The following is a 56401-nucleotide window of genomic DNA, read 5'->3' on the forward strand; positions in this document are numbered from 1 at the left end:
GGGTCGCGGCTTTCTCCATGTCGCGCAGGGATCGCGGGTCAGGCAGCAGATCGCGCAACGACGGCGCAAGAAACGCTTCGGCCTCTTCCGCCGCCACACCGCGCCGCGCCAGCACCTGACACAGGGCCAGCGGCAGGCTGGTCTGCTGCACCAGAACTTCGGTCGCGCGTTCCACCTCGACACCGGGGCCCACCCAGCGACGCCCCGTCAAAGACGCATCAACACCTAGAAAGCTCATGCATCTCCCCCTTCCAAATGGTCAAAAATCCTCGCCGAAGGCATCCGTCCCATCCTCCCCACAATGGGCAGGGCAGGGGGGCAGCCGCGCCCCTCGGGGTTACAGATCCTCGATCCGCAGCGCCACAGGATCGCTTGCCAGCACACCGGTTTTCGCCATCGCGGCCAGCGCCTCGTCCAGCGCGGTGCGGCTGCATTTATGGGTGACGATCAAGACGGGTGCCTGATCGCTACGGTGTTCGGTCTGGCGCATACGGTCGATGCTGATGCCGGCCTCGCCCAGAACGGTGGCGACTTTGGCCAGGGCACCGGGTTTGTCCAGCAGGCCCATGCGCAGATAGAAGGCGGCGGGGCGCTGCGACAGGGCCGCGGTGGCCGAGGCGAGCGTTGCTGCCTTCTGGCCAAAGACGGGGCCATGCCAGCCACGCGCGATATCGCAGATGTCCGACAATACAGCGCTGGCGGTGGGGCCTTCACCGGCACCGGGGCCGCGCAGGACGATCTGCCCGATGGCATCGCCTTCCAGCACGATCATATTGGTCCCGCCCGCGAGTTGTCCCAGCGGAGAGCTGTCGGGCACAAGGCAGGGCTGCATGCGCTGTTCCAGCCCGCGGCCGGTCATTTGCGCGACGCCGAGAAGCTTGATCTTGTATCCCATATTCGCGGCAGCCTGAATGTCGTCGATGCTGACGCGCTGGATGCCTTCAATCTCGATCCCGTCGAAATCCACCTGTGTGCCAAAGGCGATCGACGACAGGATCGCCAGCTTATGCGCCGCGTCAATCCCGCCGACGTCAAGGTTCGGGTCCGCTTCAAGATAGCCAAGCGCCTCGGCCTCTTCGAAGAGGGAGTTATAGCCGTTGCCGGTCTCTTCCATGCGGGTCAGGATATAGTTGCAGGTGCCGTTCATCACGCCCATGACGCGGGTGATCTCGTTCCCGGCAAGGCTTTCTGTCAGCGCCTTGATCACGGGGATGCCTCCGGCCACGGCAGCTTCATAGCGGATCAGGCAGCCCGCGGCTTCGGCTTGTTCGGCCAGCGCCTGACCGTGGATCGCCAGCAGCGCCTTGTTGGCAGTGACCACATCCTTGCCCGAGGCAAGCGCGGCTTCGGTCGCGTCCTTGGCGGGGCCTTCGTCGCCGCCCATCAGTTCGACAAAGACATCCACATCATCGCGTTTTGCCAGTGCGACGGGATCATCTTCCCACGCGTAGCCCGACAATGTGACACCGCGGTCCTTGTCGCGGCTGCGGGCAGAGACGGCGGTGATGGTGACGGGGCGACCGGTGCGGGCCTCGATCAAGGCAGCCTGCTTGCGGATGATCCGCACCACGCCAACCCCAACGGTGCCCAATCCGGCAATCCCAAGACGAAGCGGTTGTGACATGGTGCAATCCTTTTGGTGGTGCGCGGCAGCGGGCTGCGGCGTTTCGGGGGTTTAGCCGCGATGTAGCCCTTTCCCACCGCGCACGCAACGCGACATTGCATGCGGCTTATTGCAAACCTTGGGACAAACGCTGCTTTTCCGACCCCGACAGAACCGATCCGCGCAAGCGCGCCGCGCGCGCCTGCAACCGTTCGACCCGCGATGTCAGCCCGTTTTCGGTTTGCGGGATGTCCACCTGTCCGGCCTCGGCCTTGGCAAGCAGCGGATCGACCGGCACAAGTGCCGGATAGTCCGAGGCGAGAAGCTCGGGCGTGGCACGGCTGTCAAGCGCGGGAAACTGCGTGCAGGCCGCGGGCAGGGTCAGCGCGGCAAGGCAGAGCGGAAGAAGGATACGGTGCGTCATAGATCAGTCATGCACCAGCGACGGAATTCGCGCAAGCAGGGGTTTGCCTTTGAACATGCGTTCAATTAACCTTTGACCCATGGCGCGTACAACCGGATCACATTCTGACATCACTCGGCCCAAAATCCGCGCGGCAGCGTTGCGGCTTTTCGCCCGTCACGGCTTTGCTGCCGTGTCCATGCGGGCACTGGCGACGGAAGTCGGGGTGCAGGCGGGCGCATTGTATAACTACACGCCGGACAAGCAGACTTTGTTGTTCAGCCTGTTGCAGGACCATATGAACGACCTGCTTGCGGCCTGCGACAGTGACGCCAGTCAAACCGCAGTGGATCGCTTGCGCCAATTCGTCGACTTTCACATCCGCTTTCACGCCGACCGCCCGGACGAGGTTTTCATCTCCTACATGGAGCTGCGCAACCTCACGCCCGAGAATTTCACCGAGGTCGAAGCGCTGCGCCGCCAATACGAAGACCGGCTAGAGATGATCTTGCGCGACGGGGCGGCAGCGGGGGATTTCGCCATCGCCGATACCAAGATCGCGACTTTGGCGGTGATTGCGATGCTGACAGGGGTGAATACGTGGTTTCGCGCCGGCGGACGGCTGTCGCTGGACGAGGTGATCGCGCAATATTGGGATATGGTGCGCAAGTCCGTCACTGCGGGGTAGGCCCCCGCACGTAACGCTGGTTTTCAAGGCGCTTAGGGCCGCAGGGCGTTAATCGTCAAAGCCGACGAACCGCGTGACCTCTTCGACGGGGCGGCGGGTAGAGACGACGGCATTGGCCGAAAAATCCTCGTCCGGCCAGCCCATGGCGACGCAGGTCATGATCACCTGATCGTCGGGGATTTGCGCATGTTCACGCACCACAGGCGATTGCATGATGCCCTGACCGTTGATCACGCAGCCCAGACCTTTGCTCCACGCGGCGAGCACAAGGCCGTAGGTCACCGCACCCAGATCGAAATGCGCGATGGTGCCATTGTCATCCAGCGACTTGTCAAAGCAGACGACGATGGACACCGGCGCGTCAAACTGGCGGAAGCCGCGCATCACCCAATCCTGACGGCGCTCCTTGTCGTCGCGTTCGATCCCCATGGCAGCAAAGAGCTGTTTCGCGATGCCGACCTGCCGGTCGCGGTGGACACCGGCATAGGCCCCGTGATCGCTGATTTCACGCACCGGCGGCACGCCTTGCAGCATACGGGTCGAATTCCCCTCGCGGACTTTCTCAAGCGGTTCGCCGGTCAGCACATGCAGATGCCACGGCTGGGTGTTCATCGAGGATGGCGCGCGATTGGCCAGTGCGATGACCTCTTCCAGCAGGGCGCGCGGCACGGGGTCTTTCTTGAAGCCCCGGATGCTGCGCCGTTCCTGCATTGCCTGTTTCAGTTCCATCTTGCCCTCCCGCAAATTTCCTGACGGCTGTCAGACTGTTGCAGTTCCGCAGTGGGGTCAAGCGCGGGCGGGGCCGCGTGCCGCTGCGTCAGATCAGCAGTTCGGGACGTTGACCGCCAGCCCCCCAAGCGAGGTTTCTTTGTACTTTTCAGACATATCCGCACCGGTCTGGCGCATGGTTTCGATGCAGGCGTCCAGCGGCACCAGATGCGTGCCGTCGCCGCGCAGCGCAAGCGACGCGGCGGAGACCGCCTTGATCGCGCCAAGCCCGTTGCGTTCGATGCAAGGCACCTGCACCAGACCGCGCACGGGGTCGCAGGTCATGCCCAGATGATGTTCCAGCGCGATTTCGGCGGCGTTCTCGATCTGCTGCGGCGTGCCGCCCATGACGGCACAGAGCCCGGCGGCTGACATGGCGGCGGCGCTGCCCACTTCGGCCTGACAGCCCGCTTCCGCCCCCGAAATCGACGCGTTGAATTTGACCAGCCCGCCGATCGCCGCAGCGGTGAGCAGGAAATCCTCGATATGCGCTTCCGACGCGCCGGGGACGTGATCCAGATAATAGCGCAAGGTAGCGGGCATCACACCCGCCGCGCCGTTGGTGGGGGCGGTGACGACTTGCCCACCGGCGGCATTTTCCTCGTTCACCGCCATAGCGTAAACGCTCATCCAGTCGTTGATCGTGTGAGGCGCGCGCTGGTTCTGGCCGCGTTCTTGCTGTAGCGCATCATGGATCGCCTTGGCGCGGCGTTTGACGTTCAACCCGCCGGGCAGGATGCCATCGGTTTCGAGCCCACGGTTGATGCAGTCGTTCATCACCTGCCACAGCCGCTTGGTGCCGTCGCGCAGCTGCGCCGCCCCGCCGCGCGATTCCTCGTTGGCGCGTTTCATCTGGGCGATGCTCTTGCCGGACTCTGCCGCCATCTGCAGCATCTCGGTTGCGGATTTGAACGGGAAGGGCACCGGCGCGCCTTCGTCCGTGTCTTTGCCCGCCGCCAGTTCGGCTTCGGTCATAACGAAGCCGCCACCGATGGAATAATACGTCTCGCGCAGGGTGACATCGCCTTGGGCGTCGGTGGCCATCAGCATCATCCCGTTGGCGTGGCCGTCCAGCTTGGTGTCATAGTCAAAGATCATATCGGACTTGGGCGCGAAACTCAGCGTGCCAAACTCGGGCAGGGTGATCGTCTGCGTGCGGTTGATCTCGGCCAGTACCTCTTCGGCGCGGTCATTGTCGTAGTCTTGCGGCGTGAACCCCGCGAGGCCAAGGATCGTGGCGCGGTCCGTGGCGTGCCCCACACCGGTAAAGGCCAGACTGCCATGCAGGGACGCACGCAGGCCCGCGAATTTGAACGGTGAGGCGCGCATCAGGTCCAGAAACCGTGCCGCCGCCACCATCGGCCCCATCGTGTGCGAGGAGGACGGGCCGATGCCCACTTTGAACATATCGAAGACAGAGAGAAACATCAGGTGGCACTTCCTATGGGTGGGGTGGCAAGGCGGGGCGCGGTGAACGGCGTGGGCCCCAGCCCTTCGGCGGTTTGCGCGGCCGCCGTGCAGGGGAGCGTTTCGACCCTTGCGCAAAGCGCGAGCAGATGCGGGGTGGCGCGCAGATCGAACCAGCCGCGATCACGGTTGCGCGGATACAGCGCACACCAGCGCAACAGCGGGGCGAGGTAAAGCGCAAGCGCGAGGGGCAGCGTATCCGCCGCGGCCCGGTCCTCCAGCCTGCGCAGGTGGGTCTGCAAGGCTTGGGTTACGGTCGTGTGCAGCGCGTCTTGGGCGGTGTCGTCACCGCCCACGTATTTATCAGGGTAAAACAGCATACGCAGGGCAGGGTGCACCGTATTGGCAACGAAAAACAACCACTTGAGGAAATCCGCCCGTGTGGCATCCATCGCGGCAGGGGCTAGCCCCCCGTGCCGGTCCGCCAGCCACAACAGGATCGCGCCGGTTTCAAACATCGGCCCGTCCGGCGTCTGCAACGCGGGGATCAGCCCGTGCGGGTTCAGCGCCCGATAGGCGGGGGCAGACTGCCCCTGCGCCGCGCGATCGACCAGACAGGTGTCATAGGCCACGCCCTGCGCCTCGAGCGCGAGGCGGATGATCAGGGAGGCATTGTCGGGGGCGTAGTGCAGCGTGTAATCGGTCATAGGCCGGTGGTATCCCATTGCGCCGGAGGCGGGCGATTGAAAACGACCGATCTGCGCGGTTTGCGGTACTCTATCCAGATTATCGGCGCATAACACCCCCGTGGCGTCGTGGCGCAGACCATGTGTCACCGCCCGCAGGCCACGCGACGCGACGACAATGCGGTTTTGAGGGTCGCGCGCCGGCGCGGCTGCGTCTATAAGGGCGTCGATTAACGAGGAGTCGCTGCCATGACCGGAGAATTGTCACCCATCGATAAGGCCAAATTTGTCGCCGCCAAACGCGCTGCACAATTTGTAGAAGACGGAATGCGCGTCGGATTGGGCACCGGCTCTACCGCCGCGTGGCTGGTGCGCTGCCTGGGCGAGATGGTGCGCGACGACGGCTTGCGGATCAAGGGCGTGCCCACGTCGACCCGTACCGCGCAGCTGGCGCGCGAAGTGGGGATCGAGGTGATCAGCCTTGATGAAGCCAAATGGCTGGACCTGACCATCGACGGCGCGGACGAGTTCGACGGAGAGCTGAACCTGATCAAGGGCGGCGGCGGTGCCTTGCTGCAAGAAAAGATCGTGGCCACCGCCTCCGATCAAATGGTCGTGATTGCCGACATCGGTAAAGAGGTCGAAACACTGGGCGCATTTCCCCTTCCGGTAGAGGTTATTCCCTTCGGATGGCAGACCACACAAGCGCTTGTCGAAGAGACTTTGGTGTCTATGGACGTGCTGGGGCGCAATTCCACGCTGCGTATGAACGGCGACATCCCCTTCGTGACGGACGAGGGGAACTATATCCTTGACCTGCATCTCAAGCGGATCGGCAACACCCGCCAGATGGCCTTGGTCATGAACCAGATGCCGGGCGTAGTTGAAAACGGGCTATTCATTGATATCTGTGATGCCGTTGTGATCGGCTATGGCGATGGCCGCGTCGAAGTGCGCGACATCAACGAAGGCACTGTTGATCGCGATAAGATGGAGTTTGTCGAGACGGATAACCTGTTCTCCGACCTGAGCGATTAACAAAGAAAGGCCCCGGCCCAGATGAGCGATTTTGATTACGACCTTTTTGTCATTGGTGGCGGTTCCGGCGGCGTGCGCGCGGCACGTGTCGCGGCGGGCGAATACGGGGCCAAAGTCGCCCTCGCCGAAGAGGACCGCTATGGTGGGACATGCGTGATCCGGGGCTGCGTGCCGAAAAAGCTGATGGTTTTTGCCTCGGGTTATGCCGAGCTGGTGGACGAGGCGCAGTGCTTTGGCTGGGACATCAAGCCGGGCACCTTCGACTGGCACGCGTTCAAGACCCGTTTGAACACTGAACTGGACCGGCTGGAAGGCGTCTATCGCAAGCTCTTGGCCAATTCGGACGTCGATACCTTTGACCAGCGCGCCACGATCAAGGATGCGCATACGGTGCAGTTAGCGAACGGCGAAACCCGCACGGCCAAACACATCTTGCTAGCCACCGGCGGCCGTCCGGTACGCCCTGATGTGCCGAACGCCCAGCTTGGGATTGTGTCGGACGATATCTTCCATCTCGAAAGCCTGCCCAAGTCGATCCTTATTGTGGGTGGCGGCTATATCGGCTGTGAATTCGCCTGTATCCTGAATGGCTTGGGCGTCGAGGTGACGATGTACAACCGCGCGGCACAGATCCTGCGCGGTTTTGATGACGAGGCCCGCGGACTGATCGCTGAATCGATGACAAATGCAGGCGTCGATATCCACTGCGGCACCAGCATCGTCGAAATGGCGCTGGAATCCGAACACGAGGCGGGCACCATGCCCAGCAACTCTGACGCGGCGATGGGGGCCACGGCTGAACAATCGAACGAGCTGAACAATTGCGACGCGCGCGCGGGCACGCAGGGGCCGATCTGGGTCAAAGCCTCCAACGGGGCCGAGAAGGTCTTTGACATGGTGCTGTTCGCCACAGGGCGCGCACCGAATACCGATGGCATGGGGTTGGAAGAGGTCGGCGTATCGCTGGGCCGGCGCCAAGAGGTCGAAGTCGACGAATACAGCCAGTCGGGCGTCCCGTCGATCTATGCTATCGGCGATGTCACCGACCGCGTGAACCTGACACCTGTTGCGATCCGCGAAGGTATGGCCTTTGTGCAAACCGTCTTTGGCGGCAACCCGACACCCGTGGATCACGACCTGATCCCGTCGGCCGTGTTCACACAGCCCGAATTCGGCACCGTCGGCCTGACAGAAGAGCAAGCGGCAGAGCAGGAACCGGTCGAGATTTATTCGGCGTCGTTCCGGCCCATGCAAACGGCCTTTGCCGAGAAGAACAAACGTGTGATGATGAAGCTGATCGTCAGCAAGGAAACACGCGTCGTTCTGGGGTGCCACATCGTCGCACCGAACGCGGGCGAGCTGATCCAGCTGGTGGGCATTGCCGTGAAAGCGGGGCTGACAAAAGAGCAATTCGATGCGACCTGCGCCGTGCACCCGACCATGTCCGAAGAGCTGGTCACCATGCGCAGTCCGACACGCACTGCTTGAAGTTCGGGCGAATATGCCCAACTCTGCACAAGATAAAACCGCGTAGGCGGTTGGGATAGGGCCGCTGTAGCGGCCATACATAGGGAAGAATTAATGGCTGGAAATACAGGCGGTCCTTGGGGCGGCGGAGGAAACTCAGGCGGTGGGAACAATGGTGGCGACCGCAACCGGCCCGGAGGGCAGCGGCCCACCGGTGGTGGCGGGCGCGGTCCGGGTGGCGACAAAGGTCAGATGCCCGAGATCGACGATCTGGTGAAAAAGGGTCAGGAACAGCTGCGCGTCCTCATGGGCGGCAAAGGCGGCAGCCGAAACTCCGGCGGCTCTGGCGGGAATATGGGCGGCGCAGGCCCCAAGTTCACCCGCGGCACAGTGGGGCTGGGTCTGGTGGCGGCCGCTGTCGTCTGGGGGATGGCAAGCTTTTATACCGTGCGCCCTGAACAACAGTCGATCGAACTCTTCCTTGGGGAGTTTTCAGGCATCGGGACAGAGGGTCTGAACTTTGCCCCTTGGCCCTTTGTCACTGCCGAAGTCTTTGACGTAACCACCAACCGCGCCGAAACCATCGGCGCAGGACGCAGTGGCGACGACAACGAAGGGCTGATGCTGACCACGGATGAAAACATCGTCGACATCGACTTTCAGGTCGTCTGGAACGTGAAGAACGCCGAGAACTTCAAGTTCTCGCTGCGGGATCCGCAAATGGCGGTGCGTGCGATTTCTGAATCCGCCATGCGCGAGATCATCGCCCAGTCCGAGCTGGCACCGATCCTCAACCGTGACCGTGCCACCATCGAAGCCTCCGCGCGCGAGCTGATCCAGACCACGCTTGATAACCGCGAGACCGGGATCAACATCATCCGAGTCAACTTCAACAAGGTGGATCCGCCCAGCCAGACGGTCACCGTGACGGATGCAAATGGCAACACGACGCAGGAATCCGTCATCGACGCCTTCCGTGACGTGCAAGCTGCCGAACAGGAACGCGATCGGGTCGAACGTCAAGCTGACGCTTATGCCAACCGCCGCACCGCCGAAGCCCGTGGTGAATCCGCCCGTCTGCTGGAAGCCGCCGAAGGTTACCGCGCACGTGTGGTCAACGACGCCGTGGGTGAGGCAAGCCGCTTTGAAGCGGTGTTGCAGGAATACGCAGCCGCACCCGATGTGACCCGTCGTCGTCTGTACATTGAAACCATGGAGAAAGTACTGGGAGACGTGGACAAGATCATCCTCGAAAACGGCTCTGACGGAACCGGGCAGGGGGTCGTGCCTTACCTGCCGCTCAATGAACTCCGCAACTCCAACCGAGGATCGAACTGATGCGTAAACTCAATATCCTCATCCCCGTGGTTGTGATCGCAGCCGTTGTCGCCCTGTCGTCGATCTTTATCGTGGACGAACGTGAACGCGCGCTGGTGCTGCGTTTCGGCCAGATCAAACAGGTGCGTGAAGACGCGGGCATCGGGTTCAAAATCCCGCTGCTGGATGAAGTCGTCCGCTACGACGACCGTATCCTGTCGCTTGAAACGCCGATGATCGAGGTCACCCCAGCCGATGACCGTCGTCTCGAAGTGGATGCCTTTGTGCTGTACCGCATCAACAGCGTGCGCCAGTTCCGTCAGGCCCTTGGCACCGACGGTGGCCGTCAGGCTGAAATCCAGTTGAACGGTATTCTTGACGGTCAGATCCGTGCGGTTCTGGGCTCGCAGGGTGTGACATCCAACACCATCCTGTCGCCTGAACGCTCTGCCCTGATGGACCAGATCCGCGAACGTTCTGACGCGCGTGCGCAGGCGCTTGGTCTGGATGTGGTCGATGTGCGTTTGCGCCAGACCAACCTGCCAGAGCAGAACTTTGACGCGACCCTGCAGCGGATGATCGCTGAACGTGACCGCGAAGCGACCGATGAACGCGCCCGTGGCCGCGAGGCGGCGCAACGTGTCACCGCCCTTGCGGATCGTACCTACGAGGAAATCCTGTCGGAAGCCCGTCGTGACGCCCGTATCACCGAAGGTGAGGCCGACGCCGAGCGGAACAAGATCTTTGCGCAAGCCTACTCCAAGGATGCGGAGTTCTTTGAATTCTACCGCTCGCTCAGCGCTTACGAGCAAGCGTTGAAGGGCGAGAATTCTACCATGGTGATGTCGCCCGACAGCGAGTTCTTTAACTATCTCAAGTCGGACGAAGGCAGCCGCAGCCAACGCGCGACCACCACCGGGACTGACAACTGATCCTATCCACGGTGCACGTTCAAACAGGGGCTGGCAGAAATGCCGGCCCCTGTTTCGTTTGGGGGCATGACCCCGGGATCAACGGGATAAGGGGCGGCAATTTCGCATAGAAACCGAGGGTCGCGTTGACATGCGCGTGAGGATGACCATCTTTCACCTTGCAGCAGGGGGTTTGCAGATGCACTCTGCCAAGGACACATAAACGGGGTGTATCGCCCCTTATAAAACCGGAGTTGACGAATGCAGCCAAAGGCCGTTTCCCTGTCGCGTACCGACGCAATATCGCCCCAGATCAAATGGTTGATGATGGGCATGCTGGCGCTGGCTTTTGTCCTGATGCAGGCCGTGGTCGCACTGGCCAAACCCGAAAGCCTTGCGCCGCTTGCGGAAAAGATCAGCCCGTCGGTCGTGAATATCACCACCTCCACCACCGTTGAAGGGCGCACGGGCCCCCGTGGCATCGTACCCGAAGGCTCCCCCTTCGAGGATTTCTTCAAGGAATTCCGTGACCGCAACAATGGTGGCGAAGCCCCCGCGCCACGCAAATCGTCGGCGCTTGGGTCGGGGTTTGTCATCTCTGAAGACGGGTTCGTCGTGACCAACAACCACGTGATCGAAGGCGCCGACGAGATTACCATCGAGTTTTTCACTGGCCTTGAACTGAAGGCCGAAGTCATCGGCACCGACCCCAACACCGATATTGCCCTGCTTAAGGTCGAAGCGCCAAGCGCGCTGCCGTTCGTCAGCTTCGGCGACAGCAATGCCGCCCGCGTTGGTGACTGGGTGCTGGCGATGGGGAACCCGCTGGGGCAGGGGTTTTCCGTCTCGGCCGGTATCGTCTCGGCGCGCAACCGTGCCTTGTCGGGAACCTATGATGACTATATCCAGACGGACGCTGCCATTAACCGCGGCAACTCCGGCGGGCCGTTGTTCAATATGGATGGCGAAGTTATCGGCGTGAACACCGCGATCCTGTCGCCCAACGGCGGCTCCATCGGGATCGGTTTCTCGATGGCGTCGAATGTCGTGACGCGTGTTGTGAATCAGCTCAAGGAATTCGGCGAAACCCGTCGCGGCTGGTTGGGTGTGCGTATTCAGGACGTTACTCAGGATGTGGCCGACGCGATGGGGCTTGCCAAAGCGTCCGGCGCGTTGATCACAGATGTACCGGACGGCCCTGCCAAGGATGCGGGCCTGAAAACCGGTGATGTGATCCTCAGCTTTGCAGGGGTCGAGGTTGAAGACACACGCGGTCTGGTCCGTCAGGTGGGCAACAGCACTGTCGGGGCCTCGGTCCGCGTGACTGTCCTGCGCGAGGGGAAATCCCAGACGCTCAAGGTCAAGCTGGGCCGCCGCGAAGATGCCGAGGGGGCAGGGGCGTCGGCCTCGGCACCAGAGGATGAGGCAGAGCCCGAAGCGCCTGCGTCAAAGTCGGTGCTTGGTCTGACAATCACGCCGCTGACGGATGATCTGCGTACCGAGCTTGGGGCGGATGATTCAGTCGAGGGTCTGGCCGTGACCGAGGTTGACGAGATGTCGGAAGCCTTCGAGAAAGGCCTGCGTGTCGGGGACATCATCACCGAGGCGGGCCAACAGCCGATCCTGTCCATCACCGATCTGGAGGACCGCATCACCGAGGCCAAAGACGGCGGGCGCAAGTCGCTGCTGCTGTTGGTGCGCCGCGCAGGTGACCCGCGCTTTGTGGCCTTGGGTCTGGGCGACTAAACCCGCCCCACATCGCTGAAAAACATTGCCCCCGTCGGTCCCCGCACCGGCGGGGGTTTTGCGTGGGGCGCGTCTGCACGCTGCCGGTTGTTTCGCATATCGAAAGCCGATAGGATTTACGTCAAATGAAGGACAGCCCCATGCACGACACATCCACAACGGCCATTCGCAGCGATCGGCTGTCTGCGCTGCGCACCCAAATGCTGGCAGAGGCGGAGATTACCAGCGTGCAGAACCAGTCGCTGATCCAAAGCCGCCGCGAACAGATTTGCGAGGCGGCTTTGTCGCTGTTTCTTGAAAAAGGCTTTGCCGCCACCACGATCCGCGACATCTGTGCGCGCTCGGGCGTCAATCAGGCCAGCATCTATGATTATATCGCGAATAAGAACGACATCCTGCGCCGCCTGCTGAACCAGCTGTGGTTCCGCGAGGACGTGTCGACGCTGCCGATCATCCTGCTGGATGAACACCTGTCACTTGAAGACGCCTTCGAGAAATACTTCCGCGAAAGCTGGTCAATGAAACGGGATGGCACGCTGCTGGCCTACCGGTGCGTGCCGCATATGCAGGCCGAAGACCGTCGCGCCCTGCATGCGCGCGAGTTTGCGGTGATGAAGGATCTGGCCGACCAGCTTGCCTCGCGTCTGGGGATGCACAGCGACGATCAACGGCTTGATATCGTTGCCAATCTGATGGTGTTCCTATCAGCCTTCGGCCCCATGCGCGACTGGCTGATCCGTGACATCCCGGACGAGGTGATTCTGCGCACGATCTCGGCCGGTGCGGCGGCGATGGTCAGATCGCTTGCGGATCAGACGCAGACCTAAAGTTTGCGCGCGCGGATTACCGTGTGGTGGCTGACCAGCTCATATCCCATCTCGGCCGCGACACGATCCAGCAGCGTCGCAATCTCGGTCCCTGGAATTTCTACCAGATCCCCGCTTTCGACATCGACCAGATGGTCGTGGTCGGTATGGGGCATCATCTCGTAGCGGGCAGGGGCATCATCCAGCACCAGTTTGCGCACCAGCCCCGCGTTTTCAAGCACTGACATCGTGCGATAGACCGTGGCGACAGACACGGTGTCATCCAGCCTGCGCGCCTTTTCATACAGGTCTTCGACATTGGGGTGATCGTCGGTTTCCGACAGCAGCGATACGATGGTTGTACGCTGTGGCGTGACCCGCAGGCCCGCTTCACGCAGCAATTGCTTGTAATCAGCGCTGTGGGTCAAACCGATGTCCTTTCTCGTCTGCCTTCTTGTTACGCAAGATTCATCTTGCCCGCAAGTTTATGCGACCTATTCTTATTTGCATGTTTGACATATGCGACTAATTCGCATTTACATCTAGCGAATGCATTGCTCCTTGGAGGAACAGAATGAGAAAGAATGTGCTGGCGTCGGTTTTTGCCCCGGTTCTTGGTGTCGCGGCGATGGCGGGCGTGCCTGCGATTGCGGCTGATTTCAAAGTCGTCACGACCTTTACGGTCCTTGCCGATATGGCGCAGCAGGTGGGCGGCGATGCGGCAGAGGTGGTATCGATCACTAAGCCGGGTGCCGAAATCCACGGCTATGAGCCCACCCCGCGCGATATCGTGGGCGCGGTGGATGCCGATCTGATCCTGTGGAACGGCATGAACCTAGAGCTGTGGTTCGAGCAGTTCATCTCGAACCTCGGGGATATTCCGTCGGCCACGCTGACCGACGGGGTGGAGCCGATCTCTATCGGGGAGGGGGAGTATGAGGGCAAGCCGAACCCCCACGCCTGGATGGGGCTGGATAACGCGCTGATCTACGTCGACAATATCGCGGCAGCTTTTGCCGAACACGACCCTGACAACGCGGCGACCTATGCCGCCAACGCAGAGAGCTACAAACAGGAAATCCGCGATACGATCACGCCCCTGCGGGACCGCATTGCGCAAATCCCCGAAGACCAGCGTTGGCTGGTGACCTGTGAAGGCGCGTTCAGCTACCTCGCGCGGGATTTCGGGATGAAAGAGCTCTACCTCTGGCCGATGAACGCCGACCAGACCGGCACGCCGCAGCAGGTGCGCAAAGTCATCGATTCCGTGCGCGACAATGATATTCCGGTCGTTTTCTGTGAAAGCACGGTGAATACCTCGCCTGCAAAGCAGGTCGCGCGGGAAACCGGCGCTGCTTATGGTGGTGTGCTGTATGTCGATAGCCTCAGCACCGCCGAGGGGCCCGTGCCAAGCTATCTGGACTTGCTGCGCGTCACCTCGCAGACTGTCGCGGACGGTCTGGATGCAGGCCTGAAGTAAATGGATACCCCTATGCACCCCGCCCCCACGACGACCCCAGATGCCAGCCTTGCGCCCGACGCGATCGGCATCAAGGCCACCGATGTGACCGTGACCTATCGCAACGGCCACACCGCGCTTTATGATGCCAGCTTCGAGATCCCGCGCGGTACGATCACGGCGCTGGTCGGGGTGAACGGGGCGGGGAAATCCACGCTGTTCAAGGCGATCATGGGCTTTGTGCCCGCCGCGCAGGGGCAGATCATCCTGCTGGGCAAGACCGTCAAACAGGCGTTGCGAGAAAACCTTGTGGCCTATGTCCCCCAGTCCGAAGAGGTCGATTGGGCCTTTCCGGTGCTGGTGCAGGATGTGGTAATGATGGGGCGCTATGGGCACATGGGGTTCCTACGCCGTCCCAAAGCCGCCGATCATGCGGCGGTGGACGATGCTCTGCGCCGCGTCAACATGACCGATTTCCGCCACCGCCAGATCGGAGAGCTGTCCGGCGGGCAGCGCAAACGTGTGTTTCTGGCGCGCGCCTTGGCGCAGAACGGGCAGGTGATCCTGCTGGACGAACCCTTTACCGGCGTAGACGTGAAGACCGAGGACCAGATCATCGACCTGCTGCGCGAGTTGCGCGACGAAGGGCGGGTGATGCTGGTGTCGACGCATAACCTGGGCTCTGTCCCGGAATTCTGTGACCGGACCGTCTTGGTCAAGGGCACGGTGCTGGCCTATGGGCCGACGGAAACAGTCTTTACCCATGACAATCTGGAAACGGCTTTTGGCGGGGTGCTGCGGCACTTTACCCTCGGGGGCCAAGACCTGCACGATGACGACGACGGGCGCGAGCTGCGGATCATCACCGACGATGAACGCCCCTTCGTGCATTATGGCGAACGCATCGACACCTCCGAGGACGACACATGATCGACCTGCTGCTAGAGCCGTTCAGCTATGATTATATGTTCAACGCCATGTGGGTGTCAGCGATGGTGGGGGCGGTTTGCGCCTTTCTGTCGTGCTATCTGATGCTCAAGGGCTGGTCGCTGATCGGCGACGCGCTGAGCCATTCTGTCGTGCCCGGTGTGGCGGGGGCCTATATGCTGGGGCTGCCCTTTGCGCTTGGCGCGTTTCTGGCGGGCGGCATGGCGGCGGGGGCGATGCTGTTTCTGTCGGGGCGGTCGGGGCTGAAGATCGACGTGATCATTGGCATCATCTTTACCGCTTTTTTCGGCTTGGGCCTGTTCATGGTGTCGCTATCGCCCATGTCGGTTAGCATCCAGACCATCATTATGGGCAATATCCTTGCCATCGCGCCGCAGGATATCGTGCAGTTGGCGATCATCGGGGTTGTCTGTCTGACCGTGCTGCTGCTGAAGTGGAAAGACCTGATGGTCACCTTCTTTGACGAAAACCACGCACGCTCCATCGGGTTGCGGCCCGAGCTGTTGAAGGCGGTGTTCTTCATGCTGCTGTCGGCGGCGGTGGTGGCGGCAATGATGACCGTCGGTGCCTTTCTGGTGATCGCCATGGTCGTAACACCGGGGGCGACGGCCTATCTGCTGTGCGACCGTTTCCCGCGGCTGATCATCGTATCGGTGCTGATCGGCACGATCACCAGCTTTCTGGGGGCCTATGCCAGCTATTTTCTGGACGGGGCGACAGGCGGGGTGATCGTCACGCTGCAAACCGCGATCTTCCTGCTGGCCTTTGTTTTTGCGCCCAAACACGGTGTGCTGGCCGCGCGGCGCAAGGCTGCGGCGGCGCTCAAATCCTTGCGAGACGGGGTGGCCCCATGATCGAGACGTTGCTGTTTCCCTTCCAGTTTCCCTTCATGCAGAACGCTTTCTGGATCGTCCTGCTGGTCGCCCCGCCGACGGCGTTGCTGTCATGCTTTCTGGTGCTCAAGGGCTGGGCCTTGATGGGCGATGCGGTCAGCCATGCGGTCCTGCCGGGGGTCGTGCTGGCCTGGATCACGGGGCTGCCGCTGATTGTAGGGGCCTTTGCCGCGGGCATGTCCTGCGCGATGCTGACCGGATACCTGAGCTATAACAGCCGGATCAAACAGGACACCGTGATGGGGGTCGTCTTTTCGGGCATGTTCGGGATCGGCATCATCATGTACACCTCGATCACCACGAACCAGCATCTGGATCACGTGTTGTTCGGCAATATGCTGGGCGTCGGCGCGCAGGATCTTTGGACGGCGGGGCTGATCTCGGCCTTTGTGACGGCGTTTCTGGTGCTCAAGTGGAAAGATCTGCTGCTGCACGCCTTTGACCCCGCACAGGCGCAGGCCAGCGGGCTGCACACGGGGTTCTTGCATTATGGGTTGCTGGCGGTGTTGTCGCTGACCATCGTGGCGACGCTGACGGCGACGGGGCTGATCCTTGCGGTGGCGTTGCTGGTCACACCGGGGGCGATTGCCTTTCAGGTGGTGCGCAGCTTTGGCCCGATGCTGATCGTATCTGTGCTGGTCTGCCTGTTGTCGATGTTCGCGGGCGTCTACGCCAGCTTCTTTCTGGACAGCGCACCGGCTCCGACAATCGTGTTGATCCTGACGGTGATCTTTGTCCTCGCCTTCATCAACCGTTTGCTGGTGACGCGCCGCACCTCGCGTCAGGCGGCACGGGGGTAGCCTTGAAGGGGAGGGCGGGCTCTAGACCCGCCCGACCTTGAACCCGCGGGACAGATGATTGCGCATGGCAAACAGCAGCAATGCGCCGGGCAGCATAGAGGTCAGGGTAAAGGCCATGACCATCCCGATATCCGTCTGAAAGCCGAACATCGCGCTTAGCGCCATAGAGATCGGCTTGCCGTTGGTGGTGGTCAGGATGCGGGCAAAGACGACTTCTACCCAGCTGAACATAAAGCAGAAAAACGCAGTCACCGCGATGCCGGGCGCGATCTGCGGTAGCAGGATTTTCCAGATGTAGCGGGGGCGCGAATAGCCATCAAGGAAGGCCGTCTCGTCCATCTCGCGCGGGACGGCGGCGATGAAGCCCTGCAGAATCCAGATCGACACCGGCAGGTTGAACAGACAATGGGCCAGCGCGATGCCGGTGACCGAGTTGACGATGCCAAGCACCGAGAAAAGCTGGAAGATCGGCAGGGTCAGCACCACCGGCGGGGTGATCCGAAAGGCGATGAAGCTGAAGAACAGGTGTTTGTCCCCCAGAAACGACAGCCGCGCAAAGGCAAAGGCCGCGGGCAGGGCGACGGGGATGGTGATCGCGATATTGATCAGCACATAGGCGACTGAATTGCCAAAGGCCGCGCGCAAGCTCGGGTCGGCCCAGATGGCGCGATAGTTGCGCAGCGTCGTCTCGCCCAAGCTCAGCCCGTCCTGCGCCAGCGTCGCGGTAAAGCTTAACACCGTCATCTGCACCAGCGGCAGGATGGTAAAGAGGATGAACGCCCCCAGCAGCGCCAGCTTGATCACGGGCCATGCCCGAGGCGGTATCATCACGGCACCCCCGGTTTGGGATCGTCAAGCTCCGCCTGCACCTTGGTAAAGACCCATGCGACCGATAGCACGATCAGGAAATATAGCACTGACCGCGCGGCCGAGGGGCCGTAGTTGAACGCCTTGATCTCCTCCCCCAGATCCACGGCCAGAAACAGGCTGGCCTCGGCCGGCCCCCCGGCATTGATCGGAAAGGCCTCGGTGTAGATCATGAAACTGTCCATGAACCGCAGCAGCACCGCCATGAGCAGCACATGCTGCAACCGCGGCAGCTGGATGTGGCGAAACACCTGCCACGGGCGCGCCCCATCGATGGCGGCCGCCTGATAAAGCGGATCGGGGATGGTGGTCAGCGCGCTATAGGCGAGGATGACCACAAGGCTGGTCCAGTGCCACGTGTCCATTGCCAAGATCACCACCCAGGTCAGCACGGCGCTGTCCTTCCACGCGGCGGGCCAACCGTAACCCGCCAGCCACTGCCCCAAAATGCCTGTGTCGTCGTTCATCAGGCTCAGCCAGAGCGCAGGGATCATATTCCACGGTACCAGCAGCGGCAGCGACAGCACAGCCAAGGCCGCACCCGCCCAGATCCGCCCGCGCGGGATGCACAGGGCCAGCGCGACCCCCAGCGGGATCTGGATGCACAGCACAAAGGTCGAGAACAGCGCGCTGCGCCCGAAGCTCGCCCAGAAACGCGGGGCGGTGATCAGGTCGCGAAACCATTCGGTGCCGATCCAGAAGCGCGATTGCAGGGTGAAAATCTCGAAAAACGAATAGTTGATGACGGTGACCAGCGGGATCAGCCCGACTACCCCCAGCAAGAGGCAGGCGGGGGCGACAAAAAGCCAGCCGCGCGGGTCATGCTGCTTCATGGGGTTCTGTCCATGTTTGGGTCAGGCGGTCACAACCGAGGTGCCCCAGCCCGCGCATTCCGCCTTCAGCGCATCGGGCAGGTGGTGGTCGGTGAACAGCGTGTTCACATCGCGCAGCGAACAGATCGTCAGCGGGGCCTTGCGCTGGAACTTCAGGTGGTCGGCCACGACCATCACCGTGCGTGACCGCCCGATGGCGGACCGGCTGACCAGCACCTCTTGCCCGTCGAAATCCAGCAGATCGCCATCCGCATCAATGGCAGAACAGCCCAGAACCGAGAAATCGAACTTGAACTGTTTGACCATCTCAGCAGTCAGCCCGCCCACCATGCCGCCATCCGCACGGCGCAAGACGCCGCCTGTCAGGATGATCTCGCAGCTTTGGTTGGCGGCGAGGATATTGGCGATGTTGAGGTTGTTCGTCACCACCAGCAGGTTTTCGTGATGCAGCATTTCCTGCGCGACCGCTTCGGTACTGGTGCCGATGTTCATGAACACCGACGCCCCATGCGGTATAGCCTGCGCGCAATGTTCGGCGATGGCGCGTTTGCCTTCCTCGTTCAGGCGGCGGCGTTCGTCATAGACGATATTCACCACCCCCGACGGGATCACCGCGCCGCCATGCACCCGTTCCAGCTTGCCGCTTTCAGCAAGCTCGGACAGGTCGCGGCGGATGGTCTGCACGGTGACATTATACGCCTCTGCCAGCCCGTCGACGGTGACTTTGCCGTCCTTGCGCGCCAGCTCCAAAATCTCGCGCTGTCTGAAATTTGACATAGATCCCCCCGTCTTTGGCTGAGGATGCCCAAGGTTTCTGCACGCCCGACCAAAACTTACAATCTACGGAAAGCGAAGCACGTCAAGGCCGCGAATCGTGGTATATCGTCTGTAAGGCGCAGAAATGCGCGTCAGGCGAAGGATTAATGCGCCTAAAATCAAGGCTATAGTCGAAAACGAAAAGAAACGAACGTTCGATCTTGAAAAACGAAGGGGCTTGGTGTCTTTTGTCACGACGTCCCGCAAACCGAGCTGCGAGACGCGAAAATGATGCGGGGAGGCTTCATTGAGCCAGCTTGAAACAGAACACAGCGTCGATCTCTTTGTGATCGGCGGAGGGATCAACGGCTGCGGCATTGCACGCGACGCCGTGGGCCGTGGGTTTACCGTCGAGCTGGCAGAGATGAACGATCTGGCCTCGGCAACATCCTCGGCCTCGACCAAGCTGTTTCACGGCGGGCTGCGCTATCTGGAATACTGGGAGGTCCGCCTTGTGCGCGAGGCGTTGATCGAACGCGAAACCCTGCTGAAAGCGATGCCGCATATCTCTTGGCCGATGCGCTTTGTGCTGCCTTATCATAAGGATATGCGGTTCGAGGGGGATACGCCCACCTCAAAGCTGCTCAACGTGTTCATGCCGTGGATGAAGGGGCGCCGCCCCGCGTGGCTGATCCGCTTGGGTCTGTTCATGTATGACAATCTGGGCGGACGGCAGATCCTCAAGGGGACGACCGCGGTCGATCTGACGCAGGCCCCCGAGGGGGCACCGCTGCAGGACAAGTTCGAAAAAGCCTATGAGTATTCCGACTGCTGGATCGAAGACAGCCGTCTGGTGGTGCTGAACGCCCGCGACGCCCAAGCCCGTGGTGCGCGGATCAACACCCGCACCAAGGTCGTCTCGGCCGAGCAGGTCGAAGGCATGTGGCAGGTCACGCTGGAACCGAAAGACGGCGGCCCCCAACGCGTGGTACAGGCCAAGATGCTGGTCAACGCCGGTGGCCCGTGGGTGGAAAACGTGATCCGCAACACCGTGCGCATCAATTCCTCGGAAGGGGTGCGGCTGGTGCGGGGCAGCCACATTGTGACGCCCAAGCTTTATGACCACGACAAATGCTACTTCTTCCAAGGCGAAGACGGGCGCATCATCTTTACCATTCCTTACGAGACGGATTTTACCCTGATCGGCACCACAGATGCCGACCACACGGATGTGTCCGAAAAGCCGGTCTGCACCCCCGAGGAGCAGGACTACCTCGTGCGCTTTGCGTCCAAATACCTGAAAAAGCAGATCACCACCGACGATATCGTCTGGACCTACTCCGGCGTGCGCCCGCTGTATAACGACGGGGCGAGCTCTGCCACGGCGGCGACGCGGGACTATGTGCTGAAGGTCGACACATCCGCCGGTGCGCCGGTGTTGAACGTATTTGGCGGCAAGATTACCACCTACCGCCGTCTGGCCGAAAGCGCGCTAGAGAAGATCCAGCCCTATTTCGCCAATGATGCCAAACCCTGGACGGCGGGTGTCGCCTTGCCTGGCGGCGATTTTCAGGTAGACGGCGTGGCGGCGTTGAAAAAAGAGTTGCAGGACCGCTACGGCTTTTTGACCCAACGTTGGGCGGATCGTCTGGTCAAAGCCTATGGGCGCGAGGCATTTGATGTCTTGGGCGACGCGCACACCGCGGCAGATCTGGGGCATGATTTCGGTGCGACCCTGACCGAGCGTGAGGCCAAGTGGCTGATCGACAAGGAATTTGCCCGCACCGCTGACGACATCATCTGGCGCCGGTCCAAACTGGGCCTGCGGCTTGACGCGGATGAATTGAACACGTTGGAAGCATGGATGGTGGAAACCACCGCCACGCCCGCCGACAACACTACAGCCGCCACTGGCGCGTGAAGGGGAGAGGAACATGTCGCTCGTTTTGCAAGGCGTGTCCAAGGTCGTAAACGGCCAGACGCATATTCATCCGACAGATCTTGAGCTGCAATCCGGCACCATGAACGTGCTGCTGGGGCCGACATCTGCGGGCAAGACTTCCCTGATGCGGTTGATGGCGGGGCTGGATGTGCCCAACACCGGCAAGGTGATCTGGAACGGCGAGGATGTCACCGGCATGCGCGTTCAGGATCGCGGTGTGGCGATGGTGTATCAGCAGTTCATCAACTACCCGTCGATGACCGTCTACAACAATATCGCCAGCCCCATGCGGTTGCTGGGCAAATCCAAGGACGAGATCGACAGCGCCGTGCGCAAGGCCGCCGATCTGATGCAGTTGACGCCGATGCTGGACCGCAAGCCGCTGGAACTGTCGGGCGGGCAACAGCAACGCTGCGCGCTTGCACGGGCTTTGGTCAAGGACGCGGGGCTGGTGCTGCTGGATGAACCGCTGGCGAACCTCGATTACAAACTGCGCGAAGAGCTGCGGGCCGAGATTCCGAAAATCTTTGAAGAAGCAGGGTCGATCTTTGTCTATGCCACGACCGAACCGGAAGAGGCGCTTTTGCTGGGCGGGCATACCGCCACATTGTGGGAAGGGCGCATCACGCAGTTCGGCCTGACCCCCGTGGTCTACCGCCAGCCGGTTGATGCCACGACTGCGCGCGTCTTCTCTGACCCGCCGATGAACTTCCTCAACATCACCAAGGCCGGCGACACGCTGACCTTTGGCGATGGCAACAAGGTCGCGACCTTCGGGAACTTCAAGACCGTGGCCGATGGCAGCTATGTTGCGGGCTTCCGCCCCAACCACCTTGAACTGTCCAAGCAGTCTGACGACGCGCTGGAGTTTGCGGGCAAGCTGAACGTGACCGAGATCACAGGGTCGGAAACCTTTATCCACCTTGATCACCACGGTGAAAACTGGGTCGGTCTGGTGCACGGGGTCAAAGACCTCAAGATCGGGGCTCCGCTGAACGTCTATCTTGACCCGACACATGTTTACATCTTTGCCGAAGACGGCACATCCGTGGCCCCCGCATCTTATGCGGCAGCGGCCTGAGGGAGGACCGGAGCAATGGCAAAAATCACCCTTGATAACCTGGCGCATTCCTATTTGCCCAACCCCACCGGCGAAGATGATTTCGCGCTGAAAGAGCTGAACCACGACTGGGTGGACGGCGAAGCCTATGCGCTTTTGGGCGCGTCGGGCTGTGGTAAATCCACGTTGCTGAACATCATCTCGGGCCTGCTGCACCCCAGTCAGGGCCGCATCCTGTTCAACGACCGTGACGTGACCAACGATCCCACGACCAAGCGCAACATCGCGCAGGTTTTCCAGTTTCCGGTGGTCTATGACACGATGACCGTGCGCGACAATCTGGCGTTCCCGCTGCGCAACCGGGGCGCGGATGCGGCCTATGTCGCGCAGCGCGTGCAGCAGATCGCGGGGATGATCGGCATGGAAGACATGCTGAACCGCAAGGCGCGCGGGTTGACGGCGGATGCGAAGCAGAAAATCTCGCTCGGGCGGGGGATGGTGCGCGAGGACGTGAACGCGCTGCTGTTCGACGAGCCGCTGACCGTGATCGACCCCCATATGAAGTGGGAGCTGCGCACGCAGTTGAAATCACTGCACCATGAATTCGGTCACACCATGATCTATGTGACCCATGACCAGACAGAGGCGCTGACCTTTGCGGATAAGGTTGTCGTCATGTATGACGGCCGCGTTGTGCAGATGGGCACCCCGCAAGAGCTGTTCGAGACGCCACAGCACACCTTCGTTGGCTATTTCATCGGCTCGCCCGGTATGAATGTGCTCGACGCGACGGTGACCGGTGACAAGGCCGTCATTGGCGGCCACGAGATCGCCTTGGGCCACGGCTTTGCGCCGCTGGACGGCAAGGTCGAACTGGGCGTGCGCCCCGAATTCACACGGCTTGCCACGGGCGCGGCGGGGCTGCCCGTCACGATCAAGCGGATCGAGGACGTGGGCCGCCACAAGATCGTGCGTGCTGACTTTAATGGAAATGAAATCAACGTGATCGCCGAAGAAGGTGCCGAAATTTCGCCGGATATGAACCGCATTGTTTTCGACCCAGCCGGGGTGAATGTCTATGCCAACAGCTGGCGCGTTGCGCCTCAGGGGGCGTAAGATGATCCAATCCGCCGCTTTCCCGCTGACCCTCGCTGAAAGGACCGCGTCATGAACAAGACCGTCAATCAAAAGGCCTGGTTCCTTGTGTTGCCCGTGCTGCTGCTGGTGGCTTTCTCTGCCGTGATCCCGCTGATGACCGTGGTGAACTATTCGGTGCAGGATACCTTCGGGAACAACCAGTTCTTCTGGGCTGGCCTCGACTGGTTCCGCGAGATGATTGAATCCGAGCGGATGTGGAACGCCTTGGGCCGCCAGATCGCGTTTTCGGTGATCATTCTGGCGATTGAAATCCCGTTGGGGATCTTCGTCGCGCTGAACATGCCCAAGAAAGGGTTCTGGGCCTCGCTGTGTCTGGTCCTGATGTCGCTGCCGCTGTTGATCCCGTGGAACGTGGTCGGCACCATCTGGCAAATCTTTGGCCGCGTGGACATTGGCCTGTTGGGCTACACGCTGTCGGCCTTGGGCATCGACTATAACTACACTCAGGATTTCTATGCCGCATGGATCACTGTGATCGTGATGGATGTCTGGCACTGGACGTCACTGGTGGCGCTGCTGGCCTATGCCGGTCTGCAATCTATTCCCGATGCTTACTATCAGGCGGCCAAGATCGACCAGGCGAGCCGCTGGAAAGTCTTCCGCTATATCGAGCTGCCCAAGATGATGGGCGTTCTGATGATCGCGATCCTGCTGCGGTTTATGGACAGCTTCATGATCTACACCGAACCGTTCGTCGTGACGGGCGGGGGGCCTGGTAACTCTACCACCTTCCTGTCGATCGATCTGGTCAAGATGGCCCTCGGACAGTTTGACCTTGGTCCTGCGGCGGCGTTCTCGATCATGTATTATCTGGTGATCCTGCTGATCTCCTATGTGTTCTACACCGTGATGACGAACCTTGACAAAAGGGATGGCCACTGATGTCTGATCTTGCACAAAAAAGAGGGTTTGCCCTGCCCAAGATCAAGGGCAATGCGATTGTCATGGCGCTCTATCTGCTGTTCTTGCTGCTGCCGATCTATTGGCTGCTGAACATGAGCCTCAAGACCAACACAGAGATCCTCAACAGCTTTACCCTGTGGCCGCGTGATCTGACGTTCGACAACTATATGACGATCCTGACGGATGCGTCATGGTACACGGGCTATCTGAACTCGATGGCTTATGTGGTGATGAACATGGTGATCTCGCTCGCGGTGGCGCTGCCGGCGGCCTATGCCTTCTCGCGCTACAGCTTCATGGGCGACAAGCACCTGTTTTTCTGGCTGCTGACCAACCGGATGGCCCCGCCCGCGGTTTTCGCGCTGCCGTTTTTCCAGCTTTATAGCTCCGTCGGGCTGTTCGACACGCATATTGCTGTGGCGCTGGCGCATTGTCTGTTCAACGTGCCGCTGGCGGTGTGGATCCTCGAAGGGTTCATGCGCGGTGTTCCGAAAGAGATCGACGAGACGGCCTATATCGACGGCTACAGCTTCCCGCGCTTTTTCATCCGCATCTTCACGCCGCTTGTGGCGTCGGGGATCGGGGTCACGGCCTTCTTCCTGTTCATGTTCAGCTGGGTTGAGCTGTTGCTGAGCCGGACGTTGACCAGCGTGGACGCCAAGCCGATTGCCGCCACCATGACCCGTACCGTGGGTGCCGCCGGGATCGACTGGGGCGTGCTGGCCGCGGCAGGGGTGCTGACCATCGTACCCGGTGCCCTGGTGATCTATTTCGTGCGCAACTACATCGCCAAAGGCTTTGCCTTGGGCCGCGTTTAACAAAGAAAGACCGGAGGAAACATTATGGACTGGATGGCTTGGACTTGGCCCACCGCCGCTTTCTTTGGGATCATCGCGGTGACGCTGATCACCTTTACGATCCTTGCAATCAAATTCCCCGAAGTACCGCGCGCCGGTATACTGGGGATGGAAACGACGCGCGGTGACCGGTTGTTCATCACGCTTCTGGGCTCGGCCTTTATCAATCTGGCTTGGCTCGGGCTGCTCAGTGCGCCCCAATGGGGGGCATTGGTTGTCTGCCTTTTCTATGCCATCGCGGTTTTCCGCTGGGTCTAGGAAAGGAAAATAAGGGGGGCCGGCCTGCAAGAACCGGACCTCTCAAATGTTCAATTCTAGGGAGGAACATCATGAACTTGCGCTTAAAGGGAACGACTGCGATCGGGCTTGCGGCTTGCATGTTTGCCGCACCTGCGTTCGCCGACATGGAGGCCGCAAAGGCTTTCCTTGATAAGGAAATCGGCGATCTCTCCGCGCTGTCGCGGGAAGACCAGGAAGCCGAACTGCAGTTCTTTATCGACGCTGCAAAACCGTTTGAAGGCATGTCGATCAACGTCGTGTCCGAGACAATCGGCACGCACACCTACGAATCCACCGTTCTGGCCCCCGCTTTCGAAGCGATCACCGGCATCAAGGTCACCCATGACCTGATCGGCGAAGGTGACGTTGTCGAAAAGCTGCAAACGCAAATGCAGTCGGGCGAGAACATCTATGACGCCTATATCAACGATTCCGACCTGATCGGGACGCACTGGCGCTATCAGCAAGCCCGCAACCTGTCCGACTGGATGGAAGGCGAAGGCAAGGCCGTGACCAACCCCGGTCTCGACCTTGAAGACTTCATCGGCCTGTCGTTCACGACCGGCCCCGATGGCAAGATCTACCAACTGCCCGACCAGCAGTTCGCGAACCTTTATTGGTTCCGCTACGATTGGTTCAACGACGAACAGAACAAAGCTGATTTCAAAGAGAAATATGGCTACGATCTGGGTGTTCCGGTCAACTGGTCCGCATATGAGGACATCGCCGAATTCTTCACCGGTCGCGACCTGTCGCGTCTTGGCGTCGAAGGCGAAGTCTTTGGCAACATGGACTACGGCAAGAAAGACCCGTCGCTTGGCTGGCGCTACACCGATGCGTGGCTGTCGATGGCCGGTGCCGGTGACGTAGGTGAACCAAACGGTCTGCCCGTCGACGAATGGGGTATCCGCGTCAACGAAAACTCGCAGCCTGTGGGGTCTTGCGTTGCACGTGGCGGTGCCACAAACGGGCCAGCAGCGGTCTATGCTGTGACCAAAGCGATCGAATGGCTGCAGAAGTATTCGCCTCCGGCGGCTGCGGGCATGACCTTCTCTGAGGCGGGCCCAATTCCGGCGCAGGGCAACGTGGCCCAGCAGATGTTCTGGTACACCGCCTTTACCGCCGCGTCGGTAGAGCCTGACCTGCCCGTGATGAACGAAGATGGCACGCCGAAATGGCGCATGGCACCTTCGCCCCACGGTGCATATTGGACCGAAGGCACCAAGATCGGGTATCAGGATGCCGGGTCGTGGACGCTGATGAAATCCACGCCGGTGGACCGTGCACAGGCCGCGTGGCTCTATGCGCAGTTCGTCACCTCCAAGACTGTGGACGTCAAGAAAAGCCACGTTGGCCTGACCTTCATCCGTGAATCGTCGATCCAGCACGAAAGCTTTACAGAGCGTGCACCGAAATTGGGTGGTCTGGTTGAATTCTACCGTTCGCCAGCGCGCGTTCAGTGGTCGCCAACCGGTACCAATGTGCCCGACTATCCAAAGCTGGCGCAGCTGTGGTGGCAGAACATCGGCGACGCCATGTCCGGTGCGAAGACCCCTCAGGAAGCGCTGGATGCCCTGTGCGCCGATCAGGAAAAAGTCCTAATCCGTCTGGAGCGTGCCGGCGTTCAAGGGGACATTGGCCCCAAGATGAACGAAGAGCGTGATCCAGAGTACTGGCTGTCCCAGCCCGGTTCGCCCAAAGCGAAACTGGAAAGCGAAGACGAAGAGCCACAGACCATCGCCTATGATGAGCTGATCAAATCCTGGCAGTAAGCCACTCTTTCCGGGGCCGGTTCGCTGGCCCCGGAACCTTTGATTTTCCAACAACGCCGACATCCGTCATTGCCCTGACATCTGGTCGGGCCTGCCGACCCTTGCTAGGATACGGCACCATCTGACGGTTGCTACACTTCCAAAGGGACGCGCATGACGTATATCCTTGCCATTGACCAAGGCACCACCTCCACACGGGCCATCGTTTACGATGACACGATGACGTCGATTGCCAGCGCCCAAGAAGAATTCCCCCAGCATTTCCCCCAGTCCGGCTGGGTTGAACATGATCCCGATGATCTGTGGCGTACCACGCAGGCAACTTGCCGCGGGGCGATCGACAAGGCAGGGATCAAGGCAGGCGATATCGCCGCCATCGGTATCACCAACCAGCGCGAGACCGTTGTGGTCTGGGATAAGGAAACCGGTCGCCCGATCTATAATGCCATCGTCTGGCAGGACCGCCGCACCGCCAGCCAGTGCCGCACCCTGCGCGACGCGGGCCACGAAGAGATGTTCACCGACCGCACCGGCCTGTTGTTGGACCCATATTTCTCGGGCACCAAGCTGGCGTGGATATTGGATAACGTCGAAGGTGCCCGCGACCGCGCCACCAAGGGCGAGCTGCTGTTCGGCACCGTTGATTGCTTCTTGATCTGGAAGCTCACCGGCGGGGCGTCCCATGCGACAGACGCCACCAACGCCGCGCGCACCATGCTTTATGACATCCGCAAAGGCCGGTGGAGCCGGTCGATCTGTGACCTGCTCGACATCCCGATGGAGATGTTGCCAGAGGTCAAGAATTGCGCCGATGATTTCGGCAGTACCGATGCGGATGTTCTGGGCGCTGCCGTGCCGATACACGGGGTCGCGGGCGACCAGCAGGCGGCCACGGTGGGGCAGGCGTGTTTCGAGCCTGGGATGCTGAAATCGACCTATGGCACGGGCTGTTTCGCCCTGATGAACACAGGCGACACGCCGGTGCGGTCGGAAAACCGGCTGCTCACCACCATTGCCTATCAATTCGACGGCAAGCCGACGTACGCGCTCGAAGGGTCGATCTTTGTCGCGGGGGCCGTGGTGCAATGGCTGCGCGACGGTTTGCAGATCATTCAGGATTCGGCCGAAACTCAAGGGCTGGCCGAACAGGCGGACCCGCATCAGAACGTGGTGCTGGTACCGGCCTTTGTCGGGCTGGGTGCGCCCTATTGGAACCCCGATTGTCGCGGCGCGGTCTTTGGTCTGACCCGTGGCACGGGGCCCGCCGAAATGGCCCGCGCGGCGCTGGAAAGCGTCGGCTATCAGACACGCGACCTGCTTGAAGCGATGTCTGCCGACTGGAAAGCAGATGGCGTGCAGCCCACATTGCGCGTCGATGGTGGCATGTCTGCCAGCGATTGGACCATGCAATTCCTGTCCGACATCATCGCCGCCCCCGTTGACCGGCCCACCGTGCATGAAACCACCGCCCTCGGGGTCGCGTGGCTTGCGGGGATGCACGCGGGCGTTTATCCTGATCAGGAACAGTTCGCGAAATCGTGGACACAGGAAACCCAATTCACGCCGAAAATGGACGATGACCAGCGCGACGCGAAATATGCGCTCTGGAAAAAGGCCGTTGACGCGACCCTGAATTTTTAAGGAACTCCCCATGACAGCCCCAACGCTTCGCCGGTATCTGACCCAAAACAGCTTTGACCCCGATCTGGTGTTTCTGCTGGAAGACATCGCCTCGGCGTCGCGACTGATCGCCGGTCTCGTGCGTCGTGGTGCCTTCGAGGGCAACCTTGGTGCCGCCGGAGAGATCAACGTGCAGGGCGAGGCGCAAAAGACGCTGGATATCATGGCCAATGACGTGTTCGAGCGAGAGTGTGCCAACAGCCCGCGTGTCGCCGCACTTGTGTCGGAAGAGGTGGAAGAGGTCACTTGGCTGAAAGAGCCGCAAAAGGGCGACTACCTGCTGTATTTCGATCCGCTGGACGGGTCGTCGAACCTTGATGTGAACCTGTCGGTGGGGTCGATCTTTTCGGTCATGCAGGTGCAGGCCGATGGTGACCGCAACGTGCTGCACAACGGCCGCAACCAGATTTGCGCAGGCTATGCGATCTACGGCCCCTCGACCATGTTTGTGGTGACCAAAGGCGACGAGGTGGCAGGCTTCAGCAGCGATCCCGACACCGGCGAATTCAGCCTGACGCACCCCAAGATGACCGTGCCCGCCGAGACCTCGGAATATGCGATCAACACGTCACGCGCACGCTATTGGTATGCCCCCGTCAGCCGCTATGTGGACGAGGCCGTCGCGGGCAAGGAAGGCCGCCGTGGCCGGTCGTTCAACATGCGCTGGACCGCGTCCATGGTCGCGGATGTGCACCGTATCCTCACGCGTGGCGGCGTCTTTCTGTACCCCGCCGACAGCAACAACCAGAAAACCGGCGGCAAGCTGCGTCTGATGTACGAGGCGAACCCGATGGCGATGGTGATTGAAGCGGCAGGCGGTGCTGCGTCGACAGGGCAGGGCGCGATTATGGATGTCGCCCCCACGGCACCGCACCAGCGCGTTCCGGTGATCCTTGGCTCGCGCGACGAGGTTGCCGTGCTTGACAGCTACCACAAAGACGCCGCTGACAGCTAAGCCGATGTTCTCGTTCTTCTCTCCGCAAGCGCTGCATTTCGGGCGTGGACAGGCCGCGCAGACGGCCACGCTGGCCGCTGGCTTTGGGACGCATGTGCTGATCGTACACGGCTCAAATGCAGCGCGCGCGGCTTGGTTGGTCGAGGATTGCCGCGCGGCGGGCCTGTCGGTCACGACGGAAAGCTGCGGGTCCGAGCCGAGCCTGCCTGCGCTGGAAGCCGCACTCGCCCGGGTTTCCGTAGATCGGCCGGATGTGGTTGTCGCACTTGGTGGCGGATCGGTGATCGACTTTGCCAAGGCGCTCGCGGCGCTGATCCCCTGCGCGGGGGCACCGCTGGACTACCTCGAAGGGGTGGGGGGCGGCAAACCGCTCGACTGCGCACCTTTGCCGATGATCGCGCTGCCGACCACGGCGGGCACGGGGGCGGAGGTGACCAAGAACGCGGTGATTGCCGTGCCGGAACACGGGGTCAAGGTCAGCCTGCGCGACGCGCGGATGATTCCCGATATCGCCATCGTGGATTCCGGGCTGATGCAGGGCGCACCGCGCCGCGTCACCCTTGCGGCGGGGCTGGATGCGGTCACGCAGGTGATCGAACCTTATCTGTCCATCAAAGCGACGCCGATGACGGATGCGCTGTGTCAGGCGGCGATCCCCAAGGGGCTGGCCGCCCTGCGCGCCGTGGTTGAACAAGACGCAGCGGAAGCCTGGGACGACATGGCCTGGGTCAGCACCTGCGGTGGCTTGGCGCTGGCAAATGCGGGGCTGGGGGCGGTGCATGGCTTTGCCGGTGTGATCGGCGGCCAGACCGGCGCGCCACACGGAGAGATTTGCGGCGCGCTTCTGCCCGCGGTGCTGGCGTCTCACTTGGAAAAGGCAGAGGAAGGCACGCAAGTTCACACGCGCCTGGTGTGGGTGCTTGGCCTGATCGACAGTGCCTTCGACGTCGGAAACGGGGTAGGGATCGCCGCCCTGCGCGATTGGTCCCGTCAGATGGGGCTGCGGACCTTGACCGATATGGGGCTGAACCCCGAGGATCACGCAGAGGTGGCACGCTTGTCCGCCGGTGCATCCTCGATGAAGGGCACGCCCTTCGCGCTGACGCAGGACGAGCTGATCGCCATCCTGCGCGCCTGACGCTTATCGTGGCGGATTACAGCCCCAGCGATTTGCGCAGCATGTTCAGCGCCACGAGGATCAGGAAGACCGCGAACACCCGTTTCAACGGTTTGGGGTCCATCGCATGGGCCAGTTTAACCCCCAGCGGCGCGGTGATCAGCGTCATGGCGATGACAATGGCAAAGGTGGGCAGGTTCACCGCCCCCACCGTCAGGGGCGGGCTGTTGGGCGTGGCATCCACCAGCAGGAACCCGATGACAGAGGGCACGGCGATCAGCACGCCAAACCCCGCAGCCGTCGCCACGGCACGGTGGATCGGCACGTTGAACAGGCTCATCAGCGGCACGCCAAAGCTGCCGCCGCCGATCCCCATCAGTACCGATAGAAACCCGACAGAGGGCGACAGCGCCGCGCGCGCGGCCCCACGGGGCATCGCCTGTCCCAAGCGCCAATGCGCCCGCCCAAAGGCCATGTATAGTCCGACGACCAGCGCCAGCCCGCCAAAGATGCCCTGCAAGACGCTCGTGCGCAGCTGTGCCACCACCAGCATCCCGATGATGGCCCCGATCACGATCCCCGGTGCCCATGTCTTGAGGATCGCCCAATCGACCGCGCCCTTTTTATTGTGGCTGTGCACCGACCGCAGCGAGGTTACGATGATCGTCGCCAACGAGGTCGCCAAGCACATCTGCATGAGCTGCGGGCTGTCATAGCCAAGCGCTTGAAACGCATAGAAAAACGCGGGCACCAAGACGATACCGCCACCGACCCCCAGCAGCCCCGCCAGTACACCGGCAAAGGCACCGATGGCCATGATCATAAGGACAATCTGCAGAAAGAGGGTGGGGTCTTGCATGGGGGGCGATCCTGAATGTCGTGCGGTTGCCCCTGTTGCTATACCGCTTCTTGCGCCTCGGCCAGTGTTTGCATCGCGTCCAGCGCCTCTAGCAGCACCTGACGGTCGGCACCGGGGCGGGAGGCTTGCTCGGACAGGGTGCGCCGCCAGACCCGCGCGCCGGTGCGACCGGCAAAGAGCCCCATCATATGGCGGGTGATCTGATTCAGCTTGCCGCCGCCGTCGATATGCGCGTCGATATAGGGCAGCATCTGCGCCACGACATCCTCGGGCGTGGTGTCTGCGCCGGTGCTGTAAATGCGGCGATCCGCCTGCGCCAGAATATCGGTCGGGTTATGATAGGCGCTGCGCCCGATCATCACGCCATCCAGACCGGCGTCCAGAAACGCCTCTGCCTGATCAAGCGAGGTGATGCCCCCGTTGATCGAGATATGCAGGTTCGGGAACAGCCCCTTCATCCGGTGCACCAGCTCGTAGTCCAAGGGGGGAATGTCGCGGTTTTCCTTGGGGCTGAGCCCTTGCAGCCACGCCTTGCGCGCGTGGATTGTCACCCGTTCACAACCCGCGCCGACGATCTGCGCCAGAAACTCGGGCAGCACCTCGGCGGGGTTCTGGTCATCCACGCCGATCCGGCATTTGACGGTCACGTCCACATCCACCGCGCGGCGCATCGCCGCGACGGATTTAGCCACCAGTGCCGGTTGCTCCATCAGCACCGCGCCAAAACAGCCCGATTGCACGCGATCCGACGGGCAGCCGACGTTCAGGTTGATCTCGTCATACCCCGCCTGTGCCCCGATCCGCGCCGCCTCTGCCAGCTCGTCCGGGTCAGACCCGCCAAGCTGCAAGGCCACGGGATGTTCAGAGGTATCGTGATCCAGCAAATGCAACGCGCCGCCGCGTACCAAGGCAGGCGAGGTCACCATTTCGGTATAAAGCAACGTCTGCTTGGAAAACAGCCGATGCATGTAGCGACAATGCCGGTCGGTCCAATCCATCATCGGGGCGACCGAAAGCCGTGCAGCGCGGGTGAGATCGGATCTATGTCCCATGATGGTCTAAGCCTTATCGTCTATCGAGCTGGAAATATGGGGGTTCGGGAGGGTCAATGCTATAGCGGGGCGGGCATGGCAAGGGGCAGGGGGCCGATATCACGCGCCCGTTGTTTGCCTAAATCCGCGGCATTGGGCCGGAATGTGCAGGGCCTGATACGTTTATTACCCTGATTTTGCCCAAATACTGCCATATCTTAACACTTATATCACACTGTCGGAGCCAAACTACCGACAGGCGACCGAGAATCGAATCGACCGGCGCACAAATTGAACGACCCGAGAGATGGCAGAGATGAACATGACAGATACAGCGCAAAACCCGCAGACCAATATCCTTCGCTTCGTGCCCGCAGCGGCGACGTGGCAATGCGTGACCGTGGCGCAGCATTTTGGGGCGACCCCCGTGGTGCCAGCGGCGAATGACAATTACGCCCCGCAAGATCACGAAGGGGCCCAGACCAGCAGCGAAATGCTTGATTTTCTGTACCGCGTGGCCCGCTGAATCCTCTTCAACGGTCCGGACGGCCTAGCCGTTTCCCCAGATCAGCCGGTGCTGTCACGCTTGAGCCGCGCAGAACGGCCCCCCCGCCGCTTCGTCAACGCACCCGCTCGCGATGGTAGTTCTGCCATGATGCTGCGGCGCTCTTCGGGCGTCATACGCGACCACGTGCCGATCTCGTCGATGGATCGGTAACAGCCTGTGCACAGGCGCGTTTCGGGATGCACCACGCAAAGTTTCACGCAGGGGCTTTCGACTTCGTTCCGCTTCCAGATCTCGTCACTCATCGCTTTATCCTCGCGCTGTCGCGCTTATGGGGCCTCAATCCGACGCGTCCTGCGCCTTGATCACACGCAAACGGTCCAGCACCCCTTGCAGAATATAGCCCGCGGCCACGTGGTCGATCACCTCGGCGCGGCGGCGACGCGATGTATCGGCCTCCAGCAGCGCGCGTTCCGCGGCGACCGTGCTCAGCCGTTCATCCCAGAACCCGATGGGAATATCTCCCAGCCGGTCAAAGTTCCGCGCAAAGGCTCGCGTCGACTGGCAGCGCGCGCCTTCCGATCCGTCCATATTGCGCGGCAGGCCCAGCACCACCCCGCCGATCCCGCGGGCGGCAATGATCTCTGATAGGCGGGCGGCATCAACCCCGAATTTCTTGCGGCGCACGGTTTCCAGCGGGGTGGCGATCGACAGAAAACTGTCGCTGACCGCAACGCCGATGGTCTTTTCCCCAAGGTCCAACCCGATCAACGCCTGCATCGGGGGCAGGGCGGCGGCAAAATCTGTTATGTCGTCATAGATCATTCGGTCACCCCGGCGCGTTCGCCCGCGCGTTGAATATCATCCATCGCGGCGGGGTCATCGGCAAAGACCTCTACCGCATTCTCGTAAATCGCCCGCGCCCGTGCCGTTTCCCCCAGCACGCCAAGCGAAGAGATCAATCGCGCCCAATCCTCGACCGGCCCGCCCTGGCTGGCAAGCCGCGACGACAGGCTTTCGACCATGCCGCCTATCATCTCCATCCGTTCGGCAGGGGTCATATCCTGCGCCGCGTCGATATCTTCGGCCGAGGGGCCGCGCAGCGCGCCGCTGCCAATCTCGGGCACGGTATAGTCCACACCGGCCATCGTGGCGATAGGGGTGATCTGCGCCAGGATAGGCGCGATCCACGGGGCATCTTCGGGGCCGCGGCGCAGCAACCCGTCCCACATGCGGAACGCCAGATCAGGGCGCCCGGTTTGCACCAGCATCAGCCCCCAATAATATCGCGCCGTGCCGTTTTCGACATCACGGGTCAGCACCGCGCGCAACACCGCTTCTGCTTCGGGCGAGACATAGCCCCCCGCCGCCATCACCAGCAGCTCCGCATAGCCTGACACATCGTCAACCGAGGCTTCCGCCCCCTTGAGGCGCACCACCTTGCCCTGCGCGGCGGCGGCGGCGGCATAGTTGCCAACGCGCGCCTCGTTCTGGGCCAGCAGGACATGGCCCTGCACATCATCGGGCCGCGCGGCAACCGTTTCGCGCAGGCGGGTCAGCAGCGCTTCATATTCGGGGCTGAGCTCGGGCGACAATTCGGCGGCGGGCAGCTCTGCCTCGGCGGTGGCCTGATCGGGTCGGTTCCGGCGCATGTCTTCGGCCCGCGCGATACGGTCCTGCAACGCCAGATCCCCATAGCCCGGCGCACCCAACTGCCAGTAGAGCCCAAGGCTCCCGCCCAGCAAGACCAGCGCGATCACCGCAATAACGATAGGCGACGGCGTGCCACTTGCGGCGGGCGTATTTTGTCCGGCAGCATCCGCGGCCAGAATACGGCGCGAGATTTCGGTGCGCACGCGGATGGCGTCTGCTTCGGGCAACACCCCGCGCGCGACATCGCGTTCAACCTCGGCCAGCTGGTCGCGATAAACCTGCACATCATGGGCGGCACCGGTTTCAGCTGGCGCGCTGGCCCCACGGGTCAGGGCACGCGCCAGCAACACGGTCACAAGGGCGGCACCGGCGGCGGCGATGATCCAGAAACTCATAAAGATGCGGTCCAGTAATTATAGGTGCTGCACACCTAACCGCTGCGGCGACGTGACAAAAGAGGCCATATTGCTGCACCTTGTCGCGGCGGCGGCTTGGTTTTTGCCAGATTGCGGCGGATGTCGTAAAACTGTTAAGGAATGCCGCGCCGGGTATCCTCTTTTTCGCCCGAAGACCCAGAAAGAAGCCAAGCCTACGCCACGGCGTACGAATCTTTGCCGGAGACCGCTTTCATGAAGAAATACTCAGCCTTTGCCGTCGCCCGCGAAGCCCTGCGCCATCATACCGGCTGGCAGCGGGCCTGGCGCGATGCGCAGCCGAAGAAACGCTATGACGTGATCATCGTCGGGGCCGGGGGGCATGGTCTGGCGACGGCCTATTACCTGGGTAAAAACTTCGGCATCACCAATGTGGCCATTCTGGAAAAAGGCTGGCTCGGGGGCGGCAACACGGGCCGCAACACCACGATCATCCGGTCCAACTACCTGCAAGACCCCTCCGCCGCGATCTATGAAAAGGCGCGCTCGCTCTACGAGACGATGAGCCAGGACCTGAACTATAACGTCATGTTCAGCCCGCGTGGCGTGATCATGCTGGCGCAGACCCAACACGAGGTGCGCGGCTACCAGCGCACGGCCCATGCCAACGCGCTGCAAGGGGTGCAGACCGAATTCATCGCGCCCGAAAAGGTCAAGGAACTGGTGCCGATCATTAATATCGACGGGCCACGTTACCCGGTTCTGGGCGGGCTCTGGCAGCGCCGTGGCGGCACGGCACGCCATGACGCGGTGGCCTGGGGCTATGCGCGGGCCTGTTCCGATATGGGCATGGACGTGATCCAGAAATGCGAGGTCACCGGCATCCGTCAGGAAAACGGCAAGGTGACGGGCGTGTCGACCAACCGTGGCGATATCGACTGTGACAAGCTGGGCATGGTGGTCGCCGGCCACTCTGGTCATCTGGCTGATATGGCGGGCTTCCGTCTGCCGATCGAATCCGTCGCCCTGCAAGCGCTGGTGTCAGAGCCGATCAAACCCTGCATGGATGTCGTGGTCATGGCCAATACGGTGCATGGCTACATGAGCCAGTCCGACAAGGGCGAGATGGTGATCGGCGGCGGGACGGATGGCTATAACAACTACACCCAACGCGGCTCTTTCCATCATATCGAGGAAACGGTCCGCGCCCTGGTCGAGACCTTTCCGATGGTGTCCCGTCTCAAGATGTTGCGCCAATGGGGCGGCATTGTGGATGTGACGGGGGACCGCTCTCCGATCCTGTCCAAAACGCCGGTCGAGGGCGTGTTCGTAAACTGTGGCTGGGGCACCGGCGGGTTCAAGGCGATCCCCGGCTCGGGCTGGGCCATGGCCGAACTGATGGCCAAGGGACGGTCGCCGCTGACGGATGCCTTCGGCCTGAACCGGTTCCAGGAAGGGCGGTTCATCGACGAATCCGTAGCCGCCGGGGTGGCGCATTGATCGGCGCGCGGAAACCTGCCCGCCCAATGGGGCTGTGGAACTTTTTGCCTGTGAACGGGGTTTACACTTCATATCAAGTTTATGAAGGACCATTACCATGGCTACGCCTGACAACAACCAAGCGCCACACACCACCGTCAACAAAACCAGCGGCACCGGATCGGGGATCGTCATCGGCGTTCTCGTCGTTCTGGTCCTTGGTTTCGGCTTTTACTTCTTCGCTGGTGGCAACCCGATGGACGACTCCGGCGACATCAACGTCAACGTCGAAGGCGCGGCCGATGGTGCTGCCGATGCCGTTGAAGGCGCGGCCGAGGAAGCAACCGGCAACTAAGCCGCTTTCCGCTCTATCCAATATGATCAAGGCTGGCCCTCGCACGGGGGCTGGCCTTTTTGCGTTTCAACCGACCTTAGAAAGGCGCGCCCCATGCTGACCCTGACATGCCCCAACTGCGGCATCACCGCCGAGGAAACCGAATTCCACGCGGGCGGCGAGGCGCATCTGAAACGTTTTGGCCCGGGGTCCTCGGACAGCGACTTCGAAAAATACCTGTTCATGCGGGAAAACCCCAAGGGCGTGCATTTTGAACGCTGGCGGCATGTCTATGGCTGTGGCAAATGGTTCCACGCCGCGCGCGATACCATGACGCTCGAAGTCTTCGGCACCTATACCGCCCAGACCAGCACGGTCCCGCAAGAGATCATCGACAAGATACAGGACCGTCGCCCCGATTGGCAGGCCGCCGCCGCGCCATGACCGCTGCCGTTCTTCATTTTGCCAAGAAAACTCCCGCCGGAGGCGCCCGCGCTTTCGCCCCACACCAAGGTTTGACTTCATGAGCACCAGAATTGCCACAGGCGGCCGCCTGCTGAACAAATCAAATGCTGTCAGTTTTTCGTTCAACGGAAAGCAGCTGCGCGGCTTCGAGGGCGATACCCTGGCCTCGGCCTTGCTGGCGAATGACCAGATGCTGGTGGGGCGGTCGTTCAAATACCACCGTCCGCGCGGCATCGTGGCGGCGGGCCCGGAAGAACCCAACGCGCTGGTGAACCTCGGGCAGGGCGACCGGTTCGAGCCCAACCAACGCGCCACGACCACCGATCTTTTCGACGGGCTCAAGGCGGAAAGCCAGAACCACTGGCCCAGCCTCGAATTCGACGTTGGCGCGATCAACAAACACCTGAGCCGCTTTCTGCCCGCGGGCTTCTACTACAAGATGTTCATCCACCCGCGCCCCTTCTGGAAGCATGTCTACGAGCCGATCATCCGCCACTCTGCCGGTCTGGGCAAAGCGCCCAAGGAGACGGATGGCGATACCTATGAACATTTCCACGCCTTTTGCGACGTGCTGATCATCGGCGGTGGTGTCGCAGGGCTAGAGGCCGCGCGCACGGCGGCCCTGTCCGGTGCCAAGGTCATCGTGCTGGAACAGACTGCCCATTGGGGCGGCCGCGCGCCCGTGGATGGCGGCACGGTCGATGGCACGCCCGTCGCCGATTTCATCGATGCGCTGGTGGCAGAGCTGTCGGGAATGGCAAACGTCACCCTGCGCACCCGTGTCATGGGGGCGGGCGTCTATGACCACGGCTATGTGCTGGGCTATGAACGGCTGACGGACCACGCGCCGGAGATTGCTGGGCCGCGCCACCGGCTCTGGCGTATTCGCGCCGGTCATATCGTGACCGCCACCGGCGCGATTGAACGGCCTTTGTCCTTCGCTGGCAATGACATCCCCGGCGTGATGCTGGCCGCATCTGTGCGGGATTATCTGGTGAACTATGGCGTGTCGGTCGGGGATCGCACGGTGGTGGTCACCAATAATGACGACGCCTACCGCACCGCCATCGCCTTGACCGAGGCCGGTCTGACCGTGCCCGCCATTTTGGATGCCCGCGTGCTGCCGCAGGATTTCGCGCTGATGACGCGCGCCAAAGATCTGGGCATTCGCGTGATGATTGGTCATGCCGTGGCGCGGGTGACGGGCGGCAAACGCGTAACAGGTGTAGAGGTGTGCAGCCAAGCGGGCGAGGGTGCGGTGCTTGAAACCTTCCCATGCGACGCGGTGGCCATGTCGGGCGGCTGGTCGCCGGTGGTGCATCTGTGGTCCCATTGCGGCGGCAAGCTGACTTGGGATACCGCCGGGGCCATGTTCCGCCCCGATGTGAACAACCCGCCGTTGGGGGCAGACGGGCATGGCTTTGTCACCGCTGCCGGTGCCGCGGGTGGGTTCTTTGCGCTGGATGACATCCTGCACGACGCCCATGCCGCCGCCGACGGGGTGGTCACGACGCTGGGGTTCAAGTTGCCCGCCGACGCCGTCTCGCCGAACGCCGACCGGCAAGAGGAAGCGCCGCTCGCCCCCGTGTGGATGATGCCCCAAGGCGCGAACGTGAAGCTGCGCGAGAAGACGTGGCTGGATTATCAGAACGATGTCAAAGTGTCAGACGTGCGGCTTGCCGCGCAAGAAGGCTTTGTCAGCGTCGAACACGCCAAACGCTATACCACGCTTGGCATGGCGACGGATCAGGGGAAGCTCAGCAATATCAACGGGCTGGCAACGCTGGCGGGCGCGATGGATGCGGATATTCCCGCGGTTGGGACCACCACCTTCCGCCCGCCGTACCACCCGATTTCGATGGGCGCGATTGCGGGCGAGGCGCGTGGCGATGTGTTCCAACCGATCCGCCGCACCCCGCTGCATGATTGGCACGAAGCGAACGGCGCTGAATGGGAGCCCGTCGGCCAATGGCGACGCCCCTATGCCTATCCGCGCAAGGGCGAAACCACCCATGACGCGGTGATGCGCGAGGTCACCAACACGCGCAGCAAACTGGGGATGCTTGATGCCTCCACCCTGGGCAAGATCATCGTCAAGGGACCGGACGCGGGGCGTTTCCTCGACATGCTTTACACCAATATGATGAGCACGCTGAAACCGGGTAAATGCCGCTATGGCCTGATGTGTTCGGAAAACGGGTTCCTGATCGACGATGGTGTCGTTGCGAGGATCGATGACGACACCTTCCTGTGCCATACAACGACGGGCGGCGCGGAAAGCATCCACCAGCATATGGAAGAATGGCTCCAGACCGAGTGGTGGGATTTCAACGTCTATGTCGCCAATGTCACCGAGCAATATGCGCAGATCGCCGTGGTCGGCCCCAACGCACGCAAATGTCTGGAAAAGCTGGGCGGCATGGATGTCAGCAAAGACGCGCTGGCCTTTATGGAGTGGGCGGACGGCACGCTGGGGGGCTTCAAGTGCCGCGTTTACCGGATCTCTTTCTCGGGCGAGCTGAGCTACGAGATCGCAGTGGATGCAGGGCAGGGGCAGGCCTTCTGGGATGCGCTGATGGTGGCGGGCAATGATCTGGGCGTGATGCCCTATGGGACCGAATGTCTGCACATCCTGCGCGCCGAAAAAGGCTTTATCATGATCGGGGACGAAACCGACGGCACCGTGATCCCGCAGGATCTGGGGCTGAACTGGGCGATCTCGAAAAAGAAAGACGACTACTTGGGCAAGCGCGCGCAGCAGCGGTCCCATATGGTGGACCCGACGCGTTGGAAACTGGTGGGGCTGGAAACAACCGACGGCAGCACCCTGCCGGACGGGGCCTATGCCGTGGGCGAGGGCGAGAACGAGAACGGCCAGCGCAATATGATCGGGCGCGTCACTTCGACCTATCATTCGCCGACGTTGGGTAAGGGGATCGCTATGGGGCTGGTCCTGAACGGGCCGGACCGCATGGGCGAGGTGATCGACTTCCCCGGGACCGACGGCAAGACCTATCAGGCGAAAATCGTCGATCCGGTGTTCTATGACAAAGAAGGGGCCAAGCAAAATGTCTGACGCGGTAAGCGCATTGAAAGCGGCAGAATTCACCGGCGGCATTGCCGAGGTGACCCTGATGGATCCGATTGGCATGATCTCTGTCCGCGGGGATCTGGGGGCGGGCTATATGAAGAAGGCGCTGAAAAAGGCCGTCGGTCTGGGCCTTCCCGACACCCGCAGCGTCCAGATCAACGGGGATCGCGGTGTCGCGTGGATGTCACCGGACGAGCTGTTGTTGCTCTGCCCCTACGATCAGGTCAGCGACACCATCGACATGCTGACCAAATGCTTTGGCAGCAATCACACGCTGGCGGTCAATGTATCCGATGCGCGGTCGGTGTTTCGCATCAAAGGGGCGCACAGCCGTGATGTGCTGGCCAAGCTCGCCCCCGTGGATCTGTCGCCAGACAGTTTCACCCCCGGCATGATCCGCCGCACGCGGCTGGCGCAGGTGCCGGCGGCGTTCTGGATCGAGGACGGCGACAGCTTCCGTCTGGTCTGCTTCCGCTCGGTCGCGCAATATGTGTTTGATCTGCTGAAAACCGCGGCACAGGCCGGGTCCGCCCCCGAATATTATAGCGCCGCGCGGTAAGCCGCTGGTCAGGGGCAGGGCGGCAGACTGGCGGGAACATTCGCCCCAGCCAGCCGTTTTACCCTTAAGCAGGTGACGATAGAAGCGCCCCGTCGGCTGTGCCGGTTTGCCCCTTGCGGGTCGATCAGCACTTGACCTTATGACGGCACGGGCTTCATGTGACCCAGACGCAATTCAATAACGGAGGCTTTTCTCATGGCTTTTACTCTTCCTGATCTTCCCTATGCCCACGATGCGCTTGCATCCAAAGGTATGTCCAAGGAAACGCTGGAATATCACCACGATAAGCACCACAACGCCTATGTGACCAACGGCAACAAAGCCATTGAAGGCACCGAGTGGGAAGGCAAGACCCTCGAGGAAATCATCAAGGGCACCTATAACCCTGACGCGGTTGCGCAAAGCGGCATCTTCAACAACATCAGCCAGCTCTGGAACCACAACCAGTTCTGGGAAATGATGTCCCCCGAAGACAGCAAAATGCCGTCCGAGCTGGAAAATGCGATCACTGAAAGCTTTGGCTCTGTCGATAAGTTCAAGGATGAATTCAAGGCAGCCGGTGGCGGTCAGTTCGGCTCCGGTTGGGCGTGGCTGGTCAAGGACACCGATGGTGGCCTGAAAGTGACCAAGACCGAAAACGGCGTGAACCCTGTCTGCTTTGGTCAGACCGCACTGCTGGGCTGCGACGTTTGGGAACACTCCTACTACATCGATTTCCGCAACGCGCGCCCCGACTACCTGTCGAACTTCCTCGACAATCTGGTCAACTGGGACAACGTCGCGTCGCGCATGTAATCGCGATATGATGGGTTAAGGCATCGCGCCAACCTGTTGAAATATTTATGTGAAAGGCCCTGCAGCATTCCGCTGTGGGGCATTTTCTTGTGGAACCACGGGCGTGATTGGGGCGTTTTGCATGTGAACCCACAAGATGAGAAGGAGACCACGATGGCAGAGCGTCACAGATCGCAGGACGGCGTCAAGGAAACCGACAAATACATCAGCGAAGCCGATGATATTGACCATCAGGGCCGCTCGGGCGGGGGGCTGCAACGCGATGTCGGCACGCAAGACGAAGAGAAACAGGTGGTCGACAAACCCGGCGCTGACACCCGCGTCACTGGCGAAGACAAACGCAACCATGGAGAAGACGCATGACCAAGATTGAAAATGGCACTTGGGTGCTGATCGCAGACGGTGAAAAAGCGCTGTTCATGGTGAATGAAACCGACGGAGAGGATCCGTTCCTGCAGGTCTTCCGCGAGGAAGAGCAGGAGAACCCGCCCAACCGCGATCAGGCCGCCAATCGTCGTGGACGCTTCAACGACGGCCCGTCTGTGCACCGCTCGGCTGTGGACGACACCGACTGGCACCAGCTGTCCAAGGACCGCTTTGCCAGCGAGCTGGCGGATATCATGTACAAACAGGCGCATAAGGGCAAGTTCGACAAGATCATTCTGGTTGCACCACCGAACACCCTGGGTGAGTTGCGCCACGAGATGCACAAAGAGGTCGCGGACAAAGTCGTGGGCGAAATCCCCAAGACGCTGACGAACCACCCCATCGAAGAGATCGAGAATATCGTGAAATCGACGCTTGAAACAGCGTGATGATGTGGCCGCATAGCAACAGTAGAAATCCGGCTATGCGGCCAAATCTATAGGTATTCGGGTTGCCGCAGTGCGGTGATTTGAAAGGGCATCCAGACGTGGGTGCCCTTTGCTGTATCGCGCGTGCTAGCGGCGAACAGGGAGTATGGCGTTGGCCGCTTTAACCTACCGCCCATAGCACTCCTGATCCTGCTTCGCCGCCGATCAACCCGTTGCCGCGCAGGCGCTTTCTGCACTACCGCGCGAGCTGCCGTGCGTACCTCTATGCGGTCAGGCTACGGCGCAGAATGTCCAGCGCGCCGTCAACGTCATCGACCGTATCCACATAGCCAAGCAGGCTTTCTTCGGCAAAGCCGCGGGCGACGACATGATCCAGAAGCGCTGTGAGAGGATCCCAGTAACCATTTGTATTCAATAGGATTACCGGTTTCTGATGAAGCCCCAACTGGCGCCAGGTCAGCACTTCGAACAGCTCGTCCAGTGATCCGGCACCGCCGGGCAGGACCACCACGGCATCGCAGTTCATGAACATCACCTTTTTGCGTTCATGCATAGTTTCGGTCACGACATAGGTGGTCAGATCGGTCTTGCCGACCTCCCATTTGACCAGATGATCGGGGATCACGCCAAAGGTCGTGCCGTCCGCCGTTTGTGCTGCGCGTGCAACGGTGCCCATCAGCCCCACGTCCCCCGCGCCATAGACCAGCCGCCAATCGTTCTGCGCCAAAGCGCGCCCCAAAGCGTCGGCTTGTGCGGTATATTCGGGGTCATCACCGGGGCGCGAGCCGCAGTAAACACATACGGATTTCTGGATCATAAACGGGGGTCCTTTTTGCGAATATGCACATGGCATGCAGCTGCATTTTGACCCGTGATAGCCTGCTTGGTACAAGTCCTCAATGTGGGGAAGTTCAAAGGGATGAACGGGATGTCGGTGTTTCAAACGCGGGGTGCTCAGTTTGCGGGCGCCGCGCTGGTCGTGGCGGTTGCCGTTGCGGGATATATCTGGTCGCAAGATGCGGGTCCCGTCGTGCCGGATACGGCGAAAGACACCGCCGCCCAGCCGAAACCCGCGGCCCAGCCCCCCGCGCAGACCGCTACCGCACCCCAAGACACCACGGCCGCCGCCACGGTTCCCCCTGCGCCCCAAACGCCTGATCCCGCCGCGTCGCCCGCCACACCCAGTTTTGACGAGGTGCGCCGCGAGGGGGACGGGATGACCGTGATCGCAGGCCGCGCAGCACCAGGGGCCCGCGTCAACGTGATCAGCAACGGGGCAGAGGTCGCCAGCGCGCAGGCCGACCGCTCTGGCAAATTCGCCACGCTTGCCATTTTGCCGCCCGACGGCAGCGGCAAGATCCTGAGTCTGAGCGCGGATGCCGAAACAGGCCCTGTCGCCTCGGTCGAGGAAGTCATCTTGGCCCCGATCACCGCACCTGCCGTGGCACAGGTGGCACTGGCGGAACCATCAGACGTATCCATCGACACCACATCAGTTGCCACGCCAGAGACCACGCCCGACGACACGGCCCCTGAAGCGGTCTCCGCTCCGGTCGTGGAACCGCTGCGGGAAGCACCCGAGGACAGTGCCCCCGAGATGACCGAGATCGCCGCCGTGACGCCGCAGCCCGATCCCGCGCCCCCCGCAGAAGATACCCCCGTCGCCCTGTTGAAATCCGACGCCGACGGGGTGGAATTACTGCCCGGCACCGCGCCCGAGGTAACCGACCGTATCGCGCTCGACACGATCACCTATTCGGAACAGGGCGAGGTCCGGCTGGCGGGGCGCGCACAGGCGCAGGCGTCTTCCGTGCGGGTCTATCTGGACAACCGCAGCGTTGGCGCGCTTGAGGTGGACCCCCAGGGCCGTTGGCGCGGCGATATCGAGGATATCAAGACCGGCATCTACACCCTGCGCGTGGATGAGCTGGATCAGGGCGGCGACGTGATCAGCCGCGTGGAAACCCCGTTCAAACGTGAATCCCCCGAGGTGCTGGCCCGTGCCACCGCAGACAACGACGGCCCGATCAAGGCGGTGACCGTGCAGGAAGGGGCCACGCTTTGGGCCATCGCCCGCGAACGCTATGGTGACCCGACGCTCTATGTGCGCGTCTTTGCCGCCAACCGTTCATCAATCCGCGATCCCGATCTGATCTACCCCGGTCAGGTCTTTGATCTGCCCGATTGACGCGCGGCTATGCGGACAGATGAAAGTGCTGCACTGGCATGATCTGGCTGACGGCCCTATGTAAGGGGCAACCACACAGGATCGTTCATGTCAGCCGATAGCCCGCGCACTGCCAGCCAGCCCAAACCCGCCACCCAATATCCCATGACCGAAGAGGAGATCGCCCAAGCTGCAGAGCGGCAGTCGAACCTGCTTGTCTTGCGCAAGGTGGCCCCGTACCTGTGGCCCGACGATATGCCTTGGGTCAAGAAGCGCGTGGTCTGGGCGCTGATCTTCTTGGTGGTGTCCAAGTTGATTTCTGTTGTTATTCCCGTACTTTACAAAGACGCGGTGGATGCTCTCGCGAATGAGGGCGTGCCGTTTCTGGCGCTTGGCGCGGTGGGGCTGACGATTGCCTATGGTATGGCCCGCGCGATGAACGTGGGCTTTCAACAGCTGCGCGACGCGGTCTTTGCCCGTGTCGGCCAGCGCGCCCTGCGGATGCTTGCGCTAGAGACGTTCGAGCATATTCACAAGCTGTCGATGCGCTATCACATCACGCGCAAGACCGGCGGGCTGAGCCGGATCATCGAACGCGGGGTCAAGGGGGTGGAATTCCTGCTGCGCTTCTTGCTCTTCTCCATCGGGCCGCTGATTCTGGAGCTGCTGCTGGTCGGCATTATCCTGACCGTGCTGTTCGACGCGTGGTATCTGCTGATCGTGACGGTCACCATCGGGCTTTACGTCTGGTTTACCTTCGCGGTGACCGAGTGGCGCGTGAAGCTGCGCCGCCAGATGAACGACCGCGACACGGATGCCAACCAAAAGGCCATCGACAGCCTGCTGAACTATGAAACCGTCAAGTATTTCGTCGCCGAACAGCGCGAGGCGCAGCGCTATGACGCGGCGATGGCGGGCTATGAAGAGGCGGCGATCAAGACGAACTACTCGCTTGCCTTCCTGAACTTCGGCCAGTCGTTGCTGATCACCTGCGGGTTGGTCGGCGTGATGATCCTGGCCGCCATCGGGGTGCAGAACGGTGATCTTACCGTGGGGGATTTCGTCATGGTCAACGCCTATATGGTGCAGTTGACCGTGCCGCTGAACTTCCTTGGCACCGTCTATCGCGAAATCCGTCAGGCGCTGGTCGATATGGGGCAGATGTTCACGCTGCTCGATCAACCGGCCGAAATCTCGGACAAGCCTGATGCCCCTGCGCTGCAAGTCTCGGGTGGGCGTGTCACGCTGGACAACGTGCGCTTTGGCTATGACGACGACCGAGAGATCCTCAAGGGCGTGTCGATCGAAGCCGCCCCGGGCGAGATGGTGGCGATTGTCGGCTCTACCGGATCGGGGAAATCCACCATCGGACGTTTGCTGTTCCGGTTCTACGATGTGCAGGGCGGTGCCGTGCGTGTGGACGGGCAAGATGTGCGCGATGTGACCCAAGACAGCCTGCACCGCGCGATTGGCGTGGTGCCTCAGGATACCGTGCTGTTCAACGATACCATCGGCTATAACATCGCCTATGGCCGCGATAACGCCACGCAAGAAGACATCGAAGCGGCAGCAAAATCGGCGCAGATCCACGACTTTATCCAGCGTTTGCCCCACGGGTATGAAACCGCTGTGGGCGAACGCGGGCTGAAACTGTCGGGGGGGGAAAAGCAGCGTGTCGGTATCGCGCGGACCCTGCTGAAAAACCCGCCGATCCTGCTGCTGGACGAAGCAACAAGCGCGCTGGATAGCGAGACGGAGCACGAAATTCAGGATGCCCTGCGTCAGGCGGGCAAGGGGCGCACGGTGCTGACCATCGCGCACCGCCTGTCCACCGTGGCCGAGGCCGACCGTATCGTCGTGCTGGAACAGGGCGAGGTGGTCGAGCAGGGCACCCATGACGATCTGCTGGCACGCAACGGGCGCTATGCGCAACTGTGGCAACGCCAGCAATCCGAGGGCGAATAGCTGGCGTCACAAAGGTTTGGTGGGCGCGGGGGTTATTCCTCCGCGATGGCCTTGTCGGTGAGCTTGTCCAACGCGCCGGTCATTTTGGTCAGATATTCCGCGTCATCGGGCAACCCGTGGTCTGCGGCCAATGTGGCGGGGTCGTGGTAGCTGACATGCACCATGCCGCTGTCATCGGCATAGGCCAGCACGCGCATGGGCAGGTCTAGACCGGCGGTCTGACCATCCAGCATCGCAGGCGTGCCCAGCTTGGGGTTGCCAAAGATCAGCAGCGTGGTCGGGCGCAGCTCCGTATCCACTTTGGTCGCCCCTTCGGCGTGGTCCACGCGGGCAAAGACCGTGGCACCGGCTTCGGTCACGGCAGCTTCCAGACGGTCGATTGTGTCGGGCACGGAATGGGGGCTCATCTTGGTGATGATGTCGGCGGCGGCAGGCAGGGCGGCCAGCGTCGTGAGGGCGAGCGTTGTCGCGGCGAGTGTCTTGCGGATCATGTGGTCTCTCCTTCGGTTTGCGCGGCCCGTAGCCCACGGCTTCCCTCTGGAACCTAGTACGTCTTGCCCCATGAACGAGCAAAATTCGATCAACAAGCAGTGAATTGCCGGTATATGCATACAAACAACATGGTGCATTCTTGCCGTCGGGTACATATGTGCTAGCTCTGCGCTGGCCGAGCGTAAGACGCGCGGCACCCCCACAGCCTTGCCCACAACCTTGAAGGACTGCCCATGTCTGCCGGAATGTTCCGTACCGCCCTTATTCTTGGCTCTATCTGTGTGACAGGTCCGTTTGCCATCGACATGTATCTGCCCGCCTTACCCGCGATCGAAGAGGCGCTGGATGTGTCTGTCTCGGCGGCCCAGATCACGCTGGTCGCCTATTTCCTCGCCTACGGCGTGTCGCAGCTGGTCTATGGGCCGCTGTCCGACCAGATCGGGCGCAAAAAGACCCTTGCCATCGGGATGAGCATTTTCTGCGTCGGCGCGGTGATCTGTGCGGTGGCCCCCGACATCGAGACGCTGGTGCTGGGGCGTCTGGTGCAGGGCATCGGCGGGGCGACGGTGATGGTCATTCCCCGTGCCATCGTGCGCGATATGTACACCGGAGCGCAGGCGACGCGGTTGATGTCGTCGATCATGCTGGTGATCTCGGTCTCGCCCATGCTGGCGCCCTTGGCGGGCAGCGCGGTGGTCAGCTTTGGCAGCTGGCGCGAGATTTTCCTCGCCCTTGCGATCCTTGCGGCGGCGACGTTGACGATGGCGCAGATCGCGTTGCCCGAGACGCTGACCGCGGACAAACGCCGCAAGGTCAATCTGCGCGAGCTGTCGCGTAGCTGTGGTATCCTGTTCCGCGATCCGGTGTTCGTCGGCCTGACCTTTATTGCGGGTTTCGGCATGGCGAGCTTCTTCTTGTTCATCTCCAGCGCGTCCTTCGTCTACACGGGTCAATTCGGGCTGACCCCGACCGAGTTCTCGCTGGCCTTCGCCTTTAACGCGGTGGGGTTCTTTATCGCCACCCAAGCGGCGGGGCGTCTGGCCGATATGTGGGGGCTTGCCACGCTGATCGGGCGCGGTGTCACCGGCTTTGCCGTCTGCTCTGCGCTGTTGACGGGCGTTGTGCTGGCCGGTTTCGGCACGCTGCCGGTGCTGTTGATCGGGCTGTTTCTGGCCTATTCCTTTCTGGGGGTCGTTGTGCCTTCGGCGATGGTCGCGGCACTTGATGCGCATGGACGGCGCGCGGGTATGGCGTCCTCGCTCAGCGGAAGCCTGACAATGCTGACGGGGGCCTTTTGCATCGCTGCGACGACGCCGTTCTTTGACGGCACCGCCGTGCCCATGGTGGTGAGCATCGCGCTGTGTGGTGTGGCGGCATTGGGGCTGGTGATCTTTACCATGCCCAAGCTGCGCCAGCAGCAGGATGCCGCGGCGGCCGACCAGATGCCCGCCGCGGCCTAAGGGTCATTCCGCCGGTGGGGTATGGACCGGCGGTCCGGTGTCCTCCCACTGGATCACGGTTGTTTGCAGCCTGCGTGCATCACGCGCCAGCGCCCAGTCCTGCGCGGATTTGCTGGCGCGCCCCAGCGACATCTTGGCCAGCAGCCGCGCGATCCAGCGGGCGTAGGTGGTGGCCCACACGCGGATCGCCAGCATGGACGGGGTGACCAGCAGCGTCAGCACCGTCGCGATGCCCAGACCAAAGACCACCGCCGTTGCCAGCTGTTTCCACCACAGCGCCGTGGGGCTGTCGATGGTGTAGCCGCCATTGGCAAAGTCGAGGCTAAGCCCGAACATCATCGGCGCAAGCCCTGCCATCGTGGTGATGGTGGTCAGCAGTACGGGGCGGATACGGGCCTGCGCCGTGCGAATGATCGCCTCGATCCGCGGCATGTACTGGCTGAACTCCTGATAGGTATCGATCAGGATGATGTTATTGTTCACCACAATCCCCGCCAGCGCCACGATCCCCGTGCCCGTCATGATGATCGAAAACGTCTGATCCATCACCAACATGCCAATCAACACGCCCGTGGTCGATAGCACCACCGCCAGCAGCACCAGCACCGAGTTGTAGATGCTGTTGAACTGCGCCAGCAGGATGATGAACATCAAGCCCAGTGCCGCGGTAAAGGCCGAGGACAAGAACGCCTGACTTTCGGCCTGATCCTCTTGGTCGCCGGTCCATTCATAGCTGACGCCCGCGGGCAGGGGCCGGGTTTCCAGCCATTTGGTCAGCTCCGCAATCCGTTCGTTGGCATTGATCGGGATCATGCGCAGGCTGCCATTGTCCAGCTCTTGTTGCAGATCGACGCCTTGGGCGGCCTTGGTCCGGTTGGTGATCTTGAAGGCCGCGCCCTCGGGCCCGGTGATATCGCCCGCGTCCCCCGCAGGGCGCATCGTAGCGAGGGTGATTGTCGTCTCGCCCGTCTGTCCCGTGCCCGCCTGTCCCGTGCCCGCCTGTTCTGTGCCCGCTTGCGCGGTGCCTTGGGAGGCATCCACCGTGCGCACCAGTTTGACCAGCCCGGGGAAGACATCGGCCTTCACATCAAGATAGCGTTTCTGATCGATCCGGTTGATCTCTGCCAGCTTGGGCACAGGTGTGCGGGTGATGAAGTTCGACAGCGGCACCAGCCCATCCACCGTGCGCACCTTCAGCGTGTCCAGCGTGCTGAGCACACGATCTTCTTGCGGCAGGCGCACCCTGATCTCGATCTCTTCGTCCGAACTGTCGACCCGCATCGTGTCCAGCAGCAGCCCGTGGGTGACCAGCTGTACCATCGCGCCGACGGTGACCACATCAGCCCCGTATTGCCCCGCCTTGGCGACATCCACGTCGATCTGCCAGTCGATGCCGGGCAGGGGGCGGGTGTCTTCGATCAGGGTCAGGCCGGGGGTTTTCTCGAAGGTATCGCGGGCCTGTGCCGTCGCGGCGATCAGGTCCGTGAAACTGTCGGATTTCAGACGCAGATGCACCGGCTTGCCCGACGCAGGGCCGCGCGCCTGTGCAAGGATTTCGATCTTGATGCCGGGGATCGCGCTCAGCGCTTCGGTGAGCTCTGCGATCACGATGTCGCCGTCCAGTTCCGGGCGAAGGGCGCGGTCTTCCCACGGGATGGTTTCAAGCTGCACCTGACCGATGCTGTCCTTGGGGGCCTGCGCCCCGCCGGTATTGCTGTCGAGCCCGCCCTCACCAGCAAAGGCAAAGGCGGTAGAGACACCGGGATGCGCCAGCACAATCGCCTCCGCCTGCTGCATGATCGCGTCTTTTTCCGCCAGCGACAGGTTGCCCCGGGCCAGCACATAGACGATCGCCTGCTCGGGTTCGGATTCGACAAAAAATTCCACGCCTTTGCTGTTGTTGCCAAAGAAGATCATCGTGGTGCCGACAAAGACAAAGACGACCCCCGCGACCACCAGCGGCATCACCGGATTGCCCGCGATAAAGGCAATGAGCCGCCCGAATCCGGATCGACGGTAGCCGGCCTTGATCACGGTGGGCTCTTTGCGGAACAGCCGCGAGGTGACCCAGCGGCCCCCGCGCCCCATGCGGGTGAACAGCGCGAAAAAGCTGGTCAGCCCCAAAAGCACGCCCGATATCGCCACCGCCACCAGCGCGCAGAGTACTGAGATGCAGATAAAGACCACGGCAAAGACCGGAATGACCGAGCCAAGGATATCCAGCCCATCCATGCCCGCGAACTGCGCCGAGATCACGGCAAAAAGCGGCTGCATCAGCGCCAATGGCAGGGCGATCATCGCGGCGACAATGGGAAACAGTAGCAGATGCAGATAGAACCGCAGCTTGGCGATGGCAGTCATATTCTGCGCCATCCAGCGTTCCAGCCGTCCGGTGACGCCGCCCATGACGGGTAGATAGATCAGCGCCACCACCAGCGAGGCGGAGAGCACAAAGATCAGCGTGACCGGCAACATGCCCATGAACTCCCCCGGGACGCCGGGCCAGAACAACATGGGCAGGAAGGCGCAAAGGGTGGTCGCGGTGGACGAGATGATGGGCCAGAACATGCGTTTGGCGGCCTCGACATAGGCGGCCATGGGGCCTTCGCCCTGTTGCTGGCGCGCGTCGGCATATTCCACCACAACAATCGCGCCATCCACCAGCATCCCCACCGCAAGGATCAGCCCGAACATCACGATGTTCGAGATGGAAATCCCCATCAGCGCGAGAAAGGCAAAACACAGCAGGAACGACGTGGGGATCGCAAAGCCCACCAGCAGGGCCGCACGGATCCCCAGGGCGGCAAGCACCACGATCATCACCAGCGCAATCGCGGTAAAGACCGACCCCAGAAGCTGCTGCACCATACTGTCGACAATGCGGCTTTGGTCGTTCGAGGTGCCAAGCGTGACAGCGGCTTTCAGCCCCTCGGGCCAGGCGGCGCTTTGGGCAGCGACGATCTCTTTCACCTGGGTGGAGGTGTCGATCAGGTTATAGCCCTTGCGTTTGACCACCTGCAGCGCCAGCGTCTTTTCCCCGTTGAACCGTGCGGTGCCTTCGCGGTCTTCAAAGGTCAGGTTGATGGTCGCCAGATCGCCCAGTGTCACCACGCGGTCGCCGTTGGTCTTGACCGGCAGCGCATAGACATCGCGCGGTTCATCAAAGGAGGACGGGATCTTGACCGAGAAACTGCCCTGATCCGACTGCACTTCGCCCGCGGCAATCAACTGGTTGTTATTCTGCACCACATTGATCAGCTCGCCCGCGGTCACGTCATAGGCTTCCAGCCGCAAGGGATCGATCAGCACCTCAAGCATCTCGTCACGGTCGCCCGCCAACCCTGCTTCAAGCACCGCATCCACACCTTCCAGCGCGTCCTGCAGATCACGCGCGACGCGGGCCATGGTACGTTCGGGAACGGGGCCGGTCAGGTTGACGATGATGATGGGGAATTCGGAAAAGTTGATCTCTGTGATCGAATATTTCTCGTAGCCTTCGGGGAATTTGGATTCCGCCGTGCTCATCGCGTCGCGCACGTCGGCCATGATTTTGGACTTGTCCCAGCCGAATTCGAATTCCAGCGCGACACCGGCGTAGTTTTCGGCGGCGGTGCCGGTCATGGTCTTCAGCCCGTCCAGATCGGAAAGCTCCGTCTCCATCGGTTTGACCAGCAGGGTTTCGCTATCCGCGGCAGAGATGCCCGGAAACTGGACCGAGACGAAAAGCGCCGGAATCTCGATGTCAGGCTCGCCCTCTTTGGGCAGGGTGGAATAGGCATAGCCCCCCACCACGAGGCTCAGCAGGATAAACGCCATGACCATACGGGCACGGCCCGCGGCCCAATCGACCATGCCGCTCATTCCGGGGCCTCGTCGCGGAAGGTCGGGGTCACGGTCACGCCTGCGGTGACATATTCCTGTCCCAGAACGATGACATCTGCCTGCGCGGGCAGGCCGGTGACCCAGATGCCTTCGGGCGTGTCGCGCACAAGTGTGACTGCGGCGAAATCAACGGTATTCTCGGCGTCGATCAGACGCACGCCAAGGGTGCCGTCATCATTCAGCGTCAGGGCCGATTGCGGCAGCAGATGCGCCTCGACCCCGGCCGAGGCGATGGCGATTTCGGCGGTCTGGCCGTCGCGGATGCTCAGATCGGGGTTGGGCACCTCGATTTCCACCTGAAAGGTGCGCGTCGTCGGATCGGAGGCGCGCGAGATAAAGGTGACGGTGCCTGCGATCTCGCGGTCGCCCGCGGCCAGCCGCGCCTGTGCCTGCGCGCCAAGGCTGACGCGGTCAACCTCGGTCTCGGGGACAAAGCCCACCAGTTTGATCGGGTCAAGCTGGATCACCTGCGCACAGAGCGATCCGGTTTGCAGCAGGCTGCCAAGCTCTGCGGTGTCGCTTTCCAGCAGCCCTTCGAACGGCGCGGTGAGGGTCAGCCGGTCAATCTCGGCCTGGGTGCTGGCAACGGCGGCCTCCGCAGCCTCAATGCCGGAATGTGCCGCATTCAGCCCCGCCTCGGCAGAGCTGAGTGCAGCGCGCGCGGCGGCGACAGCTGCTTCGGCGGTGGCCAGCGTGGTCTGCGACGAAAACCCGCCTTCGCCCAGTTTTTGTGCCGCGTTCAGCTTGATCAGGGTTTCATCCAGACGGGCCTGCGCCTCGGCCACGCGGGCCTGTGCCTCGGGGACGCGGGATTGTGCCTCGTCGCGGCGGGCCTGCGCCTCTGCCTGTTGCGCACCACGGGTGCCGGGGTCCAGCTCGCACAGCACATCGCCCGCGTTCACGGTCGCGCCCTTGCGCAGCGGGGCCGATACCACAACGGCAGAGGTTTCCGCCTTGACCGCCACCTGCCGCGCCGCCGTGGTCTGACCGCGCACGATCACGGCGGAGGCAAGCGGTGCCGCCGCGCTGCGCTGCACCACGACCTTCACCCGCGCGGGCTCTGCCACATCTGACGGGGACGCGGTATCGGTGCTGTCGGCATCCACCGCAGGCGCCGGAGGTTGCGCGGCCCCCTGTGCCAGCCCCAACAGGGCGTCACGTTCGAAAATTGCCATATACATCAGGGCGGAAACGGCGATGGCCGCCAGAAGGGGGAAGATGCGCATTCGGGCCTCGGTTCAGTGAAACGCGGGCGTTGCGGCACCGCAATATGTCGTATGCTATAGGGCCAAATGCTTAAGCGAATAAAACTGAACTGCATAGTTCACTATTGAAAAAACTTGCGACATGCGACCTTGTGAACAACGCGTGGGTCACTTGCTGTGCAGCCAAGCCCTTGGCAGCCCCGCAGCCGCAGGTTAAGAGGGGCGTTAAATCAGGCGGGACGGGTACCACATGAGCGATACAGACAGTTTCATCGACGAAGTAAACGAAGAGGTCCGCCGCGACCGGTTCTACTTTATGCTCAAGCGCTATGGCTGGATTGCGGTGCTGGCCGTGATCCTGCTGGTCGGTGGGGCCGCGTGGAACGAATACCAGAAAGCACAGGCCCGCGCAGAGGCGGAAACCCTTGGCGACGCGATGTTTGCAGCGCTTTCCGCCGAAGATACAGCCGCCCGCGCTGCCGCCTTTGAAAAAATCGAGGCCACAAACCCCCGCGCCGGTGCCATGCTGGGCTTGCTGACCGCCGCCGAACAAGCCCAAGCAGGCGAGACCGACGCCGCCGTCGCCACCTTGAACGGCATCGGGCTGGATGCGGATGTGCCCGCGATCTATCGCGAAATCGCCCAGTTCAAGGCGATTACCCTGCAAGGATCGGATATGCCCGCCAATGAACGCCGTCTGGCGTTGGAAAATCTGGCGCAGCCCGGCAGCAGCCTGCGCTTGCTGGCGCAAGAACAACTGGCCATGATCGACATCGAAGAAGACGCCCCCGAGGCGGCGATCGAACGCTATCAGGGTATCCTGAACGACGCGGATGTGACCTCGGACTTGCAACAACGCGCCCTTCAGGTGATTGTCGCCTTGGGGGGGGATCCGCAAATGGGTACCGCAGCCCCCGCGCCGCAAACGGACACCGTGCCGGCGCTGGATGCAGACAATAACTAATCCTGCCTGAACCTTTCAGGTGACACGGACTTAAAGAGCAAAGCGAGCAGGGCCATGACCATTCTCCACAGCATCTCCTTGAAACCCACGTCGACGCGCCGTGCCACACTTGGGATGGGGGCGGTGGTGGCATCGCTGCTGCTGTCGGCCTGCGCCGAACCAGAGGTGATCCTGCCCGGCGTGCGCGAGGATGTGCGATCGGTCCTGCAAGGCAGCGACGGCTTTGCAGCCCCCGCCGATGCGCCGGTGCCAGCCAATACAACACGCGCGATTTCGCTGCCTGCAGCGACCACTAACGCCAGCTGGTCGCAAAGCTCTGGCACGCCAAGCACACGCGTCAGCCACCCCGCGCTTGGTGCAGCGCCGCAGCTTGCGTGGTCTGCCTCTATCGGGAAGGGCGACAGCCGCAAGCAACGCATCACCGCGACGCCTGTCGTGTCGGGCGGGCGCGTGTTCACCATCGATTCCGGTGCGACGGTCACCGCGACCTCTGCCACATCGGGAGCCACACTTTGGACGCGTGACCTGACGCCGCAAAGCGACGGGCAGGGCGATGCGACCGGTGGCGGCTTGGCCGTCGATGGCAACACAGTCTACGTCTCGCTCGGCTTCGGGTCGGTCACGGCGCTGGATGTCGACAGTGGCGGCACGCGCTGGACGCAGGATATCGATGGCACCGGATCGGGGGCCCCGACAGTCTTTGGGGATATGGTCTATTTCACCTCCGGCGACGATACCGGTTGGGCGCTGAACAAATCCAATGGCCGCGTGCAATGGCAGACCGGATCGACCAGCAGCATCAACAATGTGCTTGGCGCACCGGCCCCCGCCGTGGGATCGCAGATCGCCGTGCTAGCCTTTGGCTCGGGCGAGGTGCAAGGGCTCTTCCGTCAGGGCGGGCTGGATCGTTGGAACACGTCTGTCGTGGGCAAACGTCCGGGGCGCGCGCTGGCCAATATCTCTGACGTGACAAGCGCGCCGGTAATCTCTGGCGATACCGTTTACGTGGGCAACCAGTCGGGCCGTCTGGCGGCACTGAGCCTTGGCGGCGGCGAACGCCAGTGGACCGCGCGCGAAGGCGCGATCGGCCCCGTTTGGCCCGCAGGCGACAGCGTCTTTGTCGTGACCGACCTGAACGAGCTGGTGCGTCTGGATGCCAGCACCGGCACCCGCATCTGGGGCACACC

The 56401-nt window shown here is 61.8% G+C and carries 54 protein-coding genes (2 of these 54 cut by a window edge); 35 read left to right on the forward strand and 19 right to left on the reverse strand.

The window, feature by feature from the left end; genetic code table 11:
* The 3 genes from recJ to B4F27_RS09285 form a co-directional block, all read right to left on the reverse strand.
* Positions 1–238, reverse strand: partial view of a single-stranded-DNA-specific exonuclease RecJ gene (gene recJ / locus B4F27_RS09275; RefSeq protein WP_286759505.1) — the start only. The gene continues 1502 nt to the left of window position 1, outside the view; the window shows 238 of its 1740 coding nt (coding positions 1–238); its start codon is at positions 236–238; its stop codon lies off the left edge, out of view.
* 99 nt (positions 239–337) lie between these two features.
* On the reverse strand, positions 338–1624 hold the full coding sequence (locus B4F27_RS09280) for a homoserine dehydrogenase (RefSeq protein WP_074635663.1): 1287 nt from the start codon (positions 1622–1624) through the stop codon (positions 338–340).
* Positions 1625–1730: 106 nt separating this feature from the next.
* Entirely contained in the window at positions 1731–2027 is a 297-nt protein-coding gene (locus B4F27_RS09285) for a hypothetical protein (RefSeq protein WP_074635665.1), read from the reverse strand.
* Between the two features lie 79 nt (positions 2028–2106).
* On the opposite strand from B4F27_RS09285, the gene B4F27_RS09290 reads away from it, so the two are divergent.
* Positions 2107–2694, forward strand: a complete 588-nt coding sequence (locus tag B4F27_RS09290) for a TetR/AcrR family transcriptional regulator (protein WP_074635667.1) — start codon at positions 2107–2109, stop codon at positions 2692–2694.
* A gap of 48 nt (positions 2695–2742) precedes the next feature.
* Here the strand turns inward: B4F27_RS09290 and B4F27_RS09295 are convergent, their stop codons facing one another.
* From B4F27_RS09295 to B4F27_RS09305, 3 genes are all read right to left on the reverse strand, one after another.
* Positions 2743–3423 carry a nitroreductase gene (locus tag B4F27_RS09295; protein WP_037943891.1) on the reverse strand — a complete coding sequence of 227 codons (681 nt, stop codon included), beginning with the start codon at positions 3421–3423 and terminating at the stop codon, positions 2743–2745.
* Between the two features lie 93 nt (positions 3424–3516).
* A complete protein-coding gene (locus tag B4F27_RS09300) occupies positions 3517–4890 on the reverse strand; it encodes an L-serine ammonia-lyase (protein WP_286759506.1) in 1374 nt (457 codons plus the stop codon).
* Complete coding sequence (locus B4F27_RS09305; RefSeq protein ID WP_286759507.1) at positions 4890–5576, reverse strand: glutathione S-transferase family protein; 687 nt, start codon at positions 5574–5576, stop codon at positions 4890–4892. The genes B4F27_RS09300 and B4F27_RS09305 overlap by 1 nt, the downstream gene beginning before the upstream one ends.
* Before the next feature lie 228 nt (positions 5577–5804).
* On the opposite strand from B4F27_RS09305, the gene rpiA reads away from it, so the two are divergent.
* The 6 genes from rpiA to B4F27_RS09335 all read left to right on the forward strand — a co-directional run bounded on the left by rpiA (position 5805) and on the right by B4F27_RS09335 (position 12861).
* Positions 5805–6593 carry a ribose-5-phosphate isomerase RpiA gene (rpiA, locus tag B4F27_RS09310; protein WP_005852551.1) on the forward strand — a complete coding sequence of 263 codons (789 nt, stop codon included), beginning with the start codon at positions 5805–5807 and terminating at the stop codon, positions 6591–6593.
* Between the two features lie 21 nt (positions 6594–6614).
* Complete coding sequence (locus B4F27_RS09315) at positions 6615–8081, forward strand: FAD-dependent oxidoreductase (protein ID WP_132996826.1); 1467 nt, start codon at positions 6615–6617, stop codon at positions 8079–8081.
* Positions 8082–8174: 93 nt separating this feature from the next.
* Positions 8175–9398, forward strand: a complete 1224-nt coding sequence (hflK, locus tag B4F27_RS09320) for an FtsH protease activity modulator HflK (protein ID WP_197145963.1) — start codon at positions 8175–8177, stop codon at positions 9396–9398.
* Positions 9398–10309, forward strand: a complete 912-nt coding sequence (gene hflC / locus B4F27_RS09325; RefSeq protein ID WP_064216013.1) for a protease modulator HflC — start codon at positions 9398–9400, stop codon at positions 10307–10309. The genes hflK and hflC overlap by 1 nt, the downstream gene beginning before the upstream one ends.
* Positions 10310–10549: 240 nt before the next feature.
* A complete protein-coding gene (locus B4F27_RS09330; protein ID WP_009826614.1) occupies positions 10550–12034 on the forward strand; it encodes a DegQ family serine endoprotease in 1485 nt (494 codons plus the stop codon).
* 140 nt (positions 12035–12174) lie between these two features.
* Positions 12175–12861 carry a TetR/AcrR family transcriptional regulator gene (locus B4F27_RS09335; RefSeq protein WP_286759508.1) on the forward strand — a complete coding sequence of 229 codons (687 nt, stop codon included), beginning with the start codon at positions 12175–12177 and terminating at the stop codon, positions 12859–12861.
* Here B4F27_RS09335 and B4F27_RS09340 read toward each other — a convergent pair.
* Positions 12858–13268, reverse strand: coding sequence for a Fur family transcriptional regulator (locus B4F27_RS09340; RefSeq protein WP_286759509.1), 411 nt, complete (start codon positions 13266–13268; stop codon positions 12858–12860). The genes B4F27_RS09335 and B4F27_RS09340 overlap by 4 nt on opposite strands.
* A gap of 146 nt (positions 13269–13414) precedes the next feature.
* On the opposite strand from B4F27_RS09340, the gene B4F27_RS09345 reads away from it, so the two are divergent.
* From B4F27_RS09345 to B4F27_RS09360, 4 genes are read left to right on the forward strand one after another with little or no spacing between them, the layout of a single operon-like run.
* Positions 13415–14320: a metal ABC transporter substrate-binding protein gene (locus tag B4F27_RS09345; protein WP_414717693.1), complete on the forward strand. Its 906-nt coding sequence runs from the start codon at positions 13415–13417 to the stop codon at positions 14318–14320.
* Between the two features lie 12 nt (positions 14321–14332).
* Entirely contained in the window at positions 14333–15229 is an 897-nt protein-coding gene (locus B4F27_RS09350; RefSeq protein ID WP_286759609.1) for a manganese/iron ABC transporter ATP-binding protein, read from the forward strand.
* Entirely contained in the window at positions 15226–16101 is an 876-nt protein-coding gene (locus tag B4F27_RS09355) for a metal ABC transporter permease (protein ID WP_005852566.1), read from the forward strand. Before B4F27_RS09350 ends, B4F27_RS09355 begins: the two co-directional genes overlap by 4 nt.
* Positions 16098–16940, forward strand: coding sequence for a metal ABC transporter permease (locus tag B4F27_RS09360; RefSeq protein WP_286759510.1), 843 nt, complete (start codon positions 16098–16100; stop codon positions 16938–16940). The genes B4F27_RS09355 and B4F27_RS09360 overlap by 4 nt, the downstream gene beginning before the upstream one ends.
* Before the next feature lie 21 nt (positions 16941–16961).
* Here the strand turns inward: B4F27_RS09360 and B4F27_RS09365 are convergent, their stop codons facing one another.
* The 3 genes from B4F27_RS09365 to B4F27_RS09375 are packed head-to-tail and all read right to left on the reverse strand — an operon-like array spanning position 16962 to position 19417.
* Positions 16962–17768 carry a carbohydrate ABC transporter permease gene (locus B4F27_RS09365; protein ID WP_286759511.1) on the reverse strand — a complete coding sequence of 269 codons (807 nt, stop codon included), beginning with the start codon at positions 17766–17768 and terminating at the stop codon, positions 16962–16964.
* A complete protein-coding gene (locus tag B4F27_RS09370; RefSeq protein ID WP_286759512.1) occupies positions 17768–18640 on the reverse strand; it encodes a carbohydrate ABC transporter permease in 873 nt (290 codons plus the stop codon). Before B4F27_RS09370 ends, B4F27_RS09365 begins: the two co-directional genes overlap by 1 nt.
* Before the next feature lie 21 nt (positions 18641–18661).
* Complete coding sequence (locus B4F27_RS09375) at positions 18662–19417, reverse strand: DeoR/GlpR family DNA-binding transcription regulator (RefSeq protein ID WP_005852573.1); 756 nt, start codon at positions 19415–19417, stop codon at positions 18662–18664.
* Between the two features lie 286 nt (positions 19418–19703).
* On the opposite strand from B4F27_RS09375, the gene glpD reads away from it, so the two are divergent.
* The 10 genes from glpD (at position 19704) to B4F27_RS09425 (ending at position 31140) form a co-directional block, all read left to right on the forward strand.
* Positions 19704–21317 carry a glycerol-3-phosphate dehydrogenase gene (gene glpD / locus B4F27_RS09380; protein WP_286759513.1) on the forward strand — a complete coding sequence of 538 codons (1614 nt, stop codon included), beginning with the start codon at positions 19704–19706 and terminating at the stop codon, positions 21315–21317.
* 13 nt (positions 21318–21330) lie between these two features.
* Positions 21331–22419 carry an ABC transporter ATP-binding protein gene (locus tag B4F27_RS09385; RefSeq protein ID WP_005852576.1) on the forward strand — a complete coding sequence of 363 codons (1089 nt, stop codon included), beginning with the start codon at positions 21331–21333 and terminating at the stop codon, positions 22417–22419.
* 15 nt (positions 22420–22434) lie between these two features.
* Complete coding sequence (locus B4F27_RS09390) at positions 22435–23514, forward strand: ABC transporter ATP-binding protein (RefSeq protein ID WP_286759514.1); 1080 nt, start codon at positions 22435–22437, stop codon at positions 23512–23514.
* A 51-nt stretch (positions 23515–23565) separates the two neighbouring features.
* Positions 23566–24438 (forward strand): carbohydrate ABC transporter permease, encoded by an 873-nt coding sequence (locus B4F27_RS09395; protein WP_037943909.1) that lies wholly within the window; start codon positions 23566–23568, stop codon positions 24436–24438.
* Positions 24438–25277, forward strand: a complete 840-nt coding sequence (locus tag B4F27_RS09400; protein WP_009826627.1) for a carbohydrate ABC transporter permease — start codon at positions 24438–24440, stop codon at positions 25275–25277. Before B4F27_RS09395 ends, B4F27_RS09400 begins: the two co-directional genes overlap by 1 nt.
* 24 nt (positions 25278–25301) lie before the next feature.
* Entirely contained in the window at positions 25302–25574 is a 273-nt protein-coding gene (locus B4F27_RS09405) for a DUF2160 domain-containing protein (RefSeq protein WP_005852584.1), read from the forward strand.
* A 71-nt stretch (positions 25575–25645) separates the two neighbouring features.
* Positions 25646–27367, forward strand: coding sequence for an ABC transporter substrate-binding protein (locus B4F27_RS09410; RefSeq protein ID WP_037943910.1), 1722 nt, complete (start codon positions 25646–25648; stop codon positions 27365–27367).
* A gap of 153 nt (positions 27368–27520) precedes the next feature.
* Positions 27521–29008 carry a glycerol kinase GlpK gene (gene glpK, locus B4F27_RS09415; protein ID WP_286759515.1) on the forward strand — a complete coding sequence of 496 codons (1488 nt, stop codon included), beginning with the start codon at positions 27521–27523 and terminating at the stop codon, positions 29006–29008.
* 10 nt (positions 29009–29018) lie between these two features.
* Complete coding sequence (locus tag B4F27_RS09420; protein WP_286759516.1) at positions 29019–30002, forward strand: class 1 fructose-bisphosphatase; 984 nt, start codon at positions 29019–29021, stop codon at positions 30000–30002.
* Between the two features lie 4 nt (positions 30003–30006).
* Positions 30007–31140 carry an iron-containing alcohol dehydrogenase gene (locus tag B4F27_RS09425; RefSeq protein WP_286759610.1) on the forward strand — a complete coding sequence of 378 codons (1134 nt, stop codon included), beginning with the start codon at positions 30007–30009 and terminating at the stop codon, positions 31138–31140.
* Positions 31141–31156: 16 nt separating this feature from the next.
* On the opposite strand, the gene B4F27_RS09430 is transcribed toward B4F27_RS09425, so the two are convergent.
* A complete protein-coding gene (locus B4F27_RS09430; RefSeq protein WP_286759517.1) occupies positions 31157–31978 on the reverse strand; it encodes a sulfite exporter TauE/SafE family protein in 822 nt (273 codons plus the stop codon).
* Between the two features lie 38 nt (positions 31979–32016).
* Entirely contained in the window at positions 32017–33030 is a 1014-nt protein-coding gene (gene dusA / locus B4F27_RS09435) for a tRNA dihydrouridine(20/20a) synthase DusA (protein ID WP_286759518.1), read from the reverse strand.
* Between the two features lie 301 nt (positions 33031–33331).
* Here dusA and B4F27_RS09440 point away from each other — a divergent pair, with 301 nt between their 5' ends.
* The gene (locus B4F27_RS09440) at positions 33332–33535 is read left to right on the forward strand and encodes a hypothetical protein (RefSeq protein WP_286759519.1); all 204 of its coding nucleotides are present in this window, start codon (positions 33332–33334) and stop codon (positions 33533–33535) included.
* Positions 33536–33576: 41 nt separating this feature from the next.
* Here B4F27_RS09440 and B4F27_RS09445 read toward each other — a convergent pair whose 3' ends face one another.
* The 3 genes from B4F27_RS09445 to ccmI are packed head-to-tail and all read right to left on the reverse strand — an operon-like array spanning position 33577 to position 35562.
* The gene (locus tag B4F27_RS09445; protein WP_286759520.1) at positions 33577–33819 is read right to left on the reverse strand and encodes a DUF1289 domain-containing protein; all 243 of its coding nucleotides are present in this window, start codon (positions 33817–33819) and stop codon (positions 33577–33579) included.
* Between the two features lie 34 nt (positions 33820–33853).
* Positions 33854–34339, reverse strand: a complete 486-nt coding sequence (gene ruvX / locus B4F27_RS09450) for a Holliday junction resolvase RuvX (RefSeq protein WP_286759521.1) — start codon at positions 34337–34339, stop codon at positions 33854–33856.
* The gene (gene ccmI, locus B4F27_RS09455) at positions 34336–35562 is read right to left on the reverse strand and encodes a c-type cytochrome biogenesis protein CcmI (RefSeq protein ID WP_286759522.1); all 1227 of its coding nucleotides are present in this window, start codon (positions 35560–35562) and stop codon (positions 34336–34338) included. Before ccmI ends, ruvX begins: the two co-directional genes overlap by 4 nt.
* 234 nt (positions 35563–35796) lie before the next feature.
* On the opposite strand from ccmI, the gene B4F27_RS09460 reads away from it, so the two are divergent.
* The 8 genes from B4F27_RS09460 (at position 35797) to B4F27_RS09495 (ending at position 43079) form a co-directional block, all read left to right on the forward strand.
* Positions 35797–37041 carry a sarcosine oxidase subunit beta family protein gene (locus tag B4F27_RS09460; protein WP_286699586.1) on the forward strand — a complete coding sequence of 415 codons (1245 nt, stop codon included), beginning with the start codon at positions 35797–35799 and terminating at the stop codon, positions 37039–37041.
* Between the two features lie 97 nt (positions 37042–37138).
* Positions 37139–37375 (forward strand): hypothetical protein, encoded by a 237-nt coding sequence (locus B4F27_RS09465; RefSeq protein WP_005852605.1) that lies wholly within the window; start codon positions 37139–37141, stop codon positions 37373–37375.
* Between the two features lie 93 nt (positions 37376–37468).
* Positions 37469–37798, forward strand: coding sequence for a sarcosine oxidase subunit delta (locus B4F27_RS09470; protein ID WP_074635171.1), 330 nt, complete (start codon positions 37469–37471; stop codon positions 37796–37798).
* 79 nt (positions 37799–37877) lie between these two features.
* The gene (locus tag B4F27_RS09475; protein ID WP_286759523.1) at positions 37878–40895 is read left to right on the forward strand and encodes a sarcosine oxidase subunit alpha family protein; all 3018 of its coding nucleotides are present in this window, start codon (positions 37878–37880) and stop codon (positions 40893–40895) included.
* Complete coding sequence (locus B4F27_RS09480) at positions 40888–41469, forward strand: sarcosine oxidase subunit gamma (RefSeq protein ID WP_286759524.1); 582 nt, start codon at positions 40888–40890, stop codon at positions 41467–41469. The genes B4F27_RS09475 and B4F27_RS09480 overlap by 8 nt, the downstream gene beginning before the upstream one ends.
* 195 nt (positions 41470–41664) lie before the next feature.
* Entirely contained in the window at positions 41665–42264 is a 600-nt protein-coding gene (locus B4F27_RS09485) for a superoxide dismutase (RefSeq protein WP_074635168.1), read from the forward strand.
* Between the two features lie 153 nt (positions 42265–42417).
* The gene (locus B4F27_RS09490; protein ID WP_037962905.1) at positions 42418–42627 is read left to right on the forward strand and encodes a hypothetical protein; all 210 of its coding nucleotides are present in this window, start codon (positions 42418–42420) and stop codon (positions 42625–42627) included.
* Positions 42624–43079, forward strand: a complete 456-nt coding sequence (locus tag B4F27_RS09495) for a host attachment family protein (RefSeq protein ID WP_286759525.1) — start codon at positions 42624–42626, stop codon at positions 43077–43079. The genes B4F27_RS09490 and B4F27_RS09495 overlap by 4 nt, the downstream gene beginning before the upstream one ends.
* Before the next feature lie 262 nt (positions 43080–43341).
* Here the strand turns inward: B4F27_RS09495 and B4F27_RS09500 are convergent, their stop codons facing one another.
* Positions 43342–43896, reverse strand: coding sequence for a TIGR00730 family Rossman fold protein (locus B4F27_RS09500; protein WP_286759526.1), 555 nt, complete (start codon positions 43894–43896; stop codon positions 43342–43344).
* A gap of 111 nt (positions 43897–44007) precedes the next feature.
* On the opposite strand from B4F27_RS09500, the gene B4F27_RS09505 reads away from it, so the two are divergent.
* Positions 44008–45267, forward strand: coding sequence for a LysM peptidoglycan-binding domain-containing protein (locus B4F27_RS09505; protein WP_286759527.1), 1260 nt, complete (start codon positions 44008–44010; stop codon positions 45265–45267).
* Between the two features lie 144 nt (positions 45268–45411).
* Positions 45412–47211 carry an ABCB family ABC transporter ATP-binding protein/permease gene (locus tag B4F27_RS09510; protein WP_037944991.1) on the forward strand — a complete coding sequence of 600 codons (1800 nt, stop codon included), beginning with the start codon at positions 45412–45414 and terminating at the stop codon, positions 47209–47211.
* Positions 47212–47243: 32 nt separating this feature from the next.
* Here B4F27_RS09510 and B4F27_RS09515 read toward each other — a convergent pair whose 3' ends face one another.
* Positions 47244–47702: a DUF302 domain-containing protein gene (locus tag B4F27_RS09515; protein WP_286759528.1), complete on the reverse strand. Its 459-nt coding sequence runs from the start codon at positions 47700–47702 to the stop codon at positions 47244–47246.
* A gap of 234 nt (positions 47703–47936) precedes the next feature.
* Here B4F27_RS09515 and B4F27_RS09520 point away from each other — a divergent pair, with 234 nt between their 5' ends.
* Positions 47937–49163, forward strand: a complete 1227-nt coding sequence (locus tag B4F27_RS09520; protein ID WP_074635165.1) for a multidrug effflux MFS transporter — start codon at positions 47937–47939, stop codon at positions 49161–49163.
* 3 nt (positions 49164–49166) lie between these two features.
* Here the strand turns inward: B4F27_RS09520 and B4F27_RS09525 are convergent, their stop codons facing one another.
* Positions 49167–53024, reverse strand: coding sequence for an efflux RND transporter permease subunit (locus tag B4F27_RS09525; RefSeq protein ID WP_286759529.1), 3858 nt, complete (start codon positions 53022–53024; stop codon positions 49167–49169).
* On the reverse strand, positions 53021–54271 hold the full coding sequence (locus B4F27_RS09530) for an efflux RND transporter periplasmic adaptor subunit (protein ID WP_286759530.1): 1251 nt from the start codon (positions 54269–54271) through the stop codon (positions 53021–53023). The genes B4F27_RS09525 and B4F27_RS09530 overlap by 4 nt, the downstream gene beginning before the upstream one ends.
* A 229-nt stretch (positions 54272–54500) precedes the next feature.
* On the opposite strand from B4F27_RS09530, the gene B4F27_RS09535 reads away from it, so the two are divergent.
* Positions 54501–55214, forward strand: a complete 714-nt coding sequence (locus B4F27_RS09535) for a tetratricopeptide repeat protein (RefSeq protein WP_005852627.1) — start codon at positions 54501–54503, stop codon at positions 55212–55214.
* 54 nt (positions 55215–55268) lie between these two features.
* A protein-coding gene (locus B4F27_RS09540) for a PQQ-like beta-propeller repeat protein (protein ID WP_083350865.1) crosses the window boundary here: on the forward strand, positions 55269–56401 show its 5' portion. 247 nt of this gene lie beyond the right edge of the window; 1133 of the gene's 1380 nt are visible here — the first part of the coding sequence; its start codon is at positions 55269–55271; its stop codon lies beyond the right edge, outside the window.

It is taken from the genome of Sulfitobacter sp. UBA1132 (genome assembly GCF_002311545.1).
Lineage (GTDB): Bacteria > Pseudomonadota > Alphaproteobacteria > Rhodobacterales > Rhodobacteraceae > Sulfitobacter > Sulfitobacter pontiacus.

What these genes read in the sequence shown, in the direction of transcription:
- B4F27_RS09470 (WP_074635171.1), top strand. Translation starts at nt 37,469, where the DNA reads ATGCTGACCCTGACATGCCCCAACTGCGGCATCACCGCCGAGGAAACC.
- hflK (WP_197145963.1), top strand. Translation starts at nt 8,175, where the DNA reads ATGGCTGGAAATACAGGCGGTCCTTGGGGCGGCGGAGGAAACTCAGGC.
- B4F27_RS09520 (WP_074635165.1), top strand. Translation starts at nt 47,937, where the DNA reads ATGTCTGCCGGAATGTTCCGTACCGCCCTTATTCTTGGCTCTATCTGT.
- B4F27_RS09535 (WP_005852627.1), top strand. Translation starts at nt 54,501, where the DNA reads ATGAGCGATACAGACAGTTTCATCGACGAAGTAAACGAAGAGGTCCGC.
- B4F27_RS09350 (WP_286759609.1), top strand. Translation starts at nt 14,333, where the DNA reads ATGCACCCCGCCCCCACGACGACCCCAGATGCCAGCCTTGCGCCCGAC.
- B4F27_RS09285 (WP_074635665.1), bottom strand. Translation starts at nt 2,027, where the DNA reads ATGACGCACCGTATCCTTCTTCCGCTCTGCCTTGCCGCGCTGACCCTG.
- B4F27_RS09395 (WP_037943909.1), top strand. Translation starts at nt 23,566, where the DNA reads ATGAACAAGACCGTCAATCAAAAGGCCTGGTTCCTTGTGTTGCCCGTG.
- B4F27_RS09440 (WP_286759519.1), top strand. Translation starts at nt 33,332, where the DNA reads ATGACAGATACAGCGCAAAACCCGCAGACCAATATCCTTCGCTTCGTG.
- B4F27_RS09405 (WP_005852584.1), top strand. Translation starts at nt 25,302, where the DNA reads ATGGACTGGATGGCTTGGACTTGGCCCACCGCCGCTTTCTTTGGGATC.
- dusA (WP_286759518.1), bottom strand. Translation starts at nt 33,030, where the DNA reads ATGGGACATAGATCCGATCTCACCCGCGCTGCACGGCTTTCGGTCGCC.
- B4F27_RS09295 (WP_037943891.1), bottom strand. Translation starts at nt 3,423, where the DNA reads ATGGAACTGAAACAGGCAATGCAGGAACGGCGCAGCATCCGGGGCTTC.
- B4F27_RS09280 (WP_074635663.1), bottom strand. Translation starts at nt 1,624, where the DNA reads ATGTCACAACCGCTTCGTCTTGGGATTGCCGGATTGGGCACCGTTGGG.
- B4F27_RS09515 (WP_286759528.1), bottom strand. Translation starts at nt 47,702, where the DNA reads ATGATCCGCAAGACACTCGCCGCGACAACGCTCGCCCTCACGACGCTG.
- B4F27_RS09390 (WP_286759514.1), top strand. Translation starts at nt 22,435, where the DNA reads ATGGCAAAAATCACCCTTGATAACCTGGCGCATTCCTATTTGCCCAAC.
- B4F27_RS09460 (WP_286699586.1), top strand. Translation starts at nt 35,797, where the DNA reads ATGAAGAAATACTCAGCCTTTGCCGTCGCCCGCGAAGCCCTGCGCCAT.
- B4F27_RS09345 (WP_414717693.1), top strand. Translation starts at nt 13,415, where the DNA reads ATGAGAAAGAATGTGCTGGCGTCGGTTTTTGCCCCGGTTCTTGGTGTC.
- B4F27_RS09360 (WP_286759510.1), top strand. Translation starts at nt 16,098, where the DNA reads ATGATCGAGACGTTGCTGTTTCCCTTCCAGTTTCCCTTCATGCAGAAC.
- B4F27_RS09290 (WP_074635667.1), top strand. Translation starts at nt 2,107, where the DNA reads ATGGCGCGTACAACCGGATCACATTCTGACATCACTCGGCCCAAAATC.
- B4F27_RS09355 (WP_005852566.1), top strand. Translation starts at nt 15,226, where the DNA reads ATGATCGACCTGCTGCTAGAGCCGTTCAGCTATGATTATATGTTCAAC.
- glpK (WP_286759515.1), top strand. Translation starts at nt 27,521, where the DNA reads ATGACGTATATCCTTGCCATTGACCAAGGCACCACCTCCACACGGGCC.
- B4F27_RS09490 (WP_037962905.1), top strand. Translation starts at nt 42,418, where the DNA reads ATGGCAGAGCGTCACAGATCGCAGGACGGCGTCAAGGAAACCGACAAA.
- B4F27_RS09500 (WP_286759526.1), bottom strand. Translation starts at nt 43,896, where the DNA reads ATGATCCAGAAATCCGTATGTGTTTACTGCGGCTCGCGCCCCGGTGAT.
- B4F27_RS09480 (WP_286759524.1), top strand. Translation starts at nt 40,888, where the DNA reads ATGTCTGACGCGGTAAGCGCATTGAAAGCGGCAGAATTCACCGGCGGC.
- B4F27_RS09305 (WP_286759507.1), bottom strand. Translation starts at nt 5,576, where the DNA reads ATGACCGATTACACGCTGCACTACGCCCCCGACAATGCCTCCCTGATC.
- B4F27_RS09495 (WP_286759525.1), top strand. Translation starts at nt 42,624, where the DNA reads ATGACCAAGATTGAAAATGGCACTTGGGTGCTGATCGCAGACGGTGAA.
- B4F27_RS09525 (WP_286759529.1), bottom strand. Translation starts at nt 53,024, where the DNA reads ATGAGCGGCATGGTCGATTGGGCCGCGGGCCGTGCCCGTATGGTCATG.
- B4F27_RS09465 (WP_005852605.1), top strand. Translation starts at nt 37,139, where the DNA reads ATGGCTACGCCTGACAACAACCAAGCGCCACACACCACCGTCAACAAA.
- B4F27_RS09445 (WP_286759520.1), bottom strand. Translation starts at nt 33,819, where the DNA reads ATGAGTGACGAGATCTGGAAGCGGAACGAAGTCGAAAGCCCCTGCGTG.
- B4F27_RS09505 (WP_286759527.1), top strand. Translation starts at nt 44,008, where the DNA reads ATGTCGGTGTTTCAAACGCGGGGTGCTCAGTTTGCGGGCGCCGCGCTG.
- ruvX (WP_286759521.1), bottom strand. Translation starts at nt 34,339, where the DNA reads ATGATCTATGACGACATAACAGATTTTGCCGCCGCCCTGCCCCCGATG.
- ccmI (WP_286759522.1), bottom strand. Translation starts at nt 35,562, where the DNA reads ATGAGTTTCTGGATCATCGCCGCCGCCGGTGCCGCCCTTGTGACCGTG.
- B4F27_RS09375 (WP_005852573.1), bottom strand. Translation starts at nt 19,417, where the DNA reads ATGTCAAATTTCAGACAGCGCGAGATTTTGGAGCTGGCGCGCAAGGAC.
- B4F27_RS09420 (WP_286759516.1), top strand. Translation starts at nt 29,019, where the DNA reads ATGACAGCCCCAACGCTTCGCCGGTATCTGACCCAAAACAGCTTTGAC.
- hflC (WP_064216013.1), top strand. Translation starts at nt 9,398, where the DNA reads ATGCGTAAACTCAATATCCTCATCCCCGTGGTTGTGATCGCAGCCGTT.
- B4F27_RS09400 (WP_009826627.1), top strand. Translation starts at nt 24,438, where the DNA reads ATGTCTGATCTTGCACAAAAAAGAGGGTTTGCCCTGCCCAAGATCAAG.
- B4F27_RS09410 (WP_037943910.1), top strand. Translation starts at nt 25,646, where the DNA reads ATGAACTTGCGCTTAAAGGGAACGACTGCGATCGGGCTTGCGGCTTGC.
- B4F27_RS09300 (WP_286759506.1), bottom strand. Translation starts at nt 4,890, where the DNA reads ATGTTTCTCTCTGTCTTCGATATGTTCAAAGTGGGCATCGGCCCGTCC.
- B4F27_RS09425 (WP_286759610.1), top strand. Translation starts at nt 30,007, where the DNA reads ATGTTCTCGTTCTTCTCTCCGCAAGCGCTGCATTTCGGGCGTGGACAG.
- B4F27_RS09530 (WP_286759530.1), bottom strand. Translation starts at nt 54,271, where the DNA reads ATGCGCATCTTCCCCCTTCTGGCGGCCATCGCCGTTTCCGCCCTGATG.
- B4F27_RS09510 (WP_037944991.1), top strand. Translation starts at nt 45,412, where the DNA reads ATGACCGAAGAGGAGATCGCCCAAGCTGCAGAGCGGCAGTCGAACCTG.
- rpiA (WP_005852551.1), top strand. Translation starts at nt 5,805, where the DNA reads ATGACCGGAGAATTGTCACCCATCGATAAGGCCAAATTTGTCGCCGCC.
- B4F27_RS09385 (WP_005852576.1), top strand. Translation starts at nt 21,331, where the DNA reads ATGTCGCTCGTTTTGCAAGGCGTGTCCAAGGTCGTAAACGGCCAGACG.
- B4F27_RS09315 (WP_132996826.1), top strand. Translation starts at nt 6,615, where the DNA reads ATGAGCGATTTTGATTACGACCTTTTTGTCATTGGTGGCGGTTCCGGC.
- B4F27_RS09365 (WP_286759511.1), bottom strand. Translation starts at nt 17,768, where the DNA reads ATGATACCGCCTCGGGCATGGCCCGTGATCAAGCTGGCGCTGCTGGGG.
- B4F27_RS09370 (WP_286759512.1), bottom strand. Translation starts at nt 18,640, where the DNA reads ATGAAGCAGCATGACCCGCGCGGCTGGCTTTTTGTCGCCCCCGCCTGC.
- B4F27_RS09430 (WP_286759517.1), bottom strand. Translation starts at nt 31,978, where the DNA reads ATGCAAGACCCCACCCTCTTTCTGCAGATTGTCCTTATGATCATGGCC.
- B4F27_RS09475 (WP_286759523.1), top strand. Translation starts at nt 37,878, where the DNA reads ATGAGCACCAGAATTGCCACAGGCGGCCGCCTGCTGAACAAATCAAAT.
- B4F27_RS09330 (WP_009826614.1), top strand. Translation starts at nt 10,550, where the DNA reads ATGCAGCCAAAGGCCGTTTCCCTGTCGCGTACCGACGCAATATCGCCC.
- B4F27_RS09485 (WP_074635168.1), top strand. Translation starts at nt 41,665, where the DNA reads ATGGCTTTTACTCTTCCTGATCTTCCCTATGCCCACGATGCGCTTGCA.
- B4F27_RS09335 (WP_286759508.1), top strand. Translation starts at nt 12,175, where the DNA reads ATGCACGACACATCCACAACGGCCATTCGCAGCGATCGGCTGTCTGCG.